The organism is Enterococcus sp. PLH-Efm8 (assembly GCF_053011625.1).
Genome location: NZ_CP172568.1, coordinates 1426371 through 1480770 on the forward strand (window position 1 = coordinate 1426371; position 54400 = coordinate 1480770).

A 54400-nucleotide genomic window follows, 5' to 3' on the forward strand; every position below is an offset into this window, starting at 1 on the left:
TCGATCTTGACTCCACCAGGAAACAGTTCATTAACGCAATCGATAAAATCTTGAAATGTGATACTTGCATAATAGGGAGCTTCAAATTTGAAATTTTCCTTTAATGTTTGATTTAATAAATCAACTCCCCCATAAGAGTAAGCTGCATTTATCTTATTCATTCCGTAACCTGGAATATCGACATATGAATCTCTCATGATAGAGATCAGTTTTGCTTGTTGTGTTTTCTGGTTGTATTGTGCAACCAGAAGTGAATCCGAGCGACCTCCACCAATCGATCTTTTTTCACCGCATCTCCTCCTCACACAGCAATCCACTTGTCAGGTGAGGAGCGAGTTTGTCTCATCAAATAAGTCAGTCACAAAAATATAAAGAAAAGGTCAGAAACCTTTTCGAACAAGAATTCTGACCTAGCATCATCTCATCGTCCGAGTTTTAGCACTATACAACGTAAAGAAAACATTCTTAGCTATTGGAAAAAGCCTTAATCCAACAGTTTCTGTTTTACCCATTGGCGACTTTCGACGTTTCTGGGCAACAGCCTATGTTTGTATAGGAGCCTCACCTAACAAGGTTATTACTATATTCTATTTACGAGTTCATGATAGACTTTTCCTAATGATTAGGCAATGGAATTTGAAATGAAATAGTGAAATTTAACAATCTTTAATATTTTTTAGAAAAAAATAACAAATAAGTTGAAAGAATCCCGTTGCAAATTCTTTCAGTTGCACCAGGATTCTTTGATAATTTTTTAGTTTTATGTGTTTTTTTATATGTTTTTTCACTTTTCGGAATAAATATTTATTTGTTAAAGTAATTAAACAATCCGCTAATCGTTTGATCTGGCATTTCTATTTCCTTACCATCTAAAGTAACAGTAGTAACGACAAAATGGTCTTGCAATGGCGGAACTTCTAAGTACTGCCCTTGCAGAAAATCATTCACTGTTTCATATTCTTTTTTCATTTCTTTTGAATCTGTCGATGGTTTATAGCTTATTTTTAACATAACTAGTGCTCCTTTTTATTCGGGACGTGCAATCGTGAAAATTTCTCCTATTGCTGCATAATCATTTCCTGCCAAACGGCTTACAGCATTCAATTTTCTTGGATCGATCCTTCCTGTCTTATCATCATAGACTGTTTCATTTAAATGATATTTCTGTACTTCTAGCAAAAATAAATCAGCTGTTACTTTATTTTTATTCCGTATCTCGACATGTTCATATAAGGATGTTTCAAAACGAACTTTTGCTTCTGTCAATGCTGGTACTGAAATGATTACTGAATCAGTTAAAGTCAAGTCAGTCAGGTACAGTTCGCTTTCCTCATTAGGCAGATTGGCTGCTGTTTTATTTACTTCTTCTACGTTGTCCTCATCAAGGATATGGATAACAGCTTCTCTTGTCTCAAGAATATTCTTTGCTGTGTCTTTTACTGCATCTTGTTTTCTCTGGATCGCCAAGGATAAGATGGGTCGATTCGAACTGACGATATTGAAGTAACTGAAGGGTGCGATATTCACTATATCTTTTGCTGATTTAGTCGTTACTACTGCTACTGGTCTAGGGATGACTGAACCAATCAGCAACTTGTAATTTTCACGTTCTGTCAATTCTGAAGGACTCCGTTCAAACATGGTTTCGCCTTCTTTCTATAAAATTCGTTAAAAAGCAGATCTTGAAGACAAAATGAAAAGTAATGCTTTTTTCATCTTCTTAGAATCTGCTTTAAACTATCTATCAATTTTTCTTTTTTGTCAAGAATCTGTGCCGTGCGTGTTTTTTAGTTATTTGCTTTACTTGCGGCTTCGACATATCTTTTAGTGATCAATTGCGGACGGGTGATAATAGATCCAACTACGACTGAAAAAGCACCTAATTCATATGCTTTCTCTACTTGTTCAGGAGAGTCAGTATGTCCTTCCATAATTACTGGGATATCGACTTGTTCTATGATTTGATTCAATAAATCAAAATCAGGTGTCTGCGTCTTTCGTGAATATTCTGTATAGCCTGCTAAAGTCGTAGACAAAAGATCAAAACCATCTTCTTGCGCTTGAAGCGCTTCCTCAAAAGTCGAAATATCTGCCATAGCTAACCGACCGTGTTCGTGAATCATTTGGACAAGTTCAGCAGTTGTTTTTTCTGTCGGACGTTTACGAGAAGTTGCATCCAGTGCAATGATTTCTGCTTGCGTCTCCAAAAGTTCTTCCACTTCTTTTTCTGTCGCAGTAATAAACACTTCTGACCCATCGTAATCTCTTTTGATAATCCCTATTACCGGTAAATCAACGATTCGCTTGATTTCATTGATATCTTCTGTCGTATTTGCTCGAATACCAACTGCTCCGCCTTCTTTTGCAGCCAAAGCCATTCTCCCCATAATAAAAGAACTGTGTAGCGGCTCGTTTTCCAAAGCTTGACAAGAAACGACGACTCCGCCTTTGATTTGTTCCAGTGTATCCACAATATCTCCTCCAGTAATGTTATATAAAAATACAGCTTCATATAAAAATGTAACCCTTTTCTATTCAGGAGACAATAATGAGCTATTTCTTTCAGCAGACCTTTCTTACTAAAAGAAAATTACTTCAAATTCTTCGTATACGACCAGCTTCTCTTCTGTAAATTCTATGTTCAACGCTTCTTTATAAGCATGTTTAAAAAACTCAGCATGGACTTTCCGCCAATAAGCTAATGTCCGATCCCCTTCTCCTTCTTTCCAAGCATGCTCTTTCGTGACTTCACTAAAAGGCAAGATGGTCACATTTATATTTTTGATGATACAAACTGGTTCATTTTTTCCATTCAGGACCACGTCTAATTGACCAACTTTTGGTAAAGGCTCATTCTCTTGTTTATACAGATCGTAACCACTTGATGTACCAGTCTTTATCTTTTTTACAACTAGTTCGCTCAACTCGTCTGCCATTTTTTCTGTATCCCCAAATGAAAAGAAACCTAATTTTTCTGATTGATAACTAGGATATTTTTCTTGGAACTTTTTGACATATTCTTCTACTTGCTGATACATAACATCCACCCCTTTGCTTTTTATAATGAAAAAACCATCCAGATACTAGTATAAACAATTATCTGGATGGTGAGCATAATGAATTATTGAATATTCAAGACACGCAGACTATCTTCAACGATTTGTTTTGGTGTTAAATGATAACGTTCATAAAGCTGCCCTACAGGAACGCTATCCGTGAATTCTTTCTCTGCACCAAAATTTAATACGTTCATTGAAGAATCACCATAATAACGACTGATATTTTCGCCAAATCCTCCTGACAAACTACCATCTTCTAATGTGATGACTAATTCGTGTGTTTCTTTTAATTTATCTAATGTTTCTACGTCATTTTCTGTGATCGTTCCTGGATTGATCAACGTTGCTTCGATTCCTTTTTTTCTAAAAGCTTTTACTGTTTCTTTTCCTAATTCAAGAAAACCGCCTAAAGCTAAAATTGCTACTTTTCCTCCATTATTTACTGTTTGATAGGCTGGAATACTATAATCATTTGCGATAGCTGTACCATGTTCTACACCATGTGTAGGAATTCGGATTGCTACAGGCTGCGCTGTTTGTTCGAACGCCCAATCTAGCATAGAGATCATATCCTCTTTTGTTGCTGGAGCAAGATATTTGATGTTCGGGATACTTGATAAGTAAGGAATGTCAAATGTTCCTTGGTGTGTTCGGTCACTAGCTGAGATCGTTCCGCCACCGACTAAAATAATCACTGGATTCTCGTTGATCGCTAAATCATGTGATAATTGATCATATGCCCGTTGCAAGAAAGTACTTGATTGGAAGACGACTGGACGTACTCCCTGAGAAGCCAAAGCAGAAGCGAAAGTGATAGAGTGCTGTTCAGCGATCCCCACGTCAAAATAATGATCTGGATGTTTTTCTTGGAATGTTTTCAGTCCAAAGGCGCCTGGTATCGCTGCATTGACTGCGGCAATAGGAGCTGTACTTGTTTGCATTTTCTTATCCAAATAATCCATGATGATCATATTAAATGTTTCTCCAGAAGTTACTTGCTTTGCCTCCCCGGTGGACAGATCAAATGGTACATGCCAATGATATTTCATTTTATTATCGATTGCCGGCTGATAACCGCGACCTTTTTCCGTATGGACGTGAAGTACAATCGGATGATCAATATCTTTTACTTCTTCAAATAAACGGATCACCGTTTCCAGATCGTTTCCATTATCCACGTAACGATAATCAAATCCCATTGCTTTAAATAGGTTATTGCTGCTTTTACCGTTGGTTTGACGAAGCTCAGCTAAGTTTTTATATAAACTGCCATGATTCTCATCAATAGACATCTCATTATCGTTTACTAATACGATTAGATTGGATTGTAAAACACCACCATTGTTCAATCCTTCAAAAGCTAAGCCACCACTTAGGGAGCCGTCACCGATAAATGCTACCACATTTCCTGATTCTTTCTTCAGATCTCTCGCTTTAGCTAAACCTGTTGCTAAGCTGATAGATGTAGATGTGTGCCCCACTGTAAAATAGTCATGTTTACTTTCATGTTGGTTGGAATATCCGCTCACTTCACGGTAATGTCCTTTTTCAAAACCATTTTTTCGACCAGTTAAAAGCTTATGACCATAAGACTGATGGGAAACATCCCAAACGATTTTATCCTTTGGTGAATCAAATACATAATGAAACGCAATCGTTAATTCTACTACACCTAGATTCGGACCAACGTGCCCACCTACATCGCTGTCCTTTTGCAAGATTTTTTGGCGCATCTCTTCTGCCAACTGTTTCATTTCCTCAACAGATAATTTTTTGACATCTGCGGGGCTATTGATTGCATCCAATACATGTAATACTGTACTCATAATACATTCTCTCCTCCGTACTATCTTCTTTTAATGAAAATAGATTTGTTACACTTTATCTATTCTACTACTTAGAGTTGACTCTAAGTCAATAGCATTTTAAAAAAATTTCAGAGAAAGCTTGTTATATAAGTAGATCTTCGCACGAATCAGGACTCAAATAAAAACCTTCTACAGACAATTAAAAAGCTTTGTAGAAGGTCTCCTAATTAAGGTCTCATCAAGAAATATGTTTTTTTAATAGGTGAAGTTCCTGAGCAATATGATACAAATGGATGTTTGCACCTTTTAATGAGATTGGATAGATCTTTGTCTTTTCAGTTTCTAATCCATTTTGATAGCTAGCAGCATCGCACAAAACCACTCTTTTTTTCGCACATAGACATTCATCAGGCAATTCTTCTAATGAACGAAATAAAATAGGATTTATTTCAGCGATGCCTTCTTCCGCATACAAATGAAATTGGGTTCGATAAAAAAATTGTTTGACTGAACTTTCTGAAACAACAAAAATTTCTATTTCCTGTCTCCCCGCTTGTTCACTGTTGATCAAAGAAAGACTTTTGACGAATTTTCGAATGAAATTTTCATTCCATCTTAGTTGGATTTGATTTTTCTTTTTCCACTCTTCCAATATTTCTACAATTTTTCCGTACAGAAGTTGTTCTTTTTCTGATAGAAGATAGATCCTTTCCGGTAAAAATACTTGTCCATCTGCCCACAACGTACGGACAAATTGTAAAAAGGATTGCTTGAAAATAAAATTTTCTGCATCGTCGATTTCAGCGATACTAATAATCTGTAAAATCAATTCATTCAGTGATAGGTCATTGAGAACAAAATTTTTATAAACAACTTCGAAATCTTTTCTTAACAGCTCCATGTTCTCATTGGTATAATTTCTACTGTTGAACAAAGAAAAAATATAATAGACATCTTCTTCTTGTAAGTCTAGAATTCCTTTTTGCTCTTCCAATCCTTGACAGACTAATTGAAATAACGGCTTCGTTTCTGCGCTTTTCTTATCTTCTTCTTTCAGTCCAAGGGGAAATGCCTTTCTTCCGATTGCGATCTCTATTCCTCGTATGATAAAGGACTTTTCATCTTCCGAATATCTTCTTTTAAAAAAATGAGTCTCTACATAATCAATCAACTCGTTACAAGCTTCTTCTACATACGGATTTTTATTTTCATAGCCTTCCCAATTGACATAACGTACTAAAGCTAGCAAGATGTTCCGCGAGTCAAATTCTGGGATAATGATTTCTTTATTTTTCAAATAATCATTTTCTTTAAAAAAATCCAATACGATTTTTTTGATTGTATATACTTTGCTCAAAGAAATAAATTCAAGATCAGCCAGTTCTGTACTCGTGAATATACCATTAAAATAATAACTTAAAAACTTTAAAAAATAAGATTGACCGTACAGAAACTGTGTGAGCTCAGAAAGAGCAATACCATGTTTGAATACGAGTTTATACTTATGCTTCTCTCTTACTTGTTCTTTTATACAATATTCTAGACACTCGGCTAGACTTTCTAGATCGTGAAGGATCGTTGGTGTAGTCACCCTTAGAGAAATAGCTGTTTGTTCGATGTCTATTTCTTGGAATTCAAATAATTGTTCACACAGATACACTTTTCTAAATATATTTCGCTCGATGTAATTTTCCAGCATTCCTGATACACGCCTCCAGTTTTTCTTATGATTTTATTTAATCATATCTGTAAATCGTATTTTTGTTTCCTTTTTATTTAGAAAAGCCCTTTCAAAAACCAATAAAAAAAGAAACTGGGACAAAAGTCAAACAAGCTCACAATTTCAGCCTCATTGTAGGTAGCTTTGAGCCGTTTGGACTTTTACCCCAGCCTCTTTCAAGAATGGTTATTCAAAGATGTCAGCGTCTAGTTCTTTGACTACATCTTTCAACAATTGGATACCAGCTGCGCTGTTACCAAATGGATCTAGTGCCGGGCTGAAGACACCTATGCCGTAACGATTTGGCACAGCTGCCATCAACCCGCCGCCTACACCGCTTTTTGCAGGTACACCAACATGGACGGAAAACTCTCCTGATTCATCATACAAACCAGCAGTTGTCATAATTGATTTGACGATTGTAGCACTTTCTTCAGTAATGATTTGTTTGCCATTCCAAGGAGCAATTCCTTTATTTGCCAGCACAGCAGCTAATTTTGCTATGCCTGTAGCGGTGACATTGAGGGAGCATTGTCTGAAATAAGCATCGAGTATCTCCGGTACGTCTCCTTCGATCATTTGATTACCTTTCATATAGTAAGCAAGAGAGCGATTGATATCACCTGTTCTTGATTCAGAATGATAGATTTCTTCATTCAATGTGATATTAGGATCATCACAGATCTCTTTCATAAATGACAAGATTCGCTCAAATTTTTCATCTGCATCTTTACCGGCAATCAACGAGGTTGTTGCAATCGCTCCTGCATTAACAAAAGGATTCATTGGATGTTTGCGATGATTGATTTCCATATTCATGATAGAATTGAAGGCAAAACCGGTTGGTTCCGTGTTGATTGTTTGAAAGACTTTTTCTATTCCGTTGTCTTTGATTGCTAATAACAATACGGGAACTTTTGACATGCTTTCGATGGCAAAGCGCACATCGGCGTCTCCTCCCTCAATCAGTTGTTTTGTATCCAAATCATAAATCGCCATACCTAATTGTTTGGGATCCACTTCAGCTAATGCTGGAATGTAATCCGCCACTTGTCCTGTTTGATAATAGTGGAAATTTTTTCCAATCAATTGTTCTAATTCTTTTACTTCCATTTGAATAACCAGCTTTCATTTTTTATTTTTCTGCATGCTGGAATTTATGACGGCATGCGTAGATCGTAAATGGAATAACTAAGACGATAAGATAAGAAACAATCAGAATCGTTTCATAAATCCCATGCTGTCCAGCTGCGATACTAGCAGGTGGAACAAATGAGATACAAAAAGCAAAAAGTGAAGTCAAAAGACCTAAACAAGCAACGATTACTTTTACAACTTTTCCGCCTGGAACCTGATAGGCTCTTTCAAGACTGTCATCTTTAAAAACCAGCTTCAAATAGCCCGCGAAAAACATAAAGTACAACATCAGGTAGATTACAACAGTCAATGACATCGCTGCAAGAAATGAAAGATTATTCCCCCCGCCGCTTAATGTAAAGACGGCTGCCCAGATTGTTGCAACGATCCCATTTGCGATCATCAAATGAGCAGGAACACCGTGTGTGTTTTCTTTTGCAAAATATTCAGGAAGTAATCCTTCTTCTGCTGCTACGTGAAGTGCTTTTGAAGGAGAGGTTACCCAAGAAGCAATTTCTCCGATGACACCTAAACAAACAAGAATCGCAAGAATTTTCGCAATCCATGCAAGATTTGGATCAATGTGTCTTAATAGGAATTCTAACGATTGAATCACCCCTGTATTAAGAGACAAACCATGTTGAGGTACTGTAGTAGCGACGGTCAATCCGCCAAAAGTATCTAAAATGATTGCCAGAATAACCAATACAAACATTGCTAATGGATAATCCTTTTTAGGGTTTTCCATTTCATTTGCATGACTGGCAGATGTTTCTACGCCCATATATGCTAAAATAAAGGAAACAAAAACAACCAGCGTAGGCAATTTCGAAAAATCAGGAATCAATGTTTTCATAGACAGTATCGTTTGTAGTGGAGCGCCTGAAGCGACATAATGGATCCCTAAGCCAAACAAGACTAATGCTGGCAACAAGATACCAGCTACAAAACCGATCCGAGCAATCAATGAAGTGTATTTGGTTCCTTTTAACTGTGAGAGTAAAATAGCCCAGAAAATAATCAATAGGATTGCCAATTTCAGATATTTATTGTTTTGTATAGCACCAATACCCGTTGCATAGGATAATGCACCAGTTAAGAAATACAGCATGGTCAAGTAGCCAACTGTTATCTCAAACCATTGGAAAAAGATTGCGGCAAAACCGAATCGTTTTCCCAATGTGCGACTGACCCAAGTATAGACACCGCCTTTTTCCCATCCTTTCACCGTTGCCATCTCTGCTGCGCACAATGCCACAGGGATAAACCATAGCAAACCGCCTAATAACAAGAAAAATACTAAGCTGAAGCCTGAGGTCGCGAATGTGGGATATTCATATAATGAAACGACCATTGAGATGGTCATAGCCAAAAAGCCAAAGAACGTTAATTTTTTTGCAGGAATTTTCGTTTTGCTTTGTTGCATGAATCTTCCTCTTTTCTATTTGAATTTGTTTCAATTGAGTTTGTTGCCAAAGAAGAAAAAGTCCAATCCTTCTTCTTGTTCTTCTTTTGTAGTAGTGATCGTTGTAAAGTGCATCGCCGATTTTAAAATCACTGTTGTCAGCACATAGGCATACACGGCAGTAATGATGACACCAATCACTTGAATCCCTAAGAAGTACCAGCTGCTTGGATTCGTTAGTAAATGGCTGTTAGATGCAAAGATCCCTATCAGAATCGTACCTGTGAATCCGCCCATGCCATGAACACCCCACACATCAAGTGCATCATCCCATTGTTTCTTTTTACGAAAATCAACAGCAGCATGACAGACGATACCCGCAATGATCCCAATCAGCATGGCACTTTTTGCTTCTACATAACCGGCACAAGGCGTAATGGCTGCCAATCCAGCAACGGATCCTGTTAGTACGTCGACAAAATCAAAGCCATTTCCTTTTACTTTTGCAATGATCAGCCAAGTAATCATCGCAAATGCAAGAGCGATGAATGTTGAACCAAATGCATTGACTGCTTGTTCATCTGCTCGAAGTGCACCACCGGAATTAAAACCGAACCAGCCAAACCAAAGCAGTCCTGTACCGATAGCAGCTGCCATAAGACTGCTATGCTGACTTCTTTCTCCTAAAGGAATCTTTCTTTGACCAAGTGTGAGGATACATGCTAAAGAGCCGAATCCAGCTGTCGTGTGGATGACTGCTCCACCAGCGAAATCTCTAAATCCCATCTGATCCAAAAATCCGCCACCCCATATCCAGTGGCAAACAGGGAAATAAATCAGCAGATTCCAAAAAATAACAAGTATAATATAGCCTTTTAAATTCAATCTCCCTGCAAAAGCTCCTGTCATCAAAGGAACGGTAATCACGATAAACATCAGTTGGTAAAGAAAGAACATTAAAAATGGAATCGTTGCACCATGAAACATGTTGGGGAAGCTTGTAACATGTCTCATCAAAAAGAAATCTGCCGGGTTTCCAATAACACCGCCGATATCCCGTCCAAAGGCCAATCCGAATCCACCAAATACCCACATAATCGTTGTTATCCCAACGGAGAGAAAAGATTGAGACATGATCGTTAGTATATTATTCTTCCGTGCTAATCCGCCGTAAAAAAAAGCTAGACCAGGAGTCATCAGGCAAACCATTGCTGTACATAAAATCATGAATGCTGTATCTCCTGTATTGATAGGTAATGTATTCATTTTTTTCGCCTCCTTTCTACGATTACGAGTATAAAAGAAGGTGTAGTTGTTTTTTTCTTCTGTTTTTTTGAATTAATACTTGCATTTATAAAAGACAGACAATTAATAAAAGCTTGATGTGTTGTGCTCTTTTTCGTTTTTCACACAAATAAAGACAAAAAATAAACGGTCTTCTTTTTATAGAAAACCGTTTATTTTCGTCTTTTTTTATTTTTAAAGATATTTTTTCATAAGGAATAAAGAATACTTCATATAAAATATATAAAAAAGAACCGCAGCGAGTGTCGCTACGGTTCTCAAATTTGTTCTTCATTTCAACATAAGTTTTTCTTCAATTTGCTTATAATTTACGTGCAAAGAATGAAACGACTAATACTAAAATGATTGCACCGATCAATGATGGAATGATAGCCATTCCTGCAATTGTTGGTCCCCAAGTTCCTAGTAAAGCTTGTCCAATTGCTGAACCTACTAAACCAGCAATGATGTTTGCGATGATCCCCATTGATGATCCTTTATTCGTGATTGCTCCTGCAATTGCTCCAATGATACCGCCGACGATTAATGCCCAAATAAATCCCATTTTAAATTCCTCCTAACTGACTTCTTACTTCTTATTGTACACGTGGTTCGTTATTTTCTTTGACTTTTTGTGCACCTTTGCCTACAGCAGATTTTGCTTTATCTGTTTGGCGTGAAGCAAATTGTCCTGTGGATTTTGCTGCTTCTGTTACTTTGTCTTGTACTGTTTCTTGATCTTTTTGGTATTCTTCTTGTGTTTTGATGTCTGCAACATTCACATTCACTTCGATAACATCTAAATGTGTCATATTGTTTACTTCAGTACTGATCAATTCTTTGATTTGGTTGTAAATATCTTCGATGTCTTTACCGTATTCTACGATCACATCTAGATCCACAGCTACTTGTTTCTTACCTACTTCTGTATTGATACCTGCTGTTACGTTATCTGTGTTGACTAATTTTTCAGCCATATTTGAGAAAAATCCGCCATCTAATGTCAATAGACCATCTACATCTTTCAATGCATAACCGATGATTTTTTGGATGACTTTGTCTTCATAAGTCAATTCACCATTCATCATGCGGTTTTCTCCTTTTTCATTTGCCAAAACTGATCCATTTGTTGTATTCATGTTTTTGTTTTCCATCTTTGTTTCCTCCTATGATTTAAAAAATTGATCAACTATTCCTGACTGTTTCAAATAAAAACCGATTCCTGCGCCAATTGCTGTCATGATTATGATCAACAATGTCTTGAAAAATCCAATCGTTAACCATAAAACAGCTAGCAGTAGTCCAAGACCCCCAAAGATAATAGGGAGCTTGTATGCTGAAAATAGTTCTTTCATTATTTGGCCCTCCTATTCCACTCGAGAGTGCTTGTAGTCTCTTGTATCTTCTTGTTCTTCATAACCGCTGTATGTGACTGCCACTTTGACCGTTTCTTTTGTTCCGAGTACTTTAGTTACTTCTTCTTCGATATCTTGCATCAATACACCTGTTTTCCCTACTAATGAAGAAGTTCGTTTCAAGTCTCCGTTGACATGGATATGGATTCGATTTTTCGTTGAACGTATCCGTACTTTAGGTGAATGAATGAACTCTTCTTCGTGTAAATGGGAACGTACCAACCCTTCGATCGCTTTTTTGTCGATTGTTAGTTTGCCATCTTCCCGTTTCATAACGAAAGTTCCTCTTGACTTTGGATAGAAAAGAACGACTAGCAAGATGATAATAGCAAGAACGGCAAATACTACAGCTGCCCAGAAAATATATTGTTGCATGTAGTAATTCGTTAAAGTAAAGAAGCGAAATCGTTCCAATTGTTCAGGCATAATATACGGCGCATTGATCAACGCAATCGCTAGAAATACTGAAAGTAGCAGTAAACTCATGATAACACCGATTATTTTTAACCCCTTATTCATTTTCCACCTCCTATAAACTTATTTTTACCCTGTAAATAACTCTACCGACAATCACAGTATAGATAGCGAACAGTTAGCATAGCATCAGTAAATAAAGCGCTACCAAACATTGCTGGATCATAACGGCGTTTTATTGCCAGTCTGATACTGAAATAACAATTGCTTACTTATTCTCTATTTACTTTTGATTGCTGGCTATACTTAAAGGATATTATTCAAGATTAAAAATTGCAAAGATTATGCTCAGTTATTATTACAAGATTCTATTTATTTAGTGAACTACTCACCACTTAGCTAAACCTGACGGTTCTTAACGCTTGAAGTGGGAGCTTCTTGGGAATAGAGCATACTTGATAGCGTATTTCTTTACTAACAGCGGTGTCTCTTATTTACCAAGCTATCCCCGTAGTTCCTACGGTTCTTGATGATTGGATCTAAGCCAATCCCATAGAATGTAGTCTTAGACCTTCGGTCAGAATATTGATACTAGCATTGATATCACGATCATGATGAGTATGACAAACAGGACAAGTCCATTCTCGAATTTCAAGAGATTTCTTGCCATCTTTATGTCCGCACTCTGAACAAATCTGACTAGACGGAAACCATTTATCTACTTTGATGATTTTTCGTCCATACCAGTCAGCCTTGTATTGTAATTTAGTCACAAACTTTGACCAAGAAACATCAGAAATACTTTTAGCTAATTTATGATTTCGCAACATACCTTTTGTGTTTAAGTCTTCAATACAGATAATATCGTGATTTTTGATCATTTCTGTACTCAACTTATTCAGAAAATCAGTACGTTGATTCATTACTTTTTCATGCAATCTAGCTACTTTGCGTTTTTGTTTTTGATAATTTTTAGCTTCAAATAGATTGGTACCTTTATTTTTAGCCAATAAAGCACGCCTAGACAATTTGCGTTGTTCACGCTTTAGTTTCTTTTCCATTTTGGACGTGAATTTATTATTATCAATTTTTTGTCCATCAGAAAGAATCGCAAAGTCCATAATACCTAAGTCAATACCAATTGTGGAATTAGTTTTAGGTAATTCGATAATTTCTTCTTTACACAACAAAGAAATATAGTATTTACCGCTAGAATGACGTGATATTGTAGCGGATTTGATAATCCCTTTTGGTTGTCTATGAAGCTTAATTCTTACTAATGACTTCAATTTAGGAACTTTGATGAATTTACTATCAATCAAAGCAACTGTACCATTTTGATTATTCGTTGTATAACTCTGAACAGGATTTTTCTTACTTTTGAAACGTGGAAATCCAACGGATTTATCCCGAAAAAAATTCTTGTATGCTTTATCTAAATTAAGTTGGGCATTGGCTAAAGCAAGGCTATCAATTTCTTTCAAAAACGGAAATTCTTTCTTGTATTTAGCTGGTGTCGGAAAAGTCATTTTTTTAGAAGAATCATTTTTAACTTCTTCATACGCCTTTTTTCGGTCATCAAGCATTAGATTGTAGACCTTACGGACACAACCAAAAGATTTGGCAAAGAAGATTTCTTGTTCCTCTGTTGGATAGATTCTGAATTTGTATGCTTTTAGTTGTTCCATAAAGTTCACCTACTTTCTATTTATGATTGTTTCCTTGATTTTGGATATACTTCTTAATCACATCAATTGGTGCGCCACCAGTTGTCAGAAGACAAAAACTTTTAGACCAGAACATTTCTTTCCAAAGAAATTGTTTGACTCTTGGAAAGTCACGTTTTATCAATCTTGAGCTGGCACTTTTATAGGCATTGATGAATTTTGTCAATTCTGTTTTAGGTTGAGCTTTGAACATAATATGAACGTGGTCTTTATCATGATTCCACTCCACTAAAGTAATGTGATACGATTCTGAAATTCTTTCAAAAGTAGTTTTGGCATAATCAGATATTTCATCATCAATCACTTGTCTACGATATTTCGTTACTAAAACAAGGTGGTAATAAAGAAGAAATACTGAATGATTATTTGTATCTAATTCCATGTTATATCAACTCATTTCTTGTATAGACTGATTGTAACATGGAACAAAATAAAAAGGCAATACGCCTTAGTTGTCGGTCTTCGAGTTACCAACGGTAACCCTCATACCGAACGGCATTCATCACCCACCTATAGAGGATGGGCGACTTCTGCCTAATTCTGTTAAATTTTTTCGGAGAATTAAAAAATACAATAAATAACTTTAGTTACTTTAATGCGTTCTTACTTTATTTTTATATTATCATTTTTCTTATTCACTTCTTTGGTTTATACTATTCTTATAAATAAAAACGAGGTATGTCCTATGATGAAAAGATTGTACTATTCATTGATCATAACGATTGGCTATTTGATTGTATCAAATCTAGGAAATATGGTATTTGGTATCAGTAAAGAATTCAGTTGGACTACTACATTATGGGAATCTCTATTCTTTTTCATCTTCGTATTTTTGTTACAAAATTATCGAAAAAAATAAACATGTGCCATCTATCTGTTGGCACATGTTTTAGGATTTATGGTACTTTTTATTCGGCAATCCATTTTATTTTTCTACTTCTTCTTAATACCTCTAACACTTTTGATTTATAAACTAATCCAATGCATCTACTTGCGCTTATTAAGCTATTTCAGCTAGATAGTACCACCCCATGCGTCAATGCTTGATTTTCCTTTTGTATAACATTGTATAAGCAATAAAGGACAAATAAGTGGTGATTACACCAAACCATTGAATAAGAAAAATTCTGATACGTAAATAAACATGAACTTGAAAAAATTAATGAATCGGTTAGCTACTACGTAGTTGTCTTTTTTCTCATACAGTTCTGTTAACTTACACTTCTCTTCGCTAGATAATAAAAAATCCTCCAACTGTATTGTCCAATATAATCCCAGGCATCTAAACTAGCATTATAGAAGAGACACACATAGAATCTAAAATAACTGGTTTTAAATGTTTCTTACAATCAAAAAAAGCTGTTAAATGCACTCCACACCTTCATACTCTATCATTTTTTATAAACGATATATTTTTATTGTTTTTCGATAAAAAATAGTTGTTTTACAATAATTATTCTGCTATATTTTAGCTATCAAAGATAAAAGAGGGATAAAAATGAAATTTAAAACATTGCTATTAAAATTTGTCGTTTTAGGTATAAGTGCCGTATTTATTTTGTTCGGCGTACTTTTTTATACTCAGATCGCTACAAGCGAAAAAGGATTCAATTTTGATTGGCAGACCACATTATTTGTTTCTGTCATTTACTTTGCCCTTCTCCTAGGGATCGTTATTGCTTATTTCTTATTGAAACTATTGAAAAAAATCGAAGATAACCAAGCTTTTTCCACTCAAAGCTTAAACATACTAAAAAAAATCGAACGAACCATTTTGTTTATTGGTTTCGCCTTTTTTGGCTTACTTCCTAAATTTATGAAAGTAGCGGATTTAGACGATGCTCCAGGTTTGATGTTGGTAGGAATCGCTGTCGTATTCATTCCTTTTGCAGTATACACATTAACAAGCGTGCTGGAAAAACTGCTTGAACATGCGATTTTACTTAAGACAGATCATGATTTGACAGTGTGAGGTGCGACATGGCAATTATCGTTAATTTAGATGTAGTATTAGCTCAAAAAAAAATGAGTGTGACTGAATTGAGTGAGAAAGTGGGCATTACGATGGCAAACATCTCTATTCTAAAAAATGGAAAAGCAAAAGCCATCCGTTTTTCCACTCTCGAAAAAATCTGCCAAGTTTTGGAGTGTCAACCAGGTGATTTGTTGACCTATAAAAATGACTCGAATACTATACCAGAAGAATAAAATAAAGTAGAACAAACAGTAAATAAAAAATAATCTGAATGATAGATGTGTGAGACTTTTAGAAGTTATTTACGTCTATTATTCAGATTTTTTATTTCGATTGAATACCGTTTTATCTATAAATAAGATATGTACTGACTCATACAAAGGGGGCCTTTTCTTCTCCATGTACTATCACTTTTCCTGATACAACTGGTTTCCTGTTACGTTGTAGTTGGATCTGCTTTTAGTATAATACTTTATTCATTCCACCAGACTGATAGCAGTTTGAGCAGTCTAAATAATCATGTAGTATTACAGGCCATTCTGTTTCATACCTTGAAGTGCTTAAAACTTCAGCTAATGGCCCATTGTGTTAACTCTTACTCCATTCTTTTTTAGTAAGCTCCCATATATACTGTAAAGCCTTCTATATATTATGTCATGTTGCTTTTTAACATTTACTATGTAGTTTTGATAAAATGATTTGAATAACAGTGATGGACAATTCTTTTTTATTTTTAACATTATTTTGATAATAATGATTATTTATTTAAAAATACATTAGATAACATTTGTTACGACACGAAAAAGCTTCACAAACAAATATCGTTATTTTAAAATGAGGGCGAACTCACACAATTAGGAGGAATAGTATGCCATTTATTGTTTACTTTTTTCTTTCATTACTCGTGATCTATATTCCATTACCAACATTTTTCCTGCTCGTCAATCGTCTAGCAGAGCAACATGATACGATTGCTGCTCTTACGAAACTTTGTTTACTTCTATTTGTTTGTCTAGATTACTTTACGAGCTATTATTGGCTAAAACAGACAAGAGTAAAAAAGAGATATTATTTCTTCCTTGTCTTTTTCAATCTCTTTGAGTTTCTGATCCATTGCTTTTTACTTCATCAGTATCATACGATCCATTTGTGGATCATCTGGGTTTTCAAAGTGGTCGTATTATTTTGTATGTTCACCTTTCCTATCTCAAGAAAATTTAGGGAGGCATTGTTTTATTAAAGAAGCTTCTCTGTATCAATAAAGACACATTTAAGGAAAAACTTTTAAAAATCTAATTGGGAATTTGCCCGCATAAATAAGAGGCTGTGACAAAAGTCTTGTCACAGCCTCTTATTCCGTATAAACAGTGTTCAAAAGCTTGCATCTTCGATAATATGCCCAACCAAATGAAAAATATGAGAAGCTATTTTTGTTTGGCTGTTCTTATTACTTGATGAAGAACAGCTTTTTCACGACCTCTTTTTAAAAGTCTTTTTACAGTTTTCGAGCAAAGAATGATACGATTAGTACTAAAATGATGGCACCAATCAATGATGGCACGATTGCCATTCCTGCAATACTTGGTCCCCAAGAACCTAATAATGCTTGACCAAGTGCTGATCCAACTAAACCTGCTACGACATTTGCAATAATCCCCATCGAAGAACCTTTATTCGTGATTGCTCCTGCAATTGCTCCGATAATTCCTCCGACGATAAGTGACCAAATAAATCCCATGTTTCGTTCCTCCTAATGTTTTACTTCCTTATTACTGAACCCGTGGTTCTGTATTTTCTTTTACTTTTTGTGCGCCGCTTCCAGCTGCTGATTTTACTTTATCTGTTTGATTCGAAGCAAATTCACCGGTTTTTTTCGCTGCGTCAGTTACTTTGTCTTGCACCGTTTCTTGATCTTTTTCAAATTCTTCTTTTGTTTTGATGTCCACTACGTTAGCGTTGACTTCGATCACTTCTAAATGTGTCATATTTTTTACTTCTTTGCCGATTACTTCTTGCATTTCTTCAAAGATTTTTTCGATATCTTTGCCATATTCCACAATGACATCCATATCAACTGCTACTTGTTTTTTACCGACTTCTGTTTCGATCCCAGCCGTTACATTATCTGTATTCACAAGTTTTCCTGCCACATTAGAGAAGAAACCACCGTTTGCAGATAATAAACCGTCTACTTGTTCAATTGCGATTCCGATGATTTTTTGCACAACTTTATCTTCATAATTCAGCTCACCGCGCATTGAATCTTCCTGTTCAGAATCATGCTTTCCTTGGTTATTTGTATGATCAGAACCAAGTTTTCCTTGTCCGTTTGTGTGGTCAGAACTAAGTTTTTCTTGTGCTTTCGCATGGTCAGAAGGATGTTTTTGCTCTTCCACAGGTTTAGAAGGATCGATTGCATCATGTTGTTCTGGAACTTTAGATTCTGGAGTTCCTGGATGATGAGGTGCATGCTTTTCTGCATCATGTTTCTTCTCTTCTACTCCTTGTTGAACGTTAGGGACTACTGGATCTGGATGTGCAGATACTGGTGCTGTTTTGTTCTTTTCATCGTTCACACCATTTGATTGGTTTGGTGTCGTTGGGTCTGGATGTGCAGACACTGGTTTTTGGTTGTTCATTTTATTGTTATTATTTTTGTTATTGTTATTCATGGATGTTTCCTCCTAAGATTTAAAATAGTGATCTAAGATTTTCGTTTGTTTCAGATAAAAACCGATAGCGACGCCGATCGCTGCCATGATCAAGATCAATAAGGTCTTGAAAAAGCCCACGGTGATCCATAAAACGGCTAATATCAATCCAAGTACCCCAAAGATGATAGGGAGCTTGTATGTCGAAAATAGTTCTTTCATTTTTGGTCCCCCCCTATTCTACTCGTTTGCGGTCATTGCTTCGTTTAGCTGGTTCTTCAAAGCCTGTGTATTTCACCGATACTTTCACTGGCTCTTTTGTTCCCAATATGTGTTGTACTTCATTTTCGATTTCTTTCATCAATGTTCCTGTTTTACCAATGAGTGCTGAAGTTCGTTTCAACTCCCCTTTTACATTGACGGCGATCTTGTTTTTCGTTGCTTTGACATTTACTTTTGGTGAATGGATGAATTCATCTTCATGCAAGTGAGAACGAACCATTCCTTCAATTGCTTTTTTATCCAACGTCAACTCCCCATCACCATGTTTCAGTAGAAAGTTTCCGATTGTTTTTGGATAAAACAGGAAAACAAGTAACGTGATAATTGTCAAAATAGCAAATGCAACGGCAAGCCAAAATACATATTGTTGCACGTATGAATTAGTGATGGAAAAGAATCGAAACTTCTCTAGCTGAAAAGGCAATGGATAGGTTGCACTTAATAGTATCGCAAACAAAAGCACAGATAGCAAAAGTAATGTTCCGATCACTCCGATCGTTTTTACACCTTTATTCATTTTCGCACCTCCTCATAGGGGTGAAACGATCAACTTCTTATAAGTTGATCGCTTCTCCACCAGTTACTCCGTAAATTTGGGCTGTAACATAACTTGCTTTATTCGATGCTAAGAAAACATAAACTGGTGCTAATTCTCCTGGCTGACCTGCACGTTCTAGTAAACTTTGCTGACCAAATTCAGGGATCGAATCAGAAGGTTGTCCTTCGTCTAGTTGTAATGGTGTCCAGATTGGACCAGGTGCTACACCATTTACACGGATTCCTTTAGGTGCAAGCTGTTTTGCTAAACCGATCGTAAAGTTAGCGATTGAAGCTTTTGTTGCTGCGTAATCTAATAAATGTTCGCTTGGATTGAATGCTTGAACAGAAGTTGTTGTTACGATTGCTCCTCCTGCTGGGATATGCGGAACAGCTTCTTTCACTAAAGCAAACATAGCGATGATGTTTATCATAAATGTGTCTTTGACTTGCTCAAGTGGTAACTCAGCAATAGACTGACAAGAAATTTGCTGTCCTGCGTTTAGTACCATCGTATCTAGCCCGCCAAGTTCACTCACGGCTTTATCTATGATTTCTTTAGGTGCTTGTTCGTCACGAAGATCAAAAGGTAGTAAGACAATCTTACGTCCTGCATCTTTCACGTATTTTGCTACTTCCTCTGCATCTTTTTCTTCTCCTGGGAAGAATTGAAGAGCGATATCTGCCCCTTCTCTAGCAAATGCAATCGCTGCTGCACGACCGATCCCTGAATCTCCACCAGTGATTAGTACACGGCGGTTTTCTAGTTGATTATTGCCTTCATAGGATTCTTCTCCACAATCAGGAACAGGAATCATATTCTGCTGTAAAGCTGGTGTATCCTGATCTTGTTTAGGAAATTTCTCCGTATGGTACAAGTTTCGCGGGTCGATTAATTTTGGTTCTGTCATTGCTGTATTCCTCCTAGTTTTTAAATTGTATTGCCAAAACAAATTTCTTTGTTTGATACCTGTTTTAAATAGATTCTTTAATTTGTATAATCTTTCCGGTATAAATGGTAACCTAAAACTACTGCTGCTATCAAAGAGCCAAAGACTACGAGTATAAAGCCTAGAGCAGAACTTTTACCCGGTAATCCTCCTGTATTCATTCCCCAAATCCCTGCGAACAACGCCGGAACGGAAATGATTAATGCAGCTGAATCTAGATATTTCATGATATGATTTAGATTATTGTCCATCATCCCGTTGAATAGATCACCAATACTCTCTAATAAATCTCGATAGATCTCGATCATTTTTTCTGTTTGTCGCTGTCTCAAATGGACATCATAGAGTAGCTGTTCATCGTCTAAACGTTTGATGAAAGTTTCAGAATTCCATAATTGATCCATTGTTTCCCGTTGATCTCTTAAGGTATGATCGATATATACGATGTCTCTTTCAAGATCTGCCTGTTTATACAGTTCTTCATTTTCCGTTGTTTTACGAGCTGCTTTATCCAAAGCGTCAATTCGCTTTTTCATCTCTCTTAGTTCTTTCACGTAATGGGTGTAAATATCTAATAATGTATACGTGATGATCTTTTCAAACGAGTTTAAATGATTTCCATGCTTTGTCAGCAGCCGATCCACAAATTCGGTTTTTCTATCGATACAAGTAATCAAGAGATTATCGGAAAGTACAAAAGATATTGGCGTTAATTTTTTTTCGATACGATTATCTGACTGATCTAGATTAATCACTACCAAAGAAAATGGATGCTCTAGTTTCGTCTCATAAAGGCGCTCCATCCGAGAAACTTCTTCCGGATATTCGGTTCCTACGAAAATATCATCAGGAAGCTCGAATTCTTCGATTGCTTGCTCAATCTCTTCGGGCTTTGCACTATCAAGTACGAGCCAATTATATTTTTTTTCATCTGTTTCTATTACATTCTTTTCTTCATCCACAAAGTAGTATCTCAATGTATACCTCCTTTTTGGACTTTCTCGAAACTATTAGCTGAAGAAGCAGTTCTTTAATTTGATATTATAATCGAGTACTGCGATTTCATTTTCTAATGAAAAGCTGTCAAGCTGTTTGTTGAAGTCCATGTTCAATCGTTTACCGAAATAATTTTGCTCTAATTTAGATGTATAGATGTCCAATAATGGATGCTCGATTTTAGTCGCATATTCTCCAAATTCCGAAACAAAAGGAATGATTTGAAAAAAGCTGCCTTTTGCAAAAGCACCTTTGTCCCTTAGAAATGGATCGGAATCATTGATAAGCGCGAGTGCGATTTTTGTATTTTCCCCAACCTTTTCAATTAACGTCTCTACTGCATTTTTAGACATTGTAATTTCCATTCCTACTCCCCCTCTTCAGTTGTTGTCTTCTATTATTTAACAACTACATCTGTTTTTGGTTGAACTTTTGCATATTTTGGATATTTAGGGAATTTAGCTACACAACGGAAAGCCGTCATCCCTGCATATTTTTCGTAATATTTCTTCGTTGGCCCTTCAAAATCCTTGCTCCACGGTTTCACATGTCCTGAAAAATGGATAATGTAAGGATTGTTGCGAGTTTCTTCGTATTCACGTTCACCTGCTGCTGTTGGATGTTTTTTTGCTTTTGCCATGATATAGCCTTGTGCATTCCAACGCGGATGAAGTGGTAACCAACGGTCATGTAAGATAGCATTTAATGCATCTTGGTCATGGAATCGTAATTTTTCTGGATTATGTTCGATGAAATCTAATACTTTTTGCGTAATATTTTCATCTAACCATTTTTTCACATTGATCAGCATCAAACCTGAGTTGAAATAACGCATTGATTTAGCTGAAATTTTCATTTTTTCCAGTCGTTGATGGAACCCAGCGTCTTCAACAGCTGCTACGATTGAATCACCGAAGTCAAGACGCCATAATTTAGAGATATCTTGTAAAGCGATCATGTCGCAATCCATATATAAGATACGTTCAACTTCTGTGCCGCGGAACAATTCCGGAATCGCAATACGATAATAAGCTGTTTCTGGAATACGATCGCTGATTACCACATTTGTAAAGAATTCTTTATTGATTTTCAAGAATTCCACATCTGAGTTCATTCGTGCGTTTTTCACTGAGAAGCGTAAAAGCTGTTTACTTTCAAAATCGATATCATCGTCAATCACATAGAACCGAACAAATTTAGACGGGTTGCAATTATCTAATACTGAGACAAATAATGCAGCTAAATGTGGTACGAATTTTGTGTTACAACTTGCGACTACTGCTATTTCTTTTTTATTCATTGATCTCGCCTACTTTCGTTAGAGTACTGTGTGCTAATTTTTTTAAGTATAAATTGGTATACGGATGATCTTTCAACGTATTCCAAGGTTTATCATGTCCTGTAAAGTGAACGATCGAAGGTTTTTCATTTCCTTCTTTATACTGACGTTCATATTTTTCATTTGGTGCTGGATGACGTTCAAAAATCAGCGAAGTCTGCATGTTCCATTTTGGATGAAGTTGTTCCCAATCTTCATAAAGTACAGCATTCAAAGCATCTTGGTCGTGATAGATGATTCGATCGCCATTTTCACTGAGGTAATGGATAGTTTTTTCTGTAATTTCTTTTTTATTCCATTGATCAATGTCAATCACCATCACTCCTGAATTGAAGTACAAGTCATCGGAATCGATTCCTAATCTTTCCAAAGCTTTCACTTGGCCTGGATCGATAATAGCGCCGATTGTTTTTCCATTTAACGGCTCATCATATAGTTTTACGATATCGTCTAGTACTAACACATCTGAATCTAAGTAAAGGACTTTCTTATAATCCTCTTTAGCTAATAAGTTTGGTAAAGAAATTCTTAAGTAAGCGGTAGTTGTGATATGGTCACTGACTAGGAAGTCTTCGTAGATATCTTTTTCCACTGTCAGGAATTGGATACTTGCATTACTTGAATATTTATTTACCGTTTCTTCCAATCCTTCTTTACTATATTCTGATAGACCATCGTCAATCACATAAAATTTTATGCGTCTTGTTTTATTGCAATTTTCTAATGCAGTTGCGATCATCACGCTCAAGTAAGGAGCATAATTTTCGTCTGAAGCAGTTACCACAGGAACTACGCCGTATCTCTTCTCCATCAAAATCACTCCTTTTTCTAATCTTTTTCTAACCTGTTCTACATCTAGAATATTCCTCATTTGGTTTTAAAGCAAAATATATGCTTTGTTTTCATTGAATATTTTAAAATTTTTTTATCACAAAACGCATCGGTAAGCGCTAACTATTCGTTTTTCATGGCTTTTTATTCAAAGGTATTGAGCAAAAACTACTATATATAGCCACCTTTTTCTTAAGAATGTTTTTTGAAAAAATTCATAATGACAAAGCAAGTTAGTTTCATTTTTTTAAATTCTCATTTAATCTTAAGGTAACAGGAAAATAGATATGTAAAAAGAAAGTAGGAAGATAAAATGAAACTAGCAGCGATTGATTTAGACGGTACCTTGCTTGATCGAAATGGAAAGATACCAGAAGAAAATATCCAAGCACTTCGGAAATTTGATGAAAATGGCGGAATCGTAACCGTCGCTACCGGAAGGAACAGCATTTCTGCTAAAGATATTTTTTCCGAATTAGGAATCGGTGGCTATTTGATTTCTTCCAATGGTTCACTGATTGCTGAAATGAAGGATGGAAAAATGGCGAAAGTTCTCAGACGTTCAAAAATAGATAGCGATACACTGAGAAAAGCCTTCTTCTATGCTCAAGAAGCGAAAATATCCATCATTGCTAGCCGAGAAACCCAAGATGATCAGCTGACATTCGATGAATCAAATCTAGTCAAAGATGACCCTTATTATGAACATTTCAATTTACAGAACCATTCTTTTGATCAAATTTTAAATATGTTGGAAGATCCTTCTCTTAGCTATCTTAAATTAGCATTAACAGATAAGAGTGAAGAAAAACTACAGAAGCTACAAAGAGATCTGCAAGCAGATGGTATCCAATCAGTATTCTCTGATCCGCATTTCTTAGAAATCACGCCTACAGGTATCACTAAAGCTCATTCACTTGTTTTTCTGGCGGATTACCTTGGAATCGAATCGAGTGACATCATGGCTTTTGGCGATCAAGAAAACGACATTGCTATGTTGAATTACAGCGGGTTGAGTATTGCGATGGGGAATGCACAGCGACAAGTAAAAGAAATTGCAAACCAAGTAACACTGACGAATGAAGAAGCTGGTGTTGCTTATATTTTAAAAAACTTCTATTAAAAAGAATAAAATGACGATATGAATGTAGGAGGAAAGAAAATGTTAGTTATTATTGATATGCAAAATCATATTCTTGATCCAAACAGCGAATTTTATATTCCAGAGTCAGATCAATTGGCAGAACGTATTGCTCAAAGATTAGCTAAAGCACGCCAAAATAATGAATATATTCTCTTCACACGGGATATACCAGTTGAACTGAAGGACAAAGAAGAAGAACGAGAAGATTTGCAATTGATCCCTCTTCTTTCTCCACAAGAAAATGAACGAGTGATTAAAAAGTATTACTTTACGATTCCACCTGAAACTTTAGCTGAAATCCAGGAAACTTTATTTGAAAGCAAAGAAGAACAAAAAGAGATCGAAGTAGTCGGGATTGAAACAAACTTGTGTGTACTCTCTAATCTGATAGGCCTGCAGAGTGCTTTTCCTGAAGCAGACTTTTTTGTTGATCCAATGTTAGTCTCCAGTAGAAAACACGGAGAATCCGCTTTAGAGCTGTTGAAAGATTTCAACGTCTCTATCGTCGAATCATAAAAATATCTATCTTCATTTACGATATTTAACACACAATAAAAAAAGCACGCAGAACTGTTTTAGTCCTACGTGCTTTTTCTATCAAAGTAGATTGGCTTTTTTATGACACAGAGTGAAACGGCAGGCTCACGACCTCTTTCTTAAATGGTGTTCAATCAGCTGACCCTCGGTATTAGCTTAACAAACGGCAAAATATGAGGAACTATTTTTCCGTTTGTTAAGCTAATACTCAGGTCAAAACGCTGATTTCACAACCTCTTCCTTAAACGGTATTCAAAAGCTTGCATCTGCAGTAATAAGAACAGCCAAGTAAAAACATAAGAAGCTGTTTTTACTTGGCTGTTCTTATTACTTGATGCAGGGCAGCTTTTTCACAACCTCTTATGTACCTTGTAGGACTCGAACCTACGACCGGACGGTTATGAGCCGTCTGCTCTAACCAACTGAGCTAAAGGTACATCATAAATAAAATTTATTTTTGTTACTTTTCAACTATAGCACGAATGACAAACTCTCACAAGTTTCAAAATATAAGTAAAATAATATTGTTATTCTTATTTCTTTTACTTGTGTCATAACTATTTTGTTACTTTAATTTTTATTTGCTTATTTTAGAAAAAATGTTATTCTTTTATTTATTCTCAATGTTAGGAGTGATTATTTTGCCATTTATTGCGATTTTATTCGATTTAGTTGCGGCAGCAGCTTATTTTCTCCAATTAAATTATCAAACCTCAGGAATTCTGTTTATTGGAATGATTTTTCAAGGTGTGATTACCCTTTTGCTTCTTGTCATGATGCTCAGCTATAAAGGAAAAAGATATGCCCGTATTCAAACAAAAGTATTTGTTAAATATGTTTCCATTCGCTATGGGATCATCATTCTTTCCTTTTTAGTGAATGCGATCGTCCTCTTTTTATATGTATTGAATTACTTAGATATCAATCCATTGATTTTTTCTCGATAGATAAGACACATTCAGCGGAACAGTTCCTGCTTATCAGCAGAAAACTGTTCTGCTTTTTCATTTTTCATTGATCTATTCTTCTTTTATTTTCCTAGCATTTCATTTGTGATGTATGCAATAACATGTTATCTTTTATTATATGAATCGTTGAGGAGTCCGTTACATGATTACGTTGGTGAGAGTTTTGTTTTGGGTGCCTGCGGTCGCACTGGTCGCAAGTATTGTTTATCTTATGAATTGGAACAAAGAACGGTTTTATTTAGCTATTTTGACTCTTCCGGCTATCTACTTTATGTGGAAAGTTTTTAATTACAACTACTTTGAACCCGATAGTGTTTTTATAGAAGAATTATCAGGACTGGTTTTGTCTTTATTGATCGTCATTCTTTATTTGATACGTTTAAATAAAAAACATTGAGTACTATTGATTGCATGTGTAGCTTTCTATAGTCATTATAACTATTCTACTATAATGAAAGGTGATTAAATGAGTATCGAAGAAGCTATTTTACTGGATACTTTACGTTGTCGTCTGAATTTCTTAAGAACTGGCCGATCTTTATCTCAAGTAGCTGTTTCTAGCGCGTTAAGTATTCCTTTATTCAAATATCGTAAGTACGAAGAAGGAGAAGAAATTCCAAGCATCATTGAATTAATCTATATCGCTGACTTTTACGATATTTCCGTTGATTACCTAATTGGTCGCTCAGAAACAGCAAGCAAACTGAAGTGATTTTTTCCAGCCTTGGTGCTGGTTTTTTCATTTAACGTCTAAGGTTAACAATCTATATATAAAGGAGACATTTCTATGCGATTATGGCATGAAAAATTGATTTCAAAGCTTCCTCGTCAACAGCTTTTAGGACAACATCGGGAATGCTGTGCATTAAGAGGAAATGGCTGGGGAAAGAAACATGCTACTGTGGATTATGTTTTTCACTATTCTCCTTATAGATTATTCCAATATCATCAGCTTGTCATGGATGAAATGGAAAAACGTGGTTACAGCCCAGCACCAGAGTGGAAAAATCCTATGTATCGTGGCAAATCATGCGAAGCATTTTTTGATTTACCTACTGTAGAGCGCAACGTGCCGATTTATCCGGAACACGATGAAGTTTATCTAGCAGAATGTTTAGCAAATTTGGAGCAAAAAGGAATTTATCTTACCTAATATAACTAGAAAAGCCTTCTATCTCCTCTTACTTCATTAAAAAGCTTTAACCATCTTAGATCAAGCTAAAATGTCGTAAGTTTTAGGGTTATCTTCATCCTCACGTGCAAAACTAAAAGCGTACTCTAGTTTTGGTTCATCGCCAACTTCCCTAGACATAAATGAACATCTCCTGACGTGGTTTAAAAGTACCGCATCTTCGACGTCTGTATACGATGCACAGCACAGATTGCTTCTTTTGATCTTTCTTTTGATTTTTCTGTTGCTTCTTCTACACCTTCTTCGATTACTACATCGATGCTTACAATTGCTTCTGCCTAATATTCCCATGCATCGTCGATTTAAGCCTCTGTAGTCACTGTGATCGTTTCCACATTTTAACTCCTCTGTCGTGGCTTCAGTTGATTTTGTGATCAGTTCAGTTGCTAAGCCAGAGTCAGAACAACCTGCCATTGCTAGCGTTAATATTGATAGTAAAAATAGTTTTTTTATCATAAGGTTCCCCCCCTGAAAATAGACTAAAATAATAACGCTTTCTTTTTTTGTTTTCAGACGAAAATTAATAATTTCTAAATATTCTTTAAAAAAGCTTATAACTATTATGCCTTTTTTAATATATAACACAGTTATTTTTAAAAATAAGAATGCTAAATCACTCTACAATAACGGCGAAAGCACAAAAAATAAAAAAATTATTACGTTATTAAAAAAACAGATGAAAGATCAGGTTTTATTAGATCTCATTCTTTCATCACTTGAAGGGATTTAATGAACTACTTTTTCCTCTTTGTCGTTTTTATATATTCGTATTCCTTCAAACAGTAGGATAGCCTCTTTCAATGCTTGATATTTGAACTGTCCGTTACTTAAAAATTTAGATGTGCCGCCCTCTTCCTAGAACATATTCTTTTTTACTTTTTCATTAATTGACAGACCAATCGAACGAAACTGTAAATTTCGATAGGATAATGATTGGTCAAACTCATTCATTTTCAAGACATCTCGATTCATATTCAAGATAGGAATCTTTTTATCAACATCACTTTATTCGTATTTTCCTCTACCATAAAAGCTTCACGCTCCACAAAATTGTTTTATACACTACTATTCAGCCCATTCAACGACCAATGAATTTTGGCTCTATAATTTATGGGACTGATGAATCAGAATTGATTCTTCAGCCCCATTTTCATTTTAGGTATTAAAAAACATATCGTTCTCTAGTATGATTAAATCACCACAAAATAAACAACTGAGAGGACGATACGCTATATGAATGATTCTATCAAAAAAATGCTGAGAATAACAGAGAAAGATTTGATGATTACAGAGGTCTCTTACGAGACCCTTCAGAAGAAAAAGACGTTGGTCGTCGATGCTGTTCTCTCGCCTACTCCTCGTGCTTGTAGAAGTTGTGGTTCTACTGTGGTAGATGGAAACGGGAAAGCAATTATAGTGAAAAATGGAAAAAAGGAAACGATTGTCCGTTTTGAACAATACAATCATATGCCTTTGGTTATGCGCCTAAAAAAGCAACGCTATACCTGTAAAAACTGTCGCACCCATTGGACGGCTCAAAGTTATTTTGTCCAACCCAGACATTCAATCGCAAATCATGTTAGATATAAAATTGCTTCTTTACTGACTGAAAAAGTATCTTTATCTTTTATTGCGAAAAGCTGTCAGGTATCTTTGACCACCGTTATTCGTACATTGAAAGAGTTTAAAAGCTATTTACCAAAGCAATCTAAGAAGATCCTCCCCAGAGTATTGATGGTTGACGAATTTCGTTCGCATGCTTCCATAGAAGATAAGATGAGCTTTATTTGCGCGGATGGCGAAACAGGAAAATTAATAGATGTTTTGCCTACGCGTAAATTACCTCGATTAACAAGCTATTTCTTAGGTTGTACCAATCCAGAAGAAGTAGAATTCTTGGTGACAGACATGAACGCCGCCTACTTCCAGCTCACCAAACGTGTTCTGCCAAATGCGAAAGTCGTGATTGATCGGTTTCATATTGTCAAACACATGAATCAAGCGTTCAATGAGTTGCGTATCCGTGAAATGAATGAACTTCGTAAAGCCGGACAGAAAAGCCAGGCAGAAAAACTGAAAAAGAACTGGCGCTTTTTGCTAAAAAATCGTGCAAACATCAACCATTATGAATACAAAACATGGAAAAGTTTCCGAGCACCAAAATACCCATTTCTTACTGAAGCAATGATGATTGATCGATTGCTTGAGTTTTCTCCGCCCCTAAAGGAGGCGTATCCCTTTTTTCATGAATTAGTTGAAGCCTTTCGAGACAAAGACCCTGACTTATTTTTCTCCTTATTGGCAGAACTTCCCGAAACGTTAGATGACAGCTTTCGGGAAAAGCTTCAAAACCTTCTGACCTATGAAGAAGGCATCACCAACGCAATGATCTATCCTTATTCCAATGGAAAAATAGAAGCGAAGAATACCCACATAAAGACAATGAAACGAGTATCCTACGGATTTAAATCATTTGAGAACATGAGAATTAGAATCTTTTTGATCAATCAATTAATCAATGTAAGATAACAAAAAATCTGAGCCAGAATGTGGTTCATTCTGACTCAGATTTGATTTTGCACAACTCATCAGTCCTTATTGACAAAGAGCCTGAATTTTTTCGTACAAAAAAACCGTCTTTTCTTTCGAAAAGACGGTTAAAAGTCAATTTTTATTAAGCTTTAACAATGTTTGTTGCTTGAGGGCCACGTTGACCATCTTCAACATCGTAAGACACTGCTTGGCCTTCTTCTAAAGTTTTGAAGCCGTCACCTTGGATAGCTGAAAAATGTGCAAATACATCATTTCCATCTTCACCAGTGATAAAGCCAAAACCTTTGTCTGCGTTGAACCATTTTACTGTACCGTTATTCATAAATAAATTCCTCCTGATACGTATCAATGTACGTTTTTTCGTTGCAATAAATATTTGATAGGCAAAAGGAGTTTTATCTATGTAGATATATCGCTCAAATTACGTTTCAAAATAGATTACTCATTTAATATATCATGCTTTTTCTAATAACACAAGGATAATGCAATGAAATATAAAATTCATTGTCTTCTATTGTCTTCGAATCGAAGAAAAAGTTGAATAACCGCGATTGATTCACTTTTTGTTTTCTTGTTTATTTGCTTTTATCTGCAACTTTTGACTTTAAAATTTCTTAACTATGAAAACCTTTCAATTGGTGGTATACTTATAAATGGAATTTCGTTATCAACGCGTTCGTTGCCTTTCAGCAAGTATTTAAAGAAAGGAGAATGGCTATGACATTCTATAACAAAGATATACAATATCGAGTAACCTTGGATACAGATTTGAATCTATTTGTCGTTTTTGACAAAGAAAATACCAATCATGTAGCGACAGGTGTTACGATCGAACAAGCAGTGCAAGAATTAAAAAAATCTGCATAAGGAGTGGAAACCCTCATATGGACGATTCTCGTTCTTCTCTTTAAACGCATCTACTGGTAGATAACAGTAGATGCGTTTTGTGTTTGTTCTAAATTGTTCACTACAAATAAGGTAGATACTTCAAAATAAAAAATTACTTCTTTTTCATCTGTTCCCTCAGTCGTGCAGGACAATAAATAAAGAGGACTAGAAAATAGTCCTCTTTATTAGAGATACAACCCTTTACTTTCTAAAAATCGTTTTGCTTGATGCAGGTCATAAAATTCATAGTCTGCTTTATTGGATTCATATAAACTTACATCTACTTTCAACTTATGCTTCCCATTATGATCGGGCAACCCTATCAAATGATCTTTGATGAGAAAAGACAAAATGCCCGCTCGCCTTGCTGCTTCGATCCCTGCAATCGAGTCTTCAAATACAAGTGCTTCACTTGGAGGAATATTCATTTTTGAACAAGCTTTCAAAAAGATCTCTGGTTCCGGCTTTCCTTTTTTTACATCATCCCCTGAAATGATTTGATCAAACAAGGCATATAGATTTTCCATTTTTAAATACATTTCTACTTTTACCCGTGTATTAGACGAAGCCACGATTGTATGGATTCCTCTTTCTTTTGCAAAAGATAAAATTTCTTCTGCTCCTTTTTTCGTATATACTCTCTTATCTTCTTTCACGATTTTTTCTTTATATTGATTGATTGCTTCTCGCCATTTGATATATGGAACATCTTCTCCGTACAAAATGCCCATTTGTTCTCTTATCGCCATTTCTGTTTGGCCAGTTAGTAAATAATAGACTTCCTTACGCATTTCATAATCATACTTTTGTGCTGATTTTACATAAGCACGATAAGCTAAACGTCCAGTTTCTAATAAAAGGCCATCCATATCAAAGATGAAGAGCTTGATTTTATTCATAATGCTCTCCCAGTGGTTTTTCCTTACTTATCGCCTCATATAGACCTTGCATGTAAGTGAGTCCCATTGCACGATCATACAGGCCATATCCAGGCATAGCCACTTCACCCCACACGGTTCTACCATGATCAGGGCGTATAGGACCGTCGAACCCTTCTTGCACCAACGCTTTCATAATATGATACATATCAAGGGAGCCTTCTGTAGAGGGATGTGCCGTTTCTTTGAACTTTCTTTCTCCTAAAAACTCCACGTTTCTGAAGTGGACAAAATGGATGCGCGAACCTACCTCATGGATGATTTCAACTAAATCGTTTTCCGGATTTGCCCCTAAAGATCCTGTGCACAGCGTTAGTCCATTATATGGAGAATCTACTGCATTTAGAATTTTCTTCAAGTCGCCAAGATTTTTCGTCACTCTAGGAAAACCAAAAAGTTCCCATGGCGGATCATCTGGATGGATAGCCATTTTTACATCTGCTTTTTCGCACACTGGAATCACTTTTTCTAAAAAATAAGTCAGATTTTCAAATAATTCTTCTTCGGTCATTCCTTCATACAGTTTTTCCAGCTGAGCGAATTTTTTCAACCGTTCTTCTTCCCAACCCGGCAATTTGAATCCCTTTGACTGGCTGTGTATCAATTGATACATTTCTCCTGGCTCCATCTGATCGACGATTTTCTGATCGTATAAAAGAGAATAGCTTCCATCGTTGTTTTCATTAAACAAATCAGTTTTCGCCCATCCAAAAATTGGTTTGAAGCTATAACAAATCAATCGAACCCCACATCGAGACAAGTTTTTGATTGTTCGTATATAGTTATCAATATAGTAATCTCGTTCATCTGTCCCTGCCTTGATTGCATCGTGGATCGCTACACTTTCAATTCCAAGCAGTTCCAGTCCTTGGCTCTCAACAGATGCTTTCAACTCCTCAATTTCTGAAATCTCCCAAACATCTCCAGGCATTTTAGTCAGCAAAGTTCCAATTATCCCATTTATTCCCGGTATTTGGCGAACATATTTTAATGGGATCGAATCCCCTTTTTCACCATACCATCTAAATCCCCACTTCATCTTTTCAGCCTTCCTTCTAAAAATCGTCCTCATCTAATTTTTTTTCTTCCGCTGAAGCATGCCAAACAGTTAAATTATCTTTTCCTTGTTTGACAATTTGTTCCACCGCTTCTTCTATCGGTGTGTGAAGCATCTGATGATTGATTGCTTCTAACAACATTGGCAGATTCACGCCCCCTATGACATAAGTGGCTGCTTTCTTTTCTTCAGTCAGTTCATTGACTGCCAAGAGCGCTTGATTGTACGGACTTGCGCTAATTAGATCAACAAATACTAGCATGGGTTCTGCTGTGTTGATCATAGTTAATTTTTCTTTGACCTTCTCTCCGAATGTTTGGATGTCCTCCCCAGACTCTAAGCACATTGTTTCAATATGGCTCGATGTCCCGACAATTACTTCCGCCGCATCTTTCAGTCCTTCGCTCAACTTACCATGTGTAACGATCATGATTTCCAACATTAGTCTTCTCACTCCTTGTTTTGCACTTTTTACTTATCGAAAAAGAGCAATAATCTGATTGGCATTTTGCCAATTAAATGTTTTCCCTCGTAAATCTGTTTTGGTCAAATAGAAGAACTGCGCTTGCTTTTTTCTTGCACTAAAAATATAATTGACGTTTTTTTCTTTCAACTTATCAACTTGTTTCAGCCACTGTTCTTTATTTGAAAAATAATTTCCCGAAAACTGTAGCGGTGTATCTGCCCCAACAGAGTCTAGATAAAAAAGAATAGCCTCTTTTTTCATACCCGATCTCACGCTGTCTAAGCCCTTTTCTCCATAACAGCCTTCATCAACAAACGCATACGCTACACTCGGATCATCAATCGTACGGATCATTTCTAGCATCGTTAATATGGATGAAGTATTTCGAATAAAAGTTTGTCTGCTAGGCCATCCGCGAGCTGCTTTTCCCAATAAGAAAAAGTAGCTCCCAAATGCTAGTACAGTGATACCTGTTTATACGGATAGCAGATCGAATACGTGATGAGGATTTTTGTTATATATCATCATTCCCCACCAACCTAAACTGAACAACAAAATGAAGGACAATAATATAGAGTAGATTGTTTTTTTCCTTTGGTCTTTCCAATCAAACATGAAATAACTTCCTAATGCATGAACGGGTGTATCGTAATAAGTACAGATAACTTTCTCTGCTTTTTCGATATCTCCAACATAAATATTTTTTGATCGGTAGGCTAGCGTATCGTAAGCAATGACTGTCACATCTGTTCTCATACTGTAAATATCTGATACTAATGCTGAAAGAAAACGCTGTTTACTCTTTTTTGTACGGCGCTTACGGTAAATATAGCGATAACGAAATTCCCAATCACGAAACAGCTCGTTCTTCTTCATTTTTTCGCCCTCTTTATCTTTTTTCTAAGCATTTGTTTATGACAAATCAAACTTGTTCAATACATCTTTTAATCCTGTTTTAGGTGCAGATGGAGTGGCTTGAAAATAAATATTCTTTACGCCATATTGTTCATTCATTTCTTTCAATTTTTCAGCATCTGATTTATTTAAATAAACAGATTTCGTCACTAAAAGATCTGTATCAGGATTTTTTTGAGCAATCCCTCCAATATTCAATTCTTCCATGGGGATTCCGTGTTTTACTAAGTCGTAAATCGTTTGGACTGTTTTTGCGATCAAAATACAATTGTATTCTTTAAATTGATATTCATCCCAATAGAATTTAGCTTTCTCTGGTGTAATGACAATTGTTTTTTGTTCTGTACGGCTTCCTGCATTTTTGTAAAGATCTCTCATAAATTTATCTTTTGCTACAACTTCGTCTACAACAAAAATGGAATTCACTCCACTTTTTTGAGATAACGTTACCATTACTTGCCCATGGATCAAACGCTCATCCACACGCGCTAAATTGACTACACCCATCTTATTCACGTTCCCTTCTTTTTATAAAATACCGATTCCTGCTAGCACAATTAATATTCCAGTCAGCCATAATAATGCTTGTGTGACTTTCAATCCTTTTTTCGTATAGAACAAGTACACACCCATTACGACAGCTAAAGGTAATATCCCTGGCACGATTTGATCAAGAATTTCCTGGATAACAAACTCACGTCCGGATATCGCAAATTTCAATGAAGATTCTACTTTTACATAGTTTCCCGCAAGCACCCCCATCATAAACAACCCTAAAACTGATAGCATTTCAATCGCTGTCTGAACACCAGTGTTTTGCATTAGGCCTGTAGCATTACGGCCCATAGTGAAAGCTTGTCTTGCGAAAAATACCCCTAGTAAAACCTGATACAACCCAAAGCAGATAAAAGGAAAAAGTGCGCCTAAAGGACTTCCCTGTTGTGCCCAAGGTACCGCGATTGCGATAAAAATATATTGGACGGTTCCTGAATCGATTGCATCTCCGATTCCTGCTAGTGCCCCCATCAATCCCGCTTTCGTGTTATACATCAAGTCATCCTGCATCAAGATCTCTTTTTCTTCATACTCTTCTTCTGCTCTTTGCTGTTCCATAGAAGACATTAGGCCAGTAATCACACCGCCACCCCAGCTTAATTGAGTGTTGAAGAACAGTAACTGCCGTTTATATGCTGCTTTTAAAGAGTCTTCATCTTTATAAAGTTTTTTCAAGATTGGCATCATTCCGTATAGTAGTGATGGCGCCAAGTAACGTTCAAAAGAGTGAGGAATTTCGTTTGCAAAATGCCATCTCAGATAGGCTTTTGTTACATCTTTTTTCGTGATTTCTTCAGGAGCACCTGTTTGATTATCCATTATTTCAGCCATTTCCCATTCCTCCTAAATTAAAATCCGTCATCATAGTCATCTTCGTCATCAAAAGATGCTGAATTGTTATTGCTTGTGGCAGGCTGTACTTGTTTCCCTTTTTGCGACTGGACAAAGATCAAAGCGATAATAATCCCAAAAATGGCATAAGTAACCATCGTAATATCTAAAGATTTCAAAACAACACTCATAAAATAAGCAAGGAAGAAAAAGACCAGATAATCTTTTCGACCGATAACGTATACAGTTGTCGCGATACCGATTGCCGCTAACCCTCCACCTACTACTTCAAGAATGTGGATAACGACTGTTCCCTCTAAAGCTTTGATTACATCAGCGATCAATGGCGCCCCTAAATATAAAGCAATGAAAACAAGCGGAACGAATAATAAAAATGAGGCAACCGTTGGATAAAGAATAATTGATCGGGCCATAGCTTTTGTATTCAAATCTTCTACAGCTTTGTCTGTATATTTACCTAAAAAAGTATTGATGAAAAAACGAAACTGATACAAGTAACTTCCGAGCAATCCGACTGGCACCGCAACGGCAATCGCTGCTTCTGGCGACAGATCCCCTAATAATGCGACTGGTACTGCGATAGCTGCTGCAATAGATGGTTCAGCTGGCATTGATCCTCCTGGAGAAAAAACCCCCATATAAATCATTTGCAAAGCGGCTGTAACAATCATCGCTTGTGCAACTTCCCCCATGATCAACCCGACGACTAATCCAGTCATCAAAGGAGAAAAACGTAAGGTCAACGTGGCTCCTCCACCTAACCAGCGGGACATAACCGCGGCTACCCATAAAGCAATCAACAAACTTTGTACTACACTTAATGTTTCCATGTGTCCTCCTCCTTCAGATCTTTCTGATATAACCTTCCAGTTCCATCATTGACTGTATCAGTGATTTCTGTGTTACCTCTATAGGAATCAAATGCACTTTCTCTTTCGAATCAATAAATTCAGCCATTTTATCTATTATCTGTTTATCTTTCGGAAATAATCCCATTTGTTCTAGAGAAACCGGCAGTTCTAATTCCCGATACAAAGGATATAACTCGTCTATTTTTTCCCAGCGACCTTCTAGTGCCAGTTGATAGAAAATCCCATACGCTACTTTTTCTCCATGTAGAAAACGATGGCTTTCCGGAATATATTTACTGATAGCGTCATGCATAGCATGTGCTGCCGCATTTCTTGCGTATTTATCTCCTAATCCTCCAACTAAACCAGCAACAGCAAAGATAATCTCTGAAAGCTGTTTGAACTCCGATGTCAGTTTTCTTTGTGCCATATCTTGGATTGCTTTAGCAGAATGATTCAAAATCTCTTCTTTGCAGATCTTCGCAGTATCTTGTGCTAGCTTCAAAAATGATTCATCTTGCAAAAAATCTTGTTCTAAGATGAGCTCAGATTCATACCATTTTGCTAGTGTATCTGCTAACCCGGCAATGAAATATGGAACAGGGGAATCAATCACTAATTGGGGATCTGTTATAAAAAAAGCAGCTTGTCTGTAAAAGTGTTCTGTTTTCCCTTCTGCTTGTCCATTCTCCTTATACATGACAGCAAGAGGTGTCCATGGAGCACAATTACTAGCTAAAGTAGGGATGACTCCGAAATCGATTCTTGCAAGATTGGTACTATAACCCACTAGATCGGTCAGTTTTCCTCCGCCAACGCCAACTACGAAATCGATTTCATTTTTTTGATGATTGTAGCTATTCGTCTGGCTTCAGCATAACTACATTCTCCAGAATAACGATGATAAAAAAATTGAATCGTTTCGTCATTCAAAAATACTAATTTAGGTAGCGCCTTTTCCCATGATACCGTTCCGTGGGTGACCAGTACTCTTTTCGCGCCGTATGATTTCAAGAGATCAGAAACTTTTGAAATACCACCTTCTTCATATAAATAAAATTGAGGGCCTGTTTTCACTTTTAAACCGTTCACCATTTTCTTCATCATCCTTTTATATAGTTGCTCTTTGTCTGGACAGAACGTTCAGGAAGAAGGTGCTGACTGATCTGTTCGACATCTCTGACACATTTTTCACCCATTGCTTCTAAACATTCCCTTGTGTAGGCCGATATATGTGGCGTAATCACTACTTGTTCAAACGCTAAATACGGATGATCTTGACGTCCCGGTTCTTCTTCTAAAACATCTGTGGCATATCCTGCGATCTTTCCGCTTTTCAGACCATTAATCATCGCTTCTTCATCAACTAGAGCGCCTCTTGCACTATTAGATAGATAAACATTTTCTTTCATCTGATCGACTTCTTTATCAGAAATCATGTGATAGTTCTCTTCTGTCAAATTCGCACATAAACAAATGATATCTGATTGTTCCAGTAATTCTTGAAGTTCTACTTTTTTTGCACCAAAGCTTTCGATGTATAAATCTGATTTGTAAGGATCATAAGCTAGAACATCACAGCGAAAACCGTTACGCAAAATTTCGATTACTCCGCTTCCGGTATTTCCTGCACCAATCACACCAACTGTTTTGTTAAACAGCGTCCTACCGACGAACTCCGCCCGATCTTCCCATCGATCGTCCTTGACTCTTGCTTGTGCTTGTGTCGTGCGTCGAAGCATGGACAACAAATTAGTTATATTATTTTCTGCTACAGCATTTCGTTCAACTAAAGCAGGTATGATAGATACGATTGTCTGGTGTTCTTTTGCTGCTTTTAAATCAATATTGTTGTAACCAATACCATGTCGGGAAATCAATAGCAGTTCATCTTTGTTTTCAAAAAAATCTCGTCGAAAAAATGGCGTAACACTTGCAATAATGATATTGAATCCTTTAAGTAACTCCGCTAGTTCTTTTCCTGGAATCTCTTGATCAACAGTAAAGAAATGAACGTCTCCAACTGACTTTAATCTTTCCAAGTGGTGTGGAAAGACTCTTCCGAAACTGCTGGAATTAACGATTGCTATATGATAATCTGGCATTTTACTCACCCTTTTCAACTATTTCATGTCCGCCAAACCCATTTCTTAGTGCTGAAACTACTTTTGCTGAAAAACTATCTTCTTCCTGTGAAAGATTCCTCATGAACAAACTAGTTGCAATTACTGGAACTGGAACAGCCATTTCTAGCGCTGTTTCAACCGTCCATTTTGCTTCACCTGATGCAGAAACGATTCCCCGATAATTACTTAAATTGGGATGTTCGTTTAACTGATCTTCCATGATTTCCATCAGCCAGCCGCGAATCACCGAACCATGATTCCAAACACGTGCGACTTGTTCCAAGTCAAAAGCATACTCACTTTTTTGTACAAGTTGGAATCCTTCACCGATTGCTTGCATCATTCCATATTCGATTCCATTATGGATCATTTTCAAGAAGTGTCCGCTTCCGGATGCACCAGCATACAGATATCCTCTTTCAATTGCTACATCTTTGAATAATTGTTCCACGGATAGAAAAGTTTCTTTATCTCCTCCAATCATTAAGCAGGCTTGATGTCGTGCTCCTTCGATTCCTCCAGAAGTCCCACAATCCAAGTAACCGATTTCATTTTTCTGAAACTCTTCTGCTCGACGGATTGAATCTTTATAATAAGAGTTTCCGCCTTCAATAATAATGTCTCCTGGTCCGAGTTTTGGAAAAAGTTTTCTTAACATGTTTTCGGTTATCTCTCCAGCAGGAAGCATTAACCAGATGATTTTTTTCTGCTCAAAAGTAGCTAGAAATTCAGAGATCTCTTGATAAGCAGGAATGTCATTTTCTCTTGCCTGACTAACAGCTGTACTTGAAATGTCGAGTCCTTGTACTTTGTGATGGTGCTCTTTTAAGTTTAAAGCTAAATTCAATCCCATTTTTCCCAAACCAATTACACCAATTTCCATGATAGCGCCTCCATTTCTTATACCCTCATTATACAAAAAAATTTTTTTGTAAATAGATTTTACAAAAATATTTTTTGTTTGATTTTTTCCTACTCTCCTTGTATCTTTAACATTAATGAGAACGGAAAAAATGATAATCTTATTATGAAAATGAGGAATTCTCATGAGCGTCTCCATAAGACTACAAATCAAAACAATGTACAACGACTTCAGCCCAAAAGAACAGGCTATCGCCGATTATATTTTAGAAAATCCAAGCAAAGTAAGTCATAGTCCTATTAGCAATTTAGCAAGTGAACTGGGCATTGCTGACTCTACTTTTTTTCAATTTACAAAAAAACTTGGTTATAATGGATTTAAAGATTTTAAAATGGCCATGTTGATCCAAGAAAATGATCTATCTGCTATTTCTATCCACGAAAATATTCAGAAAACAGATACTGAGCTCACTATGGCGCAAAAGGTGTTCGAGTCTAGTATTTCAACTTTAAATGACACAAAAAAGTTGTTACAACAAAAGGATCTAAAAAAAGCGGCTACTATTATCAATGAATCTAAACGTGTCTATTTTTTCGGTGTTGGCGGTTCAGAGATTGTAGCAACTGACGCTTATCATAAATTTTTGCGTTCCCCTATCGCAACTTCTCACAGCACGGATTACCATATTCAATTGATGGAAGCTTCTTTATTGACGGAAAAAGACTGTGCTGTTTTGATTTCTCACACAGGGCAATCAAAAGAAACAATCCATATTGCTGAAACCGTAAGAAAAACTGGAGCAAAAACAATCGTTATTACTAGCCAAGCTAATTCTTCCCTTGCTAAACTTGGCGATGTCGTTTTTATTTCTATTTCTGAAGAAACAGAATTCCGATCTGAAGCTTTAGCTTCCCGTATTTCTCAACTAAGCATTTTGGACTCTCTATATGTGATTTTGATGTTTTACAACGAAAAAGAATCACGTCGTTCTATCGCTAAAGTTCGACATACTATTTCTGAAATCAAAGAATAGCACCATAACAGAAAAAGCGAAAAATCCATAAAACAAAAAAAGCCACTACCAAATATTTGGTAGTGGCTTTTTTGGTTCTGCAAGGGTGGTACAGAACATCAATAGTCGGTGGGTTAGAACGTATGTCATCGCATCTTTGGAGAAGGTTGTATTGGTATTATTCGAGTTACTTGTTAGATGCGATAACAAAGTTAGTATACAGTAGTAAAAAATTTATCTTTTCTTTTTTTTATTATTTTTGTTTCTTATTTTCTAAAAAATTAAAAAAAATTTTGGTGAATTAAGTATTTCCTTGATAACACTGGCTTTTGGCCTCATTTTAGGTTATCATTTGTAATTTTATTTCACAGTTGATATGATTGTTATGTAAAATAAAAAAGTTTAGGATACATCGAATTTTTGGGGAAATTCTTTTGGGGGTATCCTAAATCTTTTCTATTATATTCCCATATTTTCTATTATTGGTCTAGACGTATGATGGTAAACTTTGTACCTATCTGATTGCTGAATCATTAATTGCTTATCATTAGCCATCTTTGTTTCAAGTTCGCTAGATGATCATTTTATTCACATCCTAACAAACTTGTCACATTTATAGATTCTTAATCTATTTATCATACAATTATAAAAAAGGAGGTGCTGCTTATGAAAGCTATCCATATTTCTTTGCTTTTTTTCGCTAGTGCATTGATTTTATTTGCTATTCATCTTTGTTCCCAGCCTTATATCAATAACAACGGAATATTAGTGGAACCAGCATTCTTTTGCTTACCACTCGGCTTTTTGTCCCTTCTTGCCTCCGCAGGCTTCGGATTTGTTGCTTTTTTTAAACGATCAAAACAACAAATCTGACTTATAAAATTTACGTAAAAGAGATCGTGACAATAATCGTGTGATATTCCCAAATTTCGAATAAAAGGTGCCCCTTGCCATCTCTAACTCCTCAGTCACAAGTTACAATATTCATAAACCATGAAAAGCTTGTTTATTGAAATTGCTCCTTGTGACTTGGAGCTAAGTGACAGATTACAACCTCTTTTGCATCATAAGACTTTACTCCTTGAAAAACATTACTAACTTTTGATATGTTTCTTGCGCTTGTTTATTGCTGAAATCAAACTGATATTCATGGTTCAAAACAGCATTTTTCTCCGCATAATCTACTTTTGTGACTTTCACCCCCGCTTTCTCAAATACAGAAGTTACTTCTTCCATTTGTTTCGTAAACGTATTTGTATTTCCATCCGTTAAGAATGTGTTTTGCGTCCAACGATCCGCATGTCTGACCAAGGCTAAACTTTTGACCTTCTCTGATTGTTCAAAGTCCTTATTATCAAAGTAAGCCCATCCACATTTTTCATAAAGAAAGCTAGAGATTTTATCACTTACTTGAGTAAGTGCAGAAGGATCCAACAGACCAGACAAAGAAATAAACTTCGTAATCTGCTTGTTCTCCAAAGTCGGATCAAGATGATCAGCTTTTTTAATTTCTTCATTTTGAAGTGCTAACAAATATTCTCCACTAATTTGTGCACCTGCCGAATTTCCACCAATCGAAATATTCGACCAATCTGCTTGATCTTTTATCTCTTTTTTAGCTGCTTGAATGGCTTCGTTCAATTGGATAACTGGTGTAGGATGTTTTGCTTCCGGTGATCGTTCATAATCTATATTTACGATGATTTGCTGCGTGTCTGAACATAGATATTCCAAATAATCACGACAATCATTTTTATCCCCTCCTACATATGCGCCTCCATGCATCCAGAAAAGAATCGGTAATTTTTTCTTTTCCACTTTCGGTGTGTAGATATCCATATTATTATTTTTGTACTTTGAAGGATAGGATATTTCTTTTTTTATATCGATTTGTTCGATTTTTTGCTGGAAATCATCTGGTCGGGCATATACTTGTTCTTTTTCACTTGTGTCAAATTGTTTTCTAACAAGCAAGCTAATCGGCTTTGGTGTGATTTGATTAATCAAAAATACAGTGACTAAAATAACTACGATGATAACTGGTACTGCAATCACTATTCGCTTGAACCATTTCATTCATTTACCCTCTCTTTCTTCGCCAAATCCATGTGATAATCGTGCTAACAGATAAAAATCCACCTGAATAAATGAGAAGCGAATGTTTCTTTTCTCCAGTTTTCGGCAACATTCTTTTTTTGCATCTGTCTTTTTTTGTACTTTCACTGTCATCTGAATCGGTTGCGTATCATCACTTGATTGATCCTCTCGAGGTTCATTCTTTCCCTTATTGTCTGCATTCTCTGTCGGATCTTGCTTTTTTGGTGGAGCTACTGGGATTTTTTTGTAATCGCCGATTGTAAAATTAAGCTAGACAACTAAAAAAGTCATTTGTGCTACACTCAAAATAGTTCCGTCGAAAGAATTATAAGGAGTGAGTGCAAATGACCTATACCCATCTTACACCAACTGAACTCGTAATGATAGAAGCTTATTTCAATCAATCACACTCTGTTTCAAAAGTAGCCCATCTGGTACAACGTTCTCGACAAACCATTTATAATGTCTATCGTTTTCTTAAATCTGGTGGAAGCGCAATAAGCTACTATGAACAATATAAGAAAAACAAACGTAACTGCGGAAGACGTCCGATTGTGTTACCAGATGGGCAACAAGAATACATTCAAAAAAAGGTGGCTCAAGGGTGGACTCCAGATGTCCTTATTGGTCGAGCAGAGTTTCCTATTGCTTGTTCGGTACGTACACTATATCGGATGTTTAAAGATAAAACCTTTGACCCTCACGATTTACCAATGAAAGGGAAAAGAAAACCAAACGGACATAAAGAAAAAAGAGGAAAACAAGCTTTTCGCCGTTCGATTCAGGATAGAACAACTGATTATATACAGTTCAATCATGAGTTTGGTCACCTAGAAGGTGACACCATTGTCGGTGGAAAACATAAAAGTGCGGTGATCACGTTAGTTGAGCGATTATCTAAAGTGATCATCACCTTGAAACCCGCTGGTAGGCAAGCTATAGATATTGAGAATAGACTGAATCAATGGTTTCAATCTGTACCGAAACACTTGTTTAAATCCATCACATTTGATTGTGGAAAAGAGTTCTCGAATTGGAAAAAGATTAGTAATACCAATGATATTTCGATTTATTTCGCTGATCCAGGAACACCTTCTCAACGAGGACTAAATGAACATTCGAATGGCTTATTACGTAAAGATGGCTTATATAAAGCTATGGATTTTAATAAGGTATCCGAAACCTTTATCCAATCGGTGGCATCAAAACGAAATCATATTCCTAGAAAATCATTACACTATCGCACACCATTGGAAGTATTTTTGAGTTACGTAGGTAAAGATGATTTGTCTAGCTTAATTTGACAAACGAAAAATAGAAAATAATAGTTGGTATCGTCTCATTAAAAATCCCTTCAGTCGGTCCTTCAACATTTGCTAATTCGTATCCTTCGAATGTCTTTTGCTCTGTCATATAATTTTCTCCATAAGCTCCGTAAAGCTGGATTTCGTCCTGGTCTTTGAGTAGACTTTTATTGTTTTCATCCACATACTTTACGTTTATCTGATCATGGAACACTACTTTCAAAAAGTCCGTTACATGTTTCGTGTAGGCAGCATGGTCAACTTCCTGTGCCTTTCCATGCCCTGCTCCTTCTACTAATAAAAGATCTTTATACCCTCCTGATAACTCATATAATTTTTGCGCGTTAGACACAGGTACTACATCATCTGCTGTTCCATGGATAATCAATTTAGGCAATGAATCTGACATTCCAATCGTAGGTAGAGCAGCTTTTGTATCCAAATGCATCTCCTGATCAAAATAGTATTGTTTCAAAAGGCCCATAAATAAATCTTCATGCTCTTGATCCCCAATGATGTCTAACTGATTTTTTATGGCATCCGGTAGTGCGGGGGCTACTGTCTGGCTGTACGTAAAACGTAGTTGTTCATCAATTGATGCAAATCCGCAATTTTCAATAATTCCTTTGACATTGACAGGAATATCTTTCGCTAATACAGACATCATCGTAGCTGCTCCCATCGAACCACCATAAAGTAAAATCTTTTGAGATGGCCGCTCTCGAACTTCTTGATTTATCCAGTAAAGGACGTCATCTGACTCATATTGTCCATAGGTCACATAATCGCCTCCGCTATTACCAGTCGCTCTGGAATCAACAAATAATAAATTATACCCGGCCTTATAAAAATCATTGTATTCTTCTGTAACGATCCCGTTATTCCAATTCCCTCGAAATCCGCCATGGATCATGACTGTTTTATCTGAACCTTGATCGACATAATATGCATATACATCCATCATTTTGCCATCTTGTTTGTTTAGTACAGTTTGATGAAGTTGTTTTGTATTTGGATAGAAGCCTGTGTTTTCTGTAGGCGTTGTCCCATCATCTGTACCTCCAAGCATCGACATCAACACACTGTTTTTTGCAAAAGCGATATCGTACAATAGATAAGTAGCAATCAGATGTTTGATAATCTCTTTATCTACACCATAATCATTAACAGCAAGCTCAGTGACTAATAACTCTATTAATTTTGACTTGATGTCTTCTGTTGGTCCATTAAGTATTTCTGTCATCTGTTTACCGAAGTAATTCAAATATTCTTTACCATTGAAATTTTCACCTTTACCGATATCATCATTTTCTGTCCCATTCTCTTTGTCACTTACTTTAGCAGAAGAGGATTCGTCGTTTGACATTTTTGTAGCTGTTGCTTCTTCTGTTTGTTGGTTATCTGTGGTAGCGGTCGTTTCTTGATCTGTGCTAGTAACAGATGTCTCAACCGTTGTTTCAGTATTTGTTTCTGTTTGTGAAGTACTCGATTTCGTTTCATTTCCAGCATCAGTAGTTTCTGTGGTTTCTACCTCCCGAGATTCCGATTCGGAAGAAATGCTCTCTCCATATACTGTCCATTGCGGGACGCTTGTACTTACAGCAAATAAGATGACCAACGCTCCCTTTAATACTTGTTTTGTTCTCAAGCTATTCACTCCTTTTTATGTTTCTAGGAGAATTATATGTAAACGCAAACATTTTTTATACAAAAAATAAATGGTTTATCCCATAAAAATAGAACAGGATTATTTTCTCATTTTACGTAATAAAGCAGAATGGATAAACCAGTATCCATTCTGCTTTTTTTAAACGAAGAAACAACTTATTGCTCCAAAAATGTCAGAAATCGTTTATCCCAAATTTTCTCGTAAAAAGCGATTGTTTCCTTTGCTTTCATAAAAGGATTATCATAAGTTGTCGTTGCTCCTCTACACATCATAAGCTGGTATCCTAATCCATGAGCAAACTTCACAGTCGTATCTATACAATACTCTGCTTGTGCCCCACATAATTCGATCGAATGACAGTCCAATTCAGTTAATAAAACACTCAAATTAGTCTTATAAAATGAATTCGCATGGGTTTTTCTCACAAAATAACTGTGCTCAGGAATAGATAATTCCGACAATAGCTCCCATGGTTTTGTTTGTGGCACTAATTGAGCATCTTCGTGTTGAACGAAAATAACTGGTTTCCCAATCGTTTCGTATGTTTTGATTCTTTTATTCACTAATGCTGTCACTGTTTCTAATTCGTGTATCGGCGAAGAATCAAAACATACCCCTTTTTGTAAATCGATCACTACTATTGCGTCGGCTGTGTTTGACATACTTGTGCCTTCTTTCTTTTTTCTTGATTTAATAGTATTTCTTATCTAGCTAGTTCCATTATACGTGACAACATTTTCTTATTTTACACCTCTAAATGGCACTTTTCGACTATTTCTTCATGTTATTATTTCATAAATACTTAGCTATTGGAGGAATGTATGATGATTAAATTGTATACAGGTTCTGGCTGCTCGTCTTCAAGACGCGCAAAACGTTGGCTTATCGTCCATGATATACCGTTTATCGAACAGAACTTAATTCGTCAACCACTAACCAAAAATGAATTTATCCACTTACTAAAATTGACAAACAACGGCGTGACCGAAATGCTCTCTACTCATTCTATTAGTTATAAAAATCTTGTTCACAGAATAGATGAACTCAGTTTGAGTGAACTATATATTGAGATTCGTACATCCCCTTCTTTATTGAAAAAACCGATTATCTACGACCAATCTGCAAAACTTTTGACTGGATTTAGCGAAGATAAAATCAGGATGTTCCTTTCTAAAACTAAAAGAAAGCAAGAGCTCAACGAACTCTTGCTTTCTGGTCATCTTGTCGATTTTAAAGAAAATAATCTTTTTGCAATGTCTTAATTTTGGCATAAACAATCTGCTTTTCTTAATTAACGAAATCCAATTTTTCCAATATGGATCTATTTTTCTCATTCCTGATTTTTATGATTTCAGCTTTCAGACGCGCCCAATCATTTTTTGTAGGTTGTCCATTCCAGTAAAATATCTGTGTATTCGTTTGATCATATGCCTTTTTGTCGATAGGATAATCGCTAATGACAATATCAGGTAACTGATCAGCGGATGCACTATATTTTATTGGGCGTTCAGTCATAGATAATATCCTTTTCTTTGCCCATAATTCCTGTGTTTTACCATACTTTGATTGAATATAGAATATGACAGGTTGTTCGTGTTTTATAAAAATATCCCTGACTAACATACAGTATTGAAAAATCAACCGTCTGTTCTTTTCATAATAAGTATTAAGCTCTGGAATTCTGCGAGCTACCCCACTAAAAAACTGTTGCATGATTGGATACATCACTGGAAATATATGCTGAAAATCTCTGTCTTCTGCTGATTTTCCAAAAGCATCCACCTTCTTTTTTGTCCCAAAAACCCTTGAATACAAATGGATCATTGCCAAATTGACATATAGATAATTTTTTTCTGAAGTTGTAAAACAAATCTTGAAGTTTTTTTCAAAATTTTCTACAATAGACGATTCAATCCAGCCCCAACTTTCTTGTACTTTATCTGGAGTATCCAACAAATCTTCTTCCAAATAGGTGTTCATTACACCAAACATAAAATAAAGGTAAGCTTGCTCTGTTGGAGTGATGTGATTCATCGACCAGAAGTTTGCTTCAAAAAAAGGCTCTAGTATGTAATGCGTAAACTCTTCTTTTGTTATCAATGGATGCACAAATTTGTTCATCTCTTCTGGGACATACGTAATCGAGTGGCCTTGTTTCATTCGTTGCAACGAAATTCTTAGTAGGCTGATCCATTTCTTTCTATCTATACTACGCGTATATGGCGCATGTTTCGCAAATTTTTCTAATAGTTGACGTTTATTTTTTATACTTGATAATATATCAGAATGATTTTCGTCGAATGACTGCCAATACATCAAGTGAAAAAAGTATCGGATACGGTATTCTTCTCCTTCTATCGGATTACCTTTTTTCAAGCTGCAAGATAAATGATAGTTTTTCAAAATAGTATTAAGTTCTCTTAATTTTCTTTGAATCGTACGCAAACTTATATAATTTTTTGACTAAGATTTTCTAAGGATTGATAAGTACCTTTGTAAAGTGAATCCAGTAAAATATAACCAATCGTTCCCTCTAAAAGTATAGAATAAACTTTACTCAGTAAAAACTGAGAAGAAAACTCGACTTTTATCATCTTGTTTTCTGAAAGAAAAGATAATTTATATTCTGGATACCTTTCGCAAAACGATTCTGCTTGTTGAATCACCGAATTCATCTTAGCCAGGGTGTAGTTTAGATCTAAAGCGATATCCTTCACCACATATAATTTCTCGTCTCTTTCATAACAATAGTTCAAAAATTGATATACTTGCCTTTCATTGATATCAATAAATTCTTCAAACAAAGTACATACTCCTTTTTATCTATTATTTAGACTTATTCCGACAGCTACATGAATAACGTACAAATAGATTCGTTACTGATTTTTCAGAGATACTACCATGCGCAGTGTGCATTGTCAATTATTCTTGCTCTTATTTTCCATTTGTGTTCCTGTTATTTCCTGTTTCTCAAATATGTTAGTAAACAAAAATAGATCTGGCAAAGCTACAACTTCGCCAGGCAATACAGCACTCTCGAATGAAATATTCACTCAAAAATCTATCGTTTTATTCAATTTTAGATCTGTTGCTTTTATTCTTTATTTCACTCGATGGAAGAGAGAACGAAAATAGCTTGCTCCTACAATCAAAATGAGTAACACACCCATCCATGTAATTAGCTTGTTCAAGGTTCTACTACCAGTTTCTGGTAAATCGCTTTTTCTATTATCTGTTTCTTTCGCTTTTTCTTGATGATCAATTCCACGAGAAACAAAATCAGGCTGTTTTAGCACACTTTTTAGGTTGCTCCCTGCATTTCTCTTTTGTTCCTTAGTTGGTATGATAGGTACCAAATCAAGTTCATTATTTACTTTTCCTGTGCTGCTTTCGCTGCTCGTGCTTCCTGTGCTACTCTCACTACTCATGCTTCCTGTGCTACTTTCACTACTCGTACTCTCCGTACTGCTTTCGCTGCTCGTGCTTCCTGTGCTACTTTCACTACTCGTACTCTCCGTACTGCTTTCGCTGCTCGTGTTTTCTGTGCTACTTTCACTGCTCGTACTCTCTGTACTGCTTTCACCGCTCGTGTTTTCTGTACTGCTTTCACTACTTGTGCTATCCGTACTGCTTGGCGGTCCAACAACTGTCCAACTGCTTGGTTTCAAATTCTCCGTGATCGTCATCTGTCCATCATAAAAAACAATCAAATCAACTTTATCTTTACTCTTGATCTCATCAATCGATAGTTCTGCAGAAATCATTATTGTATACTCAATACCAGCGGTCCATTGTACGTCTTTTAAATAAACTTCCCCAATAACTTTTTCTGAACTTCCATTACCATCCCAACCATATGTTAGAACAGCATGTACATCACTAGCATTCACGCTTTTGTTTGGTTTGACTGGAATAGTAATGACTTGTTGTGTCATGTCATAAACAATCCGATCAGTTTTCACAGTAAATGAAAGATTCTCATTTGCCCGTTCATTTGCAGAAGTACTGATTCCAATCATTGCTGCAATTATACTCAGCCCAAGAATAACAAATAATACGGTCGCTGTTTTCTTCATTTCTATCACTCTCCATATAATTACCTTCTATTTGATAAAGGAATTATATAAAATGAAAATGATGAGAACACGACAGTCAGTTGTGAAAATCTAACAAAAGATGTCGTGTATTCGCTTGAATTTGTTTACTTTTTCGTTTAATCAATGACAGACTTAAAAAAGCAAGACCGATATCAGCCTTGCTTTCTTCATCTTTTATTGATAAACAGCAGTGTATTTCTTCATCCGCTTTGTTTTATATGCATAGAGTAACAAACCAACAATCAAGACTAACAAGAATAATGTAGTTGATATAGATGCTTCAGCCCCAAAGTTTCCCCCAGTAATTATTGTATTTTGCGATTGGATCAGAGTGGAGAAAAAACCTTGTTCTTGCGTTCCGCTGACTGGTATACCCAAAATAGCTCCTTGTGTCCAATTCCAAGTAATATGAGCACCAATAGCCGTAAATAAACTTCCTGTACTGTAGATAAGTGCGCTGAAAAAGCAACCTGCTAAAAAGATATTGAAAACTGCCAGAAATGTCATGTTAGGATTCAATCCGTGCAAAAGAGCAAATAATGCAGCAGATCCAATCATTGCTATTAACGGACCAAATCTAAGCATCTGATGCTGAAAAAAGCCACGGAATAAAAGCTCTTCTGATGCCCCCACTGCAATAAATAAAATAAAACTCGTTATCAGCGGCACAATGTTTGCGTTTCCTGAATCTAACCGATACGCCCCCGTCAAATATAATGGACTAGTAATAAGCAGAAACACTCCAATTCCAACAACGAGACCTCCCGCTAAATACCCCCAGTCTTTTCCTCGAACAGAAACACCATAATCTTCTATTCTTTTTCCTTCGACCTTACTAGCAAGAAATAAAGCTAGTAAAAAAACAGCTAAATGTCCGACCGTACCGGCAATTGCTCCAATCCATTCACTATTTCCAATAAACATATCCGCAAGTGCATTATTGACAAGAATTCCTAAAACAAAACCAACTAAGACTATTAAAACAGATCCAATCAACCGAATAATCCTGATCATCTTTCATCCCTCCTTTATATTAAGTTTAACAACCCTTTTCTTTCTTGTCTCGTGAAAACTATGTAAATGTTCTCCATCATAGAGAGAATAGATTTTTACGAACTAAGAATATCTACAGCAACCTTACGAAAATGAAAGACTGTCTCCCTAATTCTTCTGTTAGACTGTTTTTAATAAGGAAAGGATGGGAAATTTTTTGAAAAAACAACTACTAATTATGTGCCTTTCAGCATGTGCAATTTTACTATTCTCAGGTTGTAGCAAGTCCAATGAAACGATTGCAACGTTTAAAGGTGGAACACTTACAGTTCAGGATTTTTATGATAACCCAAAAGTTAAATCAAATAATCAAACACTATTAAAAAAAATGATTGTCTTCAAAGCATTTGATGATGTATACGGAAAAGAGATTTCTTCAAAGGAAGTAACAAAAGAATATAATGAACAAATCAAAAAACTCGGTCCAAACTACAAGGAACAATTAAAAGCAGTTGGCCAAACAGAAGAGACATATAAGAAACTCTTTAAACAGATGCTGGCTTTCCAATACGGTTTGAAAGCCAATGTAAAATTAACAGATAAAGATCTAGACACTGCTTGGAAAGAATTCTATCCAGAAGTTAGTACACAGATCATTCTATTTTCGACTAAAGAAGAAGCAGATAAAGCAAAAAAAGAAGCAAATGAAGGAGAAAATTTCTCCAAGCTTGTTCAAGCTTATGGAAAAAATAAAACATTAAAGGAAACTGATGGAAAAATGAATTTTGATTCAACCAATCCAGAGATTCCTACTGAAGTAAAAAAAGCAGCATTTAAACTAAAAAACGGGGAAGTTTCTGATATCATTCCTGTAACAGATCCAACGACTTATCAGCAAAGCTATTATCTAGTAAAAATGGTAAAAAAACAGGATAAAGGTTCTAATAAAGACAAATACAAATCTGAGCTAGAAAAAATTGCTACCGAAGCAAAAACTCTTGATACGGAATTCATGGATAAAACAATCCGTAAAGTGATGAAAAAAGACAATGTAACTATTAAAGATCCTTATGTAAAAAATATATTCAAATAAACAAATTTGACCCAATTGGGGATGTGGCAAAATTTGAGAAGTGATTTTTGGAAATTCCTTCTTATTTTTGAGGCAAACCACTTTTGCCACAACTTCATCGGGGCCTTTTTTTATTTGTACCAAAACAAATCACTGGATTTGTTACAATCATGAGGATATAATTTAAAAAAGTTTTTTATTTCTATCACATGAATCAATGCGCCATTAAGTAGATTCTTTCATGCTTCCCTATTTTTTCACTTGCCGTATCGCTTCAAAAACAACTATCATAAACTCAAACTCGACTGAAAAGTTATTTTAAAAAAGACTAAAAATATCCCTTCTGGACTTGTTCTTCTTATTCTGTTATACTAGAGAAACACGAAAGATATTTTTATGCGACACTTTTCATTTGTTTTTATGAAATTTATTCAAAACTGGCGTAACTTCAGAGTTACAAGGATGTATTAGAGGTTAGGGAATACATCGTTTAAATGAGAAATAAGTAATAGTTAGTAATAGTCACCCAAACTTTAAATTAATGAATATTGAATCGTCAGATAGCCTCCTCGAGTTTTCGAGAAGGCTATCGTTTATTTTATGGAGAAATTGATTCAGAAGTAATCAGCGACCTTTTTTAGTTCACCAATCGTTTCTGCTTGGAAAGTTTGCACCCAATCTTCTTGGAAGCCCCTCACTGCTTTATCAATCGAGGGCATCTCTAATACTTGATCTAGTAGCTCTTTACCTAACGTTATCGCATGAGCTCCAGATCGAATGGCTGTAGTGACTTGTTCACAATTTTTGAAACTAGCTGCTAATATTTTTGTTGGTCTTTGCGTACGTTCGATCTCAGTCCGCAACGAATCAATCACTTTCATAGCATCAATGCCTTGATTTTGCATCCTGTTATAATAAGGTGCAATATAATCTGCTCCATTATTAATAGCTAAATACCCTTGTAATTCTGTGTAAATAGCTGTACCGGTAATCAAATAACCTTCTTTTTTCAACTTTTTGATCGCTTGAAGGCCTGCTTGATTCACCGGCACCTTGATAAACGTATCTTTTCCCAGTTCTTCTATGATAACTCGAGCATCCTCTATCATTTCTTCTTCCGTTCTTCCTATTGTCTGAATATGGATAGGAATCTGTCCGATTATTTTTTTGATTTCTTTCATATGCGAGAAGAAGTTTGACGCTCCTTCTTTTTTCAGAATTGTAGGATTTGTTGTTACGCCTGTTAAATTCAAAAACTGTTGACAAGAATAAATACTTTTTGTATTTGCTGTATCAAGCATGATTTCCATATAGCTTTCCCCCATTCTGATCCTCTTGATCGATTTTAATGATTGTCCCCTTTCTTAAATGCGGCATTTCCTTATCTTCTACATACATTGTTCCTGGAAGTTCCGGCTCATGAGATCCATCAAATTTTATCGTGATATGTCCTAATTCATTCAAATTAGTTTGGACAACATCTCCTACTGCTGTGATTACATACATTTGTTTATCAAAACAGAGCTTCATATCACAAGTTATTTCTTTTCTTACCTGATTCAATTCAATCTTATAACAATAATCTGTTAATGTTTCCGGTGCTTCATCTCCAAATAAAATCATTATTTTTTCTTTCCTGAATACTTCTGCTTCTATACCAACATCTGTTACAACCGTTTCAAAGATCGTCATCTCTGTTCCTCCTCGTAAAATATCATTTGTCTAATAGTTTTTATTCAAAATGTTTCTAGATTATAAAATTTATTGAATAACACATTCCTAACGGAATTTGTTTCGATATTGTGTGATTTCTCAGAGTACAATGGATGTATGGAGAGGATCCAACGGGAATTTGCTATTTCCTCCTGTAGCGTTTGTCTACCCTGTTTAGTCTGTTACCCGAACCACTGTTATCACTACCAACTCATTAGCTGTTTCGATAATGGACTAGACTTTCAAATAGTAGTTTGGAAGGCAGCTTCTAGCTCTTTTATCACCGTATTCTATTAGGCGAGGTTGTGGCTATACAGTGAGTTTCTGGGAAATCCCACAGTATCGAAGCATTTTCCAAAATTTATATCGAAAGGAGGTCCTTCTTCCATGAAATTATTTGTCGGTATTGACGTTAGCTCTGAAAAACTAGATGTTTGTTTTTTAACAGACGACAATCAATTGTCTATCTTATCTGAAATCTCTGTTGCCAATGACATCGAAGGTGCTTCATTCATACGAGAAACAATTCTTGAATTCAATGACAGCTACCACTTTGATCAAATTGTGATTGGCATGGAGTCAACGTCCATGTACAGCTTCCATCCTTCCATGTTTTTTCATGAAGATGAGAAACTAAAGAAGCTCAACACACTTGTAACGATTGAAAATCCTTTTCGGGTGAAACAATTTAGTCGCATGTTTGATGAGAATAAAACTGATCGAAACGATGCATTAAGAATCGCTGATTTCTTGCGTATTCAACGATTCACAACTTCCCCTATCAAAGAAGAGAAATACATGGCCTTACAGCGTTTAACACGTACTCGCTATCAACTTATTAAGCAATTGATTCGTACAAAGCAACATTTTCTTGAAAATCTAACGTACAAATGTAATACGCTTGCTCGAGAAATGCGAGACGAATCGACGAGTCTTTTTAGTGCAACCCTCATTTCACTCATGACGGAAGATTTCACATTGGATGAACTTGCTGAGCTTCCTTTAGAAG

At 36.0% G+C, this 54400-nt stretch carries 66 protein-coding genes, 1 tRNA gene, 4 pseudogenes and 1 riboswitch (2 of these 72 only partly in view); of the genes and pseudogenes, 18 read left to right on the forward strand and 53 right to left on the reverse strand.

Annotation, left to right across the window (positions count from 1 at the left end; genetic code table 11):
- From ACIFUW_RS07045 to tnpA, 17 genes and pseudogenes are all read right to left on the reverse strand, one after another.
- A pseudogene (locus ACIFUW_RS07045) lies at positions 1 to 266 on the reverse strand (LCP family protein); its annotated part reaches 283 nt to the left of the window's first position; the annotation flags it as partial.
- A 147-nt stretch (positions 267 to 413) separates the two neighbouring features.
- Positions 414 to 580, reverse strand: a riboswitch (M-box (ykoK) riboswitch).
- Positions 581 to 804: 224 nt separating this feature from the next.
- Positions 805 to 1011 carry a hypothetical protein gene (locus ACIFUW_RS07050; RefSeq protein ID WP_002287763.1) on the reverse strand — a complete coding sequence of 69 codons (207 nt, stop codon included), beginning with the start codon at positions 1009 to 1011 and terminating at the stop codon, positions 805 to 807.
- Positions 1012 to 1026: 15 nt separating this feature from the next.
- Entirely contained in the window at positions 1027 to 1641 is a 615-nt protein-coding gene (locus ACIFUW_RS07055; RefSeq protein WP_002287766.1) for a flavin reductase family protein, read from the reverse strand.
- Positions 1642 to 1787: 146 nt separating this feature from the next.
- Positions 1788 to 2471 carry an N-acetylmannosamine-6-phosphate 2-epimerase gene (locus ACIFUW_RS07060; protein ID WP_002287767.1) on the reverse strand — a complete coding sequence of 228 codons (684 nt, stop codon included), beginning with the start codon at positions 2469 to 2471 and terminating at the stop codon, positions 1788 to 1790.
- A 108-nt stretch (positions 2472 to 2579) separates the two neighbouring features.
- Entirely contained in the window at positions 2580 to 3038 is a 459-nt protein-coding gene (locus ACIFUW_RS07065) for an ASCH domain-containing protein (protein WP_002295936.1), read from the reverse strand.
- A gap of 83 nt (positions 3039 to 3121) precedes the next feature.
- Positions 3122 to 4885 (reverse strand): 1-deoxy-D-xylulose-5-phosphate synthase, encoded by a 1764-nt coding sequence (locus ACIFUW_RS07070; RefSeq protein ID WP_002287770.1) that lies wholly within the window; start codon positions 4883 to 4885, stop codon positions 3122 to 3124.
- 220 nt (positions 4886 to 5105) lie between these two features.
- On the reverse strand, positions 5106 to 6566 hold the full coding sequence (locus tag ACIFUW_RS07075) for a hypothetical protein (RefSeq protein ID WP_002295937.1): 1461 nt from the start codon (positions 6564 to 6566) through the stop codon (positions 5106 to 5108).
- A 207-nt stretch (positions 6567 to 6773) separates the two neighbouring features.
- The gene (glsA, locus tag ACIFUW_RS07080) at positions 6774 to 7700 is read right to left on the reverse strand and encodes a glutaminase A (protein WP_002295938.1); all 927 of its coding nucleotides are present in this window, start codon (positions 7698 to 7700) and stop codon (positions 6774 to 6776) included.
- Positions 7701 to 7722: 22 nt separating this feature from the next.
- Positions 7723 to 9150, reverse strand: a complete 1428-nt coding sequence (locus ACIFUW_RS07085; protein WP_002295940.1) for an amino acid permease — start codon at positions 9148 to 9150, stop codon at positions 7723 to 7725.
- Between the two features lie 30 nt (positions 9151 to 9180).
- Entirely contained in the window at positions 9181 to 10395 is a 1215-nt protein-coding gene (locus ACIFUW_RS07090; protein WP_002296683.1) for an ammonium transporter, read from the reverse strand.
- Between the two features lie 85 nt (positions 10396 to 10480).
- Entirely contained in the window at positions 10481 to 10708 is a 228-nt protein-coding gene (locus tag ACIFUW_RS07095) for a hypothetical protein (protein ID WP_002295943.1), read from the reverse strand.
- 27 nt (positions 10709 to 10735) lie between these two features.
- Positions 10736 to 10978 (reverse strand): GlsB/YeaQ/YmgE family stress response membrane protein, encoded by a 243-nt coding sequence (locus ACIFUW_RS07100; RefSeq protein ID WP_002290686.1) that lies wholly within the window; start codon positions 10976 to 10978, stop codon positions 10736 to 10738.
- Positions 10979 to 11009: 31 nt separating this feature from the next.
- The gene (locus ACIFUW_RS07105; protein WP_002295944.1) at positions 11010 to 11567 is read right to left on the reverse strand and encodes an Asp23/Gls24 family envelope stress response protein; all 558 of its coding nucleotides are present in this window, start codon (positions 11565 to 11567) and stop codon (positions 11010 to 11012) included.
- A gap of 12 nt (positions 11568 to 11579) precedes the next feature.
- Entirely contained in the window at positions 11580 to 11768 is a 189-nt protein-coding gene (locus ACIFUW_RS07110; RefSeq protein ID WP_002295945.1) for a DUF2273 domain-containing protein, read from the reverse strand.
- 12 nt (positions 11769 to 11780) lie between these two features.
- Positions 11781 to 12347: an alkaline shock response membrane anchor protein AmaP gene (gene amaP, locus ACIFUW_RS07115; protein ID WP_002295947.1), complete on the reverse strand. Its 567-nt coding sequence runs from the start codon at positions 12345 to 12347 to the stop codon at positions 11781 to 11783.
- A gap of 434 nt (positions 12348 to 12781) precedes the next feature.
- The gene (gene tnpB, locus ACIFUW_RS07120; protein WP_002287525.1) at positions 12782 to 13930 is read right to left on the reverse strand and encodes an IS200/IS605 family element RNA-guided endonuclease TnpB; all 1149 of its coding nucleotides are present in this window, start codon (positions 13928 to 13930) and stop codon (positions 12782 to 12784) included.
- 16 nt (positions 13931 to 13946) lie between these two features.
- Positions 13947 to 14351: an IS200/IS605-like element ISEfa4 family transposase gene (gene tnpA, locus ACIFUW_RS07125; RefSeq protein ID WP_002287522.1), complete on the reverse strand. Its 405-nt coding sequence runs from the start codon at positions 14349 to 14351 to the stop codon at positions 13947 to 13949.
- 303 nt (positions 14352 to 14654) lie between these two features.
- Between tnpA and ACIFUW_RS07130 the strand changes: the two genes are divergently transcribed.
- The 4 genes from ACIFUW_RS07130 to ACIFUW_RS07145 all read left to right on the forward strand — a co-directional run bounded on the left by ACIFUW_RS07130 (position 14655) and on the right by ACIFUW_RS07145 (position 17184).
- Positions 14655 to 14828 (forward strand): hypothetical protein, encoded by a 174-nt coding sequence (locus ACIFUW_RS07130; RefSeq protein WP_002291299.1) that lies wholly within the window; start codon positions 14655 to 14657, stop codon positions 14826 to 14828.
- A gap of 639 nt (positions 14829 to 15467) precedes the next feature.
- Positions 15468 to 15941: a DUF2975 domain-containing protein gene (locus tag ACIFUW_RS07135; RefSeq protein ID WP_002295138.1), complete on the forward strand. Its 474-nt coding sequence runs from the start codon at positions 15468 to 15470 to the stop codon at positions 15939 to 15941.
- A gap of 8 nt (positions 15942 to 15949) precedes the next feature.
- A complete protein-coding gene (locus tag ACIFUW_RS07140) occupies positions 15950 to 16177 on the forward strand; it encodes a helix-turn-helix domain-containing protein (RefSeq protein ID WP_002295139.1) in 228 nt (75 codons plus the stop codon).
- A gap of 635 nt (positions 16178 to 16812) precedes the next feature.
- A complete protein-coding gene (locus ACIFUW_RS07145) occupies positions 16813 to 17184 on the forward strand; it encodes a hypothetical protein (RefSeq protein WP_002295142.1) in 372 nt (123 codons plus the stop codon).
- 255 nt (positions 17185 to 17439) lie between these two features.
- Here ACIFUW_RS07145 and ACIFUW_RS07150 read toward each other — a convergent pair whose 3' ends face one another.
- The 9 genes from ACIFUW_RS07150 to ACIFUW_RS07190 form a co-directional block, all read right to left on the reverse strand.
- Positions 17440 to 17682: a GlsB/YeaQ/YmgE family stress response membrane protein gene (locus tag ACIFUW_RS07150; RefSeq protein WP_002291278.1), complete on the reverse strand. Its 243-nt coding sequence runs from the start codon at positions 17680 to 17682 to the stop codon at positions 17440 to 17442.
- 31 nt (positions 17683 to 17713) lie between these two features.
- Positions 17714 to 18616, reverse strand: a complete 903-nt coding sequence (locus ACIFUW_RS07155; protein WP_002296679.1) for an Asp23/Gls24 family envelope stress response protein — start codon at positions 18614 to 18616, stop codon at positions 17714 to 17716.
- A gap of 12 nt (positions 18617 to 18628) precedes the next feature.
- Positions 18629 to 18817 (reverse strand): DUF2273 domain-containing protein, encoded by a 189-nt coding sequence (locus tag ACIFUW_RS07160; RefSeq protein ID WP_002291274.1) that lies wholly within the window; start codon positions 18815 to 18817, stop codon positions 18629 to 18631.
- Positions 18818 to 18830: 13 nt separating this feature from the next.
- Positions 18831 to 19394 (reverse strand): alkaline shock response membrane anchor protein AmaP, encoded by a 564-nt coding sequence (amaP, locus tag ACIFUW_RS07165; RefSeq protein WP_002296677.1) that lies wholly within the window; start codon positions 19392 to 19394, stop codon positions 18831 to 18833.
- A gap of 37 nt (positions 19395 to 19431) precedes the next feature.
- A complete protein-coding gene (locus ACIFUW_RS07170) occupies positions 19432 to 20325 on the reverse strand; it encodes an SDR family oxidoreductase (RefSeq protein ID WP_002296675.1) in 894 nt (297 codons plus the stop codon).
- A 77-nt stretch (positions 20326 to 20402) separates the two neighbouring features.
- Positions 20403 to 21326: a magnesium transporter CorA family protein gene (locus ACIFUW_RS07175; RefSeq protein WP_002303839.1), complete on the reverse strand. Its 924-nt coding sequence runs from the start codon at positions 21324 to 21326 to the stop codon at positions 20403 to 20405.
- A gap of 48 nt (positions 21327 to 21374) precedes the next feature.
- The gene (locus ACIFUW_RS07180; protein WP_002296672.1) at positions 21375 to 21725 is read right to left on the reverse strand and encodes an iron-sulfur cluster biosynthesis family protein; all 351 of its coding nucleotides are present in this window, start codon (positions 21723 to 21725) and stop codon (positions 21375 to 21377) included.
- A 32-nt stretch (positions 21726 to 21757) separates the two neighbouring features.
- Positions 21758 to 22660: a glycosyltransferase family 8 protein gene (locus ACIFUW_RS07185; protein WP_002296671.1), complete on the reverse strand. Its 903-nt coding sequence runs from the start codon at positions 22658 to 22660 to the stop codon at positions 21758 to 21760.
- Positions 22653 to 23510, reverse strand: a complete 858-nt coding sequence (locus ACIFUW_RS07190) for a glycosyltransferase family 8 protein (RefSeq protein WP_002296670.1) — start codon at positions 23508 to 23510, stop codon at positions 22653 to 22655. Before ACIFUW_RS07190 ends, ACIFUW_RS07185 begins: the two co-directional genes overlap by 8 nt.
- 333 nt (positions 23511 to 23843) lie before the next feature.
- Between ACIFUW_RS07190 and ACIFUW_RS07195 the strand changes: the two genes are divergently transcribed.
- Both ACIFUW_RS07195 and ACIFUW_RS07200 read left to right on the forward strand, forming a co-directional pair.
- Positions 23844 to 24653 carry a Cof-type HAD-IIB family hydrolase gene (locus ACIFUW_RS07195; RefSeq protein WP_002296669.1) on the forward strand — a complete coding sequence of 270 codons (810 nt, stop codon included), beginning with the start codon at positions 23844 to 23846 and terminating at the stop codon, positions 24651 to 24653.
- Positions 24654 to 24692: 39 nt separating this feature from the next.
- Positions 24693 to 25190: an isochorismatase family cysteine hydrolase gene (locus tag ACIFUW_RS07200; protein ID WP_002296667.1), complete on the forward strand. Its 498-nt coding sequence runs from the start codon at positions 24693 to 24695 to the stop codon at positions 25188 to 25190.
- A gap of 384 nt (positions 25191 to 25574) precedes the next feature.
- Here ACIFUW_RS07200 and ACIFUW_RS07205 read toward each other — a convergent pair.
- Positions 25575 to 25648, reverse strand: a tRNA-Ile gene (locus ACIFUW_RS07205).
- Positions 25649 to 25834: 186 nt separating this feature from the next.
- On the opposite strand from ACIFUW_RS07205, the gene ACIFUW_RS07210 reads away from it, so the two are divergent.
- From ACIFUW_RS07210 to ACIFUW_RS07225, 4 genes are all read left to right on the forward strand, one after another.
- Complete coding sequence (locus ACIFUW_RS07210) at positions 25835 to 26158, forward strand: hypothetical protein (RefSeq protein ID WP_002321681.1); 324 nt, start codon at positions 25835 to 25837, stop codon at positions 26156 to 26158.
- A gap of 163 nt (positions 26159 to 26321) precedes the next feature.
- On the forward strand, positions 26322 to 26576 hold the full coding sequence (locus ACIFUW_RS07215) for a hypothetical protein (RefSeq protein WP_002296665.1): 255 nt from the start codon (positions 26322 to 26324) through the stop codon (positions 26574 to 26576).
- Between the two features lie 69 nt (positions 26577 to 26645).
- The gene (locus tag ACIFUW_RS07220) at positions 26646 to 26891 is read left to right on the forward strand and encodes a helix-turn-helix domain-containing protein (protein ID WP_002296663.1); all 246 of its coding nucleotides are present in this window, start codon (positions 26646 to 26648) and stop codon (positions 26889 to 26891) included.
- Positions 26892 to 26966: 75 nt separating this feature from the next.
- Complete coding sequence (locus ACIFUW_RS07225) at positions 26967 to 27332, forward strand: TIGR02328 family protein (RefSeq protein WP_002296662.1); 366 nt, start codon at positions 26967 to 26969, stop codon at positions 27330 to 27332.
- A gap of 60 nt (positions 27333 to 27392) precedes the next feature.
- Here the strand turns inward: ACIFUW_RS07225 and ACIFUW_RS07230 are convergent, their stop codons facing one another.
- Positions 27393 to 27956 (reverse strand): hypothetical protein, encoded by a 564-nt coding sequence (locus ACIFUW_RS07230; RefSeq protein ID WP_002303842.1) that lies wholly within the window; start codon positions 27954 to 27956, stop codon positions 27393 to 27395.
- A 270-nt stretch (positions 27957 to 28226) separates the two neighbouring features.
- On the reverse strand, positions 28227 to 28349 hold the full coding sequence (locus tag ACIFUW_RS07235; protein ID WP_255301429.1) for a hypothetical protein: 123 nt from the start codon (positions 28347 to 28349) through the stop codon (positions 28227 to 28229).
- 255 nt (positions 28350 to 28604) lie between these two features.
- On the opposite strand from ACIFUW_RS07235, the gene ACIFUW_RS07240 reads away from it, so the two are divergent.
- Positions 28605 to 29900: an ISL3-like element ISEfa11 family transposase gene (locus tag ACIFUW_RS07240; RefSeq protein WP_002297218.1), complete on the forward strand. Its 1296-nt coding sequence runs from the start codon at positions 28605 to 28607 to the stop codon at positions 29898 to 29900.
- A 145-nt stretch (positions 29901 to 30045) separates the two neighbouring features.
- Here the strand turns inward: ACIFUW_RS07240 and ACIFUW_RS07245 are convergent, their stop codons facing one another.
- Positions 30046 to 30246 carry a cold-shock protein gene (locus tag ACIFUW_RS07245; protein ID WP_002293303.1) on the reverse strand — a complete coding sequence of 67 codons (201 nt, stop codon included), beginning with the start codon at positions 30244 to 30246 and terminating at the stop codon, positions 30046 to 30048.
- Between the two features lie 395 nt (positions 30247 to 30641).
- Between ACIFUW_RS07245 and ACIFUW_RS07250 the strand changes: the two genes are divergently transcribed.
- Positions 30642 to 30791, forward strand: a complete 150-nt coding sequence (locus ACIFUW_RS07250; protein WP_002296658.1) for a hypothetical protein — start codon at positions 30642 to 30644, stop codon at positions 30789 to 30791.
- Positions 30792 to 30997: 206 nt separating this feature from the next.
- Here ACIFUW_RS07250 and ACIFUW_RS07255 read toward each other — a convergent pair whose 3' ends face one another.
- The 12 genes from ACIFUW_RS07255 to gnd all read right to left on the reverse strand — a co-directional run bounded on the left by ACIFUW_RS07255 (position 30998) and on the right by gnd (position 39455).
- Positions 30998 to 31711 carry an HAD family hydrolase gene (locus ACIFUW_RS07255; RefSeq protein WP_002296656.1) on the reverse strand — a complete coding sequence of 238 codons (714 nt, stop codon included), beginning with the start codon at positions 31709 to 31711 and terminating at the stop codon, positions 30998 to 31000.
- Positions 31704 to 32789 (reverse strand): mannonate dehydratase, encoded by a 1086-nt coding sequence (uxuA, locus tag ACIFUW_RS07260; protein WP_002296654.1) that lies wholly within the window; start codon positions 32787 to 32789, stop codon positions 31704 to 31706. The genes ACIFUW_RS07255 and uxuA overlap by 8 nt, the downstream gene beginning before the upstream one ends.
- Positions 32790 to 32805: 16 nt before the next feature.
- Positions 32806 to 33249 (reverse strand): PTS sugar transporter subunit IIA, encoded by a 444-nt coding sequence (locus ACIFUW_RS07265; protein ID WP_002296653.1) that lies wholly within the window; start codon positions 33247 to 33249, stop codon positions 32806 to 32808.
- A 33-nt stretch (positions 33250 to 33282) separates the two neighbouring features.
- Positions 33283 to 33636, reverse strand: a complete 354-nt coding sequence (locus tag ACIFUW_RS07270; protein ID WP_002321678.1) for a hypothetical protein — start codon at positions 33634 to 33636, stop codon at positions 33283 to 33285.
- A 111-nt stretch (positions 33637 to 33747) separates the two neighbouring features.
- Positions 33748 to 34149: a hypothetical protein gene (locus tag ACIFUW_RS07275; RefSeq protein WP_002296650.1), complete on the reverse strand. Its 402-nt coding sequence runs from the start codon at positions 34147 to 34149 to the stop codon at positions 33748 to 33750.
- A 36-nt stretch (positions 34150 to 34185) separates the two neighbouring features.
- Positions 34186 to 34695: a PTS system mannose/fructose/N-acetylgalactosamine-transporter subunit IIB gene (locus ACIFUW_RS07280; protein ID WP_269528399.1), complete on the reverse strand. Its 510-nt coding sequence runs from the start codon at positions 34693 to 34695 to the stop codon at positions 34186 to 34188.
- Between the two features lie 21 nt (positions 34696 to 34716).
- Positions 34717 to 35574 carry a PTS system mannose/fructose/sorbose family transporter subunit IID gene (locus ACIFUW_RS07285; protein WP_002296647.1) on the reverse strand — a complete coding sequence of 286 codons (858 nt, stop codon included), beginning with the start codon at positions 35572 to 35574 and terminating at the stop codon, positions 34717 to 34719.
- Between the two features lie 17 nt (positions 35575 to 35591).
- On the reverse strand, positions 35592 to 36425 hold the full coding sequence (locus ACIFUW_RS07290; protein WP_002296646.1) for a PTS mannose/fructose/sorbose/N-acetylgalactosamine transporter subunit IIC: 834 nt from the start codon (positions 36423 to 36425) through the stop codon (positions 35592 to 35594).
- A gap of 13 nt (positions 36426 to 36438) precedes the next feature.
- Positions 36439 to 37236: an iron-containing alcohol dehydrogenase family protein gene (locus ACIFUW_RS07295; protein WP_169040311.1), complete on the reverse strand. Its 798-nt coding sequence runs from the start codon at positions 37234 to 37236 to the stop codon at positions 36439 to 36441.
- A gap of 32 nt (positions 37237 to 37268) precedes the next feature.
- On the reverse strand, positions 37269 to 37553 hold the full coding sequence (locus ACIFUW_RS07300) for an alcohol dehydrogenase (protein ID WP_002321677.1): 285 nt from the start codon (positions 37551 to 37553) through the stop codon (positions 37269 to 37271).
- Positions 37550 to 38551 (reverse strand): D-isomer specific 2-hydroxyacid dehydrogenase family protein, encoded by a 1002-nt coding sequence (locus ACIFUW_RS07305; RefSeq protein WP_002296641.1) that lies wholly within the window; start codon positions 38549 to 38551, stop codon positions 37550 to 37552. Before ACIFUW_RS07305 ends, ACIFUW_RS07300 begins: the two co-directional genes overlap by 4 nt.
- A gap of 1 nt (position 38552) precedes the next feature.
- The gene (gnd, locus tag ACIFUW_RS07310) at positions 38553 to 39455 is read right to left on the reverse strand and encodes a phosphogluconate dehydrogenase (NAD(+)-dependent, decarboxylating) (RefSeq protein ID WP_002296640.1); all 903 of its coding nucleotides are present in this window, start codon (positions 39453 to 39455) and stop codon (positions 38553 to 38555) included.
- 163 nt (positions 39456 to 39618) lie between these two features.
- Here gnd and ACIFUW_RS07315 point away from each other — a divergent pair, with 163 nt between their 5' ends.
- Both ACIFUW_RS07315 and ACIFUW_RS07320 read left to right on the forward strand, forming a co-directional pair.
- The gene (locus ACIFUW_RS07315; protein ID WP_002296639.1) at positions 39619 to 40467 is read left to right on the forward strand and encodes a MurR/RpiR family transcriptional regulator; all 849 of its coding nucleotides are present in this window, start codon (positions 39619 to 39621) and stop codon (positions 40465 to 40467) included.
- Between the two features lie 645 nt (positions 40468 to 41112).
- On the forward strand, positions 41113 to 41319 hold the full coding sequence (locus ACIFUW_RS07320) for a DUF3955 domain-containing protein (RefSeq protein WP_002296638.1): 207 nt from the start codon (positions 41113 to 41115) through the stop codon (positions 41317 to 41319).
- Positions 41320 to 41520: 201 nt separating this feature from the next.
- On the opposite strand, the gene ACIFUW_RS07325 is transcribed toward ACIFUW_RS07320, so the two are convergent.
- Positions 41521 to 42522, reverse strand: a complete 1002-nt coding sequence (locus tag ACIFUW_RS07325) for an alpha/beta hydrolase (protein WP_002296637.1) — start codon at positions 42520 to 42522, stop codon at positions 41521 to 41523.
- Between the two features lie 4 nt (positions 42523 to 42526).
- Positions 42527 to 42792, reverse strand: a pseudogene (locus tag ACIFUW_RS07330) (LPXTG cell wall anchor domain-containing protein); the annotation flags it as partial.
- A gap of 95 nt (positions 42793 to 42887) precedes the next feature.
- Here ACIFUW_RS07330 and ACIFUW_RS07335 point away from each other — a divergent pair.
- Positions 42888 to 43847 carry an IS30 family transposase gene (locus tag ACIFUW_RS07335; RefSeq protein WP_002305939.1) on the forward strand — a complete coding sequence of 320 codons (960 nt, stop codon included), beginning with the start codon at positions 42888 to 42890 and terminating at the stop codon, positions 43845 to 43847.
- On the opposite strand, the pseudogene ACIFUW_RS07340 reads toward ACIFUW_RS07335, so the two are convergent.
- Positions 43837 to 45504, reverse strand: a pseudogene (locus tag ACIFUW_RS07340) (alpha/beta fold hydrolase); the annotation flags it as partial. The gene ACIFUW_RS07335 and the pseudogene ACIFUW_RS07340 overlap by 11 nt on opposite strands.
- A gap of 167 nt (positions 45505 to 45671) precedes the next feature.
- Positions 45672 to 46178, reverse strand: a complete 507-nt coding sequence (locus ACIFUW_RS07345) for a cysteine hydrolase family protein (protein ID WP_002296634.1) — start codon at positions 46176 to 46178, stop codon at positions 45672 to 45674.
- 159 nt (positions 46179 to 46337) lie between these two features.
- Between ACIFUW_RS07345 and ACIFUW_RS07350 the strand changes: the two genes are divergently transcribed.
- Complete coding sequence (locus ACIFUW_RS07350) at positions 46338 to 46778, forward strand: Spx/MgsR family RNA polymerase-binding regulatory protein (RefSeq protein ID WP_002296633.1); 441 nt, start codon at positions 46338 to 46340, stop codon at positions 46776 to 46778.
- Positions 46779 to 46803: 25 nt separating this feature from the next.
- Here ACIFUW_RS07350 and ACIFUW_RS07355 read toward each other — a convergent pair whose 3' ends face one another.
- The 5 genes and pseudogenes from ACIFUW_RS07355 to ACIFUW_RS07375 all read right to left on the reverse strand — a co-directional run bounded on the left by ACIFUW_RS07355 (position 46804) and on the right by ACIFUW_RS07375 (position 50627).
- Positions 46804 to 47832 (reverse strand): hypothetical protein, encoded by a 1029-nt coding sequence (locus ACIFUW_RS07355; protein ID WP_002321674.1) that lies wholly within the window; start codon positions 47830 to 47832, stop codon positions 46804 to 46806.
- A gap of 54 nt (positions 47833 to 47886) precedes the next feature.
- A pseudogene (locus ACIFUW_RS07360) lies at positions 47887 to 47961 on the reverse strand (hypothetical protein); the annotation flags it as partial.
- A gap of 2 nt (positions 47962 to 47963) precedes the next feature.
- Entirely contained in the window at positions 47964 to 48320 is a 357-nt protein-coding gene (locus ACIFUW_RS07365) for a hypothetical protein (RefSeq protein WP_002296631.1), read from the reverse strand.
- Between the two features lie 297 nt (positions 48321 to 48617).
- The gene (gene sgrA, locus ACIFUW_RS07370) at positions 48618 to 49592 is read right to left on the reverse strand and encodes an LPXTG-anchored fibrinogen/nidogen-binding adhesin SgrA (RefSeq protein ID WP_002296629.1); all 975 of its coding nucleotides are present in this window, start codon (positions 49590 to 49592) and stop codon (positions 48618 to 48620) included.
- A gap of 195 nt (positions 49593 to 49787) precedes the next feature.
- Positions 49788 to 50627, reverse strand: a complete 840-nt coding sequence (locus ACIFUW_RS07375) for a CPBP family intramembrane glutamic endopeptidase (protein WP_002296628.1) — start codon at positions 50625 to 50627, stop codon at positions 49788 to 49790.
- A gap of 184 nt (positions 50628 to 50811) precedes the next feature.
- Here ACIFUW_RS07375 and ACIFUW_RS07380 point away from each other — a divergent pair, with 184 nt between their 5' ends.
- Positions 50812 to 51699 carry a peptidyl-prolyl cis-trans isomerase gene (locus ACIFUW_RS07380; RefSeq protein ID WP_002296627.1) on the forward strand — a complete coding sequence of 296 codons (888 nt, stop codon included), beginning with the start codon at positions 50812 to 50814 and terminating at the stop codon, positions 51697 to 51699.
- A 593-nt stretch (positions 51700 to 52292) separates the two neighbouring features.
- Here ACIFUW_RS07380 and ACIFUW_RS07385 read toward each other — a convergent pair.
- Both ACIFUW_RS07385 and ACIFUW_RS07390 read right to left on the reverse strand, forming a co-directional pair.
- Positions 52293 to 52988 (reverse strand): fructose-6-phosphate aldolase, encoded by a 696-nt coding sequence (locus tag ACIFUW_RS07385; protein WP_002311093.1) that lies wholly within the window; start codon positions 52986 to 52988, stop codon positions 52293 to 52295.
- Positions 52972 to 53370 (reverse strand): PTS glucitol/sorbitol transporter subunit IIA, encoded by a 399-nt coding sequence (locus ACIFUW_RS07390; protein ID WP_002296624.1) that lies wholly within the window; start codon positions 53368 to 53370, stop codon positions 52972 to 52974. Before ACIFUW_RS07390 ends, ACIFUW_RS07385 begins: the two co-directional genes overlap by 17 nt.
- A gap of 408 nt (positions 53371 to 53778) precedes the next feature.
- Between ACIFUW_RS07390 and ACIFUW_RS07395 the strand changes: the two genes are divergently transcribed.
- Positions 53779 to 54400 carry the 5' portion of an IS110 family transposase gene (locus ACIFUW_RS07395; RefSeq protein ID WP_002297404.1) on the forward strand. Its footprint extends 629 nt past the window's final position, so the window shows 622 of its 1251 coding nt (coding positions 1–622); the start codon lies at positions 53779 to 53781; its stop codon lies off the right edge, out of view.

What these genes read in the sequence shown, in the direction of transcription:
- ACIFUW_RS07050 (WP_002287763.1), bottom strand. Translation starts at nt 1,011, where the DNA reads ATGTTAAAAATAAGCTATAAACCATCGACAGATTCAAAAGAAATGAAA.
- ACIFUW_RS07055 (WP_002287766.1), bottom strand. Translation starts at nt 1,641, where the DNA reads ATGTTTGAACGGAGTCCTTCAGAATTGACAGAACGTGAAAATTACAAG.
- ACIFUW_RS07065 (WP_002295936.1), bottom strand. Translation starts at nt 3,038, where the DNA reads ATGTATCAGCAAGTAGAAGAATATGTCAAAAAGTTCCAAGAAAAATAT.
- ACIFUW_RS07070 (WP_002287770.1), bottom strand. Translation starts at nt 4,885, where the DNA reads ATGAGTACAGTATTACATGTATTGGATGCAATCAATAGCCCCGCAGAT.
- ACIFUW_RS07075 (WP_002295937.1), bottom strand. Translation starts at nt 6,566, where the DNA reads ATGCTGGAAAATTACATCGAGCGAAATATATTTAGAAAAGTGTATCTG.
- glsA (WP_002295938.1), bottom strand. Translation starts at nt 7,700, where the DNA reads ATGGAAGTAAAAGAATTAGAACAATTGATTGGAAAAAATTTCCACTAT.
- ACIFUW_RS07085 (WP_002295940.1), bottom strand. Translation starts at nt 9,150, where the DNA reads ATGCAACAAAGCAAAACGAAAATTCCTGCAAAAAAATTAACGTTCTTT.
- ACIFUW_RS07090 (WP_002296683.1), bottom strand. Translation starts at nt 10,395, where the DNA reads ATGAATACATTACCTATCAATACAGGAGATACAGCATTCATGATTTTA.
- ACIFUW_RS07095 (WP_002295943.1), bottom strand. Translation starts at nt 10,708, where the DNA reads ATGAAGAACAAATTTGAGAACCGTAGCGACACTCGCTGCGGTTCTTTT.
- ACIFUW_RS07100 (WP_002290686.1), bottom strand. Translation starts at nt 10,978, where the DNA reads ATGGGATTTATTTGGGCATTAATCGTCGGCGGTATCATTGGAGCAATT.
- ACIFUW_RS07105 (WP_002295944.1), bottom strand. Translation starts at nt 11,567, where the DNA reads ATGGAAAACAAAAACATGAATACAACAAATGGATCAGTTTTGGCAAAT.
- ACIFUW_RS07110 (WP_002295945.1), bottom strand. Translation starts at nt 11,768, where the DNA reads ATGAAAGAACTATTTTCAGCATACAAGCTCCCTATTATCTTTGGGGGT.
- amaP (WP_002295947.1), bottom strand. Translation starts at nt 12,347, where the DNA reads ATGAATAAGGGGTTAAAAATAATCGGTGTTATCATGAGTTTACTGCTA.
- tnpB (WP_002287525.1), bottom strand. Translation starts at nt 13,930, where the DNA reads ATGGAACAACTAAAAGCATACAAATTCAGAATCTATCCAACAGAGGAA.
- tnpA (WP_002287522.1), bottom strand. Translation starts at nt 14,351, where the DNA reads ATGGAATTAGATACAAATAATCATTCAGTATTTCTTCTTTATTACCAC.
- ACIFUW_RS07130 (WP_002291299.1), top strand. Translation starts at nt 14,655, where the DNA reads ATGATGAAAAGATTGTACTATTCATTGATCATAACGATTGGCTATTTG.
- ACIFUW_RS07135 (WP_002295138.1), top strand. Translation starts at nt 15,468, where the DNA reads ATGAAATTTAAAACATTGCTATTAAAATTTGTCGTTTTAGGTATAAGT.
- ACIFUW_RS07140 (WP_002295139.1), top strand. Translation starts at nt 15,950, where the DNA reads ATGGCAATTATCGTTAATTTAGATGTAGTATTAGCTCAAAAAAAAATG.
- ACIFUW_RS07145 (WP_002295142.1), top strand. Translation starts at nt 16,813, where the DNA reads ATGCCATTTATTGTTTACTTTTTTCTTTCATTACTCGTGATCTATATT.
- ACIFUW_RS07150 (WP_002291278.1), bottom strand. Translation starts at nt 17,682, where the DNA reads ATGGGATTTATTTGGTCACTTATCGTCGGAGGAATTATCGGAGCAATT.
- ACIFUW_RS07155 (WP_002296679.1), bottom strand. Translation starts at nt 18,616, where the DNA reads ATGAATAACAATAACAAAAATAATAACAATAAAATGAACAACCAAAAA.
- ACIFUW_RS07160 (WP_002291274.1), bottom strand. Translation starts at nt 18,817, where the DNA reads ATGAAAGAACTATTTTCGACATACAAGCTCCCTATCATCTTTGGGGTA.
- amaP (WP_002296677.1), bottom strand. Translation starts at nt 19,394, where the DNA reads ATGAATAAAGGTGTAAAAACGATCGGAGTGATCGGAACATTACTTTTG.
- ACIFUW_RS07170 (WP_002296675.1), bottom strand. Translation starts at nt 20,325, where the DNA reads ATGACAGAACCAAAATTAATCGACCCGCGAAACTTGTACCATACGGAG.
- ACIFUW_RS07180 (WP_002296672.1), bottom strand. Translation starts at nt 21,725, where the DNA reads ATGGAAATTACAATGTCTAAAAATGCAGTAGAGACGTTAATTGAAAAG.
- ACIFUW_RS07185 (WP_002296671.1), bottom strand. Translation starts at nt 22,660, where the DNA reads ATGAATAAAAAAGAAATAGCAGTAGTCGCAAGTTGTAACACAAAATTC.
- ACIFUW_RS07190 (WP_002296670.1), bottom strand. Translation starts at nt 23,510, where the DNA reads ATGGAGAAGAGATACGGCGTAGTTCCTGTGGTAACTGCTTCAGACGAA.
- ACIFUW_RS07195 (WP_002296669.1), top strand. Translation starts at nt 23,844, where the DNA reads ATGAAACTAGCAGCGATTGATTTAGACGGTACCTTGCTTGATCGAAAT.
- ACIFUW_RS07200 (WP_002296667.1), top strand. Translation starts at nt 24,693, where the DNA reads ATGTTAGTTATTATTGATATGCAAAATCATATTCTTGATCCAAACAGC.
- ACIFUW_RS07210 (WP_002321681.1), top strand. Translation starts at nt 25,835, where the DNA reads ATGTTAGGAGTGATTATTTTGCCATTTATTGCGATTTTATTCGATTTA.
- ACIFUW_RS07215 (WP_002296665.1), top strand. Translation starts at nt 26,322, where the DNA reads ATGATTACGTTGGTGAGAGTTTTGTTTTGGGTGCCTGCGGTCGCACTG.
- ACIFUW_RS07220 (WP_002296663.1), top strand. Translation starts at nt 26,646, where the DNA reads ATGAGTATCGAAGAAGCTATTTTACTGGATACTTTACGTTGTCGTCTG.
- ACIFUW_RS07225 (WP_002296662.1), top strand. Translation starts at nt 26,967, where the DNA reads ATGCGATTATGGCATGAAAAATTGATTTCAAAGCTTCCTCGTCAACAG.
- ACIFUW_RS07240 (WP_002297218.1), top strand. Translation starts at nt 28,605, where the DNA reads ATGAATGATTCTATCAAAAAAATGCTGAGAATAACAGAGAAAGATTTG.
- ACIFUW_RS07245 (WP_002293303.1), bottom strand. Translation starts at nt 30,246, where the DNA reads ATGAATAACGGTACAGTAAAATGGTTCAACGCAGACAAAGGTTTTGGC.
- ACIFUW_RS07250 (WP_002296658.1), top strand. Translation starts at nt 30,642, where the DNA reads ATGACATTCTATAACAAAGATATACAATATCGAGTAACCTTGGATACA.
- ACIFUW_RS07255 (WP_002296656.1), bottom strand. Translation starts at nt 31,711, where the DNA reads ATGAATAAAATCAAGCTCTTCATCTTTGATATGGATGGCCTTTTATTA.
- uxuA (WP_002296654.1), bottom strand. Translation starts at nt 32,789, where the DNA reads ATGAAGTGGGGATTTAGATGGTATGGTGAAAAAGGGGATTCGATCCCA.
- ACIFUW_RS07265 (WP_002296653.1), bottom strand. Translation starts at nt 33,249, where the DNA reads ATGTTGGAAATCATGATCGTTACACATGGTAAGTTGAGCGAAGGACTG.
- ACIFUW_RS07270 (WP_002321678.1), bottom strand. Translation starts at nt 33,636, where the DNA reads ATGCTAGAAATGATCCGTACGATTGATGATCCGAGTGTAGCGTATGCG.
- ACIFUW_RS07275 (WP_002296650.1), bottom strand. Translation starts at nt 34,149, where the DNA reads ATGAAGAAGAACGAGCTGTTTCGTGATTGGGAATTTCGTTATCGCTAT.
- ACIFUW_RS07280 (WP_269528399.1), bottom strand. Translation starts at nt 34,695, where the DNA reads ATGGGTGTAGTCAATTTAGCGCGTGTGGATGAGCGTTTGATCCATGGG.
- ACIFUW_RS07285 (WP_002296647.1), bottom strand. Translation starts at nt 35,574, where the DNA reads ATGGCTGAAATAATGGATAATCAAACAGGTGCTCCTGAAGAAATCACG.
- ACIFUW_RS07290 (WP_002296646.1), bottom strand. Translation starts at nt 36,425, where the DNA reads ATGGAAACATTAAGTGTAGTACAAAGTTTGTTGATTGCTTTATGGGTA.
- ACIFUW_RS07300 (WP_002321677.1), bottom strand. Translation starts at nt 37,553, where the DNA reads ATGATGAAGAAAATGGTGAACGGTTTAAAAGTGAAAACAGGCCCTCAA.
- ACIFUW_RS07305 (WP_002296641.1), bottom strand. Translation starts at nt 38,551, where the DNA reads ATGCCAGATTATCATATAGCAATCGTTAATTCCAGCAGTTTCGGAAGA.
- gnd (WP_002296640.1), bottom strand. Translation starts at nt 39,455, where the DNA reads ATGGAAATTGGTGTAATTGGTTTGGGAAAAATGGGATTGAATTTAGCT.
- ACIFUW_RS07315 (WP_002296639.1), top strand. Translation starts at nt 39,619, where the DNA reads ATGAGCGTCTCCATAAGACTACAAATCAAAACAATGTACAACGACTTC.
- ACIFUW_RS07320 (WP_002296638.1), top strand. Translation starts at nt 41,113, where the DNA reads ATGAAAGCTATCCATATTTCTTTGCTTTTTTTCGCTAGTGCATTGATT.
- ACIFUW_RS07325 (WP_002296637.1), bottom strand. Translation starts at nt 42,522, where the DNA reads ATGAAATGGTTCAAGCGAATAGTGATTGCAGTACCAGTTATCATCGTA.
- ACIFUW_RS07335 (WP_002305939.1), top strand. Translation starts at nt 42,888, where the DNA reads ATGACCTATACCCATCTTACACCAACTGAACTCGTAATGATAGAAGCT.
- ACIFUW_RS07345 (WP_002296634.1), bottom strand. Translation starts at nt 46,178, where the DNA reads ATGTCAAACACAGCCGACGCAATAGTAGTGATCGATTTACAAAAAGGG.
- ACIFUW_RS07350 (WP_002296633.1), top strand. Translation starts at nt 46,338, where the DNA reads ATGATGATTAAATTGTATACAGGTTCTGGCTGCTCGTCTTCAAGACGC.
- ACIFUW_RS07355 (WP_002321674.1), bottom strand. Translation starts at nt 47,832, where the DNA reads ATGTATTGGCAGTCATTCGACGAAAATCATTCTGATATATTATCAAGT.
- sgrA (WP_002296629.1), bottom strand. Translation starts at nt 49,592, where the DNA reads ATGAAGAAAACAGCGACCGTATTATTTGTTATTCTTGGGCTGAGTATA.
- ACIFUW_RS07375 (WP_002296628.1), bottom strand. Translation starts at nt 50,627, where the DNA reads ATGATCAGGATTATTCGGTTGATTGGATCTGTTTTAATAGTCTTAGTT.
- ACIFUW_RS07380 (WP_002296627.1), top strand. Translation starts at nt 50,812, where the DNA reads ATGGGAAATTTTTTGAAAAAACAACTACTAATTATGTGCCTTTCAGCA.
- ACIFUW_RS07385 (WP_002311093.1), bottom strand. Translation starts at nt 52,988, where the DNA reads ATGGAAATCATGCTTGATACAGCAAATACAAAAAGTATTTATTCTTGT.
- ACIFUW_RS07390 (WP_002296624.1), bottom strand. Translation starts at nt 53,370, where the DNA reads ATGACGATCTTTGAAACGGTTGTAACAGATGTTGGTATAGAAGCAGAA.